This is a genomic window from Caulobacter sp. GW821-FHT11E11, from assembly GCF_058808315.1.
Map to the genome: position 1 here is coordinate 499,231 of NZ_JBXARO010000004.1, position 54,784 is coordinate 554,014.

Annotated in this window: 54 protein-coding genes (2 of these 54 running past the window's edge); 28 read left to right on the forward strand and 26 right to left on the reverse strand. The window is 68.8% G+C overall.

The features are described 5' to 3' along the window. Positions 1-205: the 5' end (the start) of a DUF6624 domain-containing protein gene (locus AC1RR5_RS12665; RefSeq protein WP_492921993.1), read on the reverse strand. The gene continues 470 nt to the left of window position 1, outside the view; only the first 205 of its 675 coding nucleotides appear in the window; its start codon is at positions 203-205; its stop codon lies off the left edge, out of view. Between the two features lie 176 nt (positions 206-381). Between AC1RR5_RS12665 and AC1RR5_RS12670 the strand changes: the two genes are divergently transcribed. From AC1RR5_RS12670 to rsfS, 3 genes are all read left to right on the forward strand, one after another. Next, complete coding sequence (locus AC1RR5_RS12670) at positions 382-1,656, forward strand: glutamate-5-semialdehyde dehydrogenase (RefSeq protein ID WP_492921994.1); 1,275 nt, start codon at positions 382-384, stop codon at positions 1,654-1,656. After that, positions 1,622-2,272: a nicotinate-nucleotide adenylyltransferase gene (locus AC1RR5_RS12675; RefSeq protein WP_492921995.1), complete on the forward strand. Its 651-nt coding sequence runs from the start codon at positions 1,622-1,624 to the stop codon at positions 2,270-2,272. The genes AC1RR5_RS12670 and AC1RR5_RS12675 overlap by 35 nt, the downstream gene beginning before the upstream one ends. 133 nt (positions 2,273-2,405) lie before the next feature. Continuing rightward, a complete protein-coding gene (rsfS, locus tag AC1RR5_RS12680) occupies positions 2,406-2,837 on the forward strand; it encodes a ribosome silencing factor (RefSeq protein ID WP_454761984.1) in 432 nt (143 codons plus the stop codon). 43 nt (positions 2,838-2,880) lie between these two features. On the opposite strand, the gene AC1RR5_RS12685 is transcribed toward rsfS, so the two are convergent. Further along, positions 2,881-3,381: a GNAT family N-acetyltransferase gene (locus AC1RR5_RS12685; RefSeq protein ID WP_492921996.1), complete on the reverse strand. Its 501-nt coding sequence runs from the start codon at positions 3,379-3,381 to the stop codon at positions 2,881-2,883. A 47-nt stretch (positions 3,382-3,428) separates the two neighbouring features. Between AC1RR5_RS12685 and rlmH the strand changes: the two genes are divergently transcribed. From rlmH to AC1RR5_RS12705, 4 genes are all read left to right on the forward strand, one after another. Next, complete coding sequence (rlmH, locus tag AC1RR5_RS12690) at positions 3,429-3,893, forward strand: 23S rRNA (pseudouridine(1915)-N(3))-methyltransferase RlmH (RefSeq protein WP_492921997.1); 465 nt, start codon at positions 3,429-3,431, stop codon at positions 3,891-3,893. Positions 3,894-3,908: 15 nt separating this feature from the next. Further along, entirely contained in the window at positions 3,909-4,964 is a 1,056-nt protein-coding gene (locus tag AC1RR5_RS12695; RefSeq protein ID WP_492921998.1) for a murein hydrolase activator EnvC family protein, read from the forward strand. 114 nt (positions 4,965-5,078) lie between these two features. Next, complete coding sequence (locus tag AC1RR5_RS12700) at positions 5,079-6,470, forward strand: S41 family peptidase (RefSeq protein WP_492921999.1); 1,392 nt, start codon at positions 5,079-5,081, stop codon at positions 6,468-6,470. Between the two features lie 109 nt (positions 6,471-6,579). Then, positions 6,580-7,395: a TolB family protein gene (locus AC1RR5_RS12705; protein ID WP_492922000.1), complete on the forward strand. Its 816-nt coding sequence runs from the start codon at positions 6,580-6,582 to the stop codon at positions 7,393-7,395. Here the strand turns inward: AC1RR5_RS12705 and AC1RR5_RS12710 are convergent. Genes AC1RR5_RS12710 through AC1RR5_RS12720 form a run of 3 tightly spaced genes read right to left on the reverse strand, consistent with a single transcriptional unit; the run spans position 7,333 to position 8,965 of the window. Beyond that, the gene (locus tag AC1RR5_RS12710; protein WP_492922001.1) at positions 7,333-7,830 is read right to left on the reverse strand and encodes a GNAT family N-acetyltransferase; all 498 of its coding nucleotides are present in this window, start codon (positions 7,828-7,830) and stop codon (positions 7,333-7,335) included. The genes AC1RR5_RS12705 and AC1RR5_RS12710 overlap by 63 nt on opposite strands. Continuing rightward, positions 7,827-8,387: a DUF1579 domain-containing protein gene (locus AC1RR5_RS12715; RefSeq protein ID WP_492922002.1), complete on the reverse strand. Its 561-nt coding sequence runs from the start codon at positions 8,385-8,387 to the stop codon at positions 7,827-7,829. The genes AC1RR5_RS12710 and AC1RR5_RS12715 overlap by 4 nt, the downstream gene beginning before the upstream one ends. Then, positions 8,387-8,965, reverse strand: coding sequence for a DUF1579 domain-containing protein (locus AC1RR5_RS12720; RefSeq protein ID WP_492922003.1), 579 nt, complete (start codon positions 8,963-8,965; stop codon positions 8,387-8,389). Before AC1RR5_RS12720 ends, AC1RR5_RS12715 begins: the two co-directional genes overlap by 1 nt. A gap of 127 nt (positions 8,966-9,092) precedes the next feature. Between AC1RR5_RS12720 and pdxR the strand changes: the two genes are divergently transcribed. The 5 genes from pdxR to AC1RR5_RS12745 all read left to right on the forward strand — a co-directional run bounded on the left by pdxR (position 9,093) and on the right by AC1RR5_RS12745 (position 14,554). Then, complete coding sequence (pdxR, locus tag AC1RR5_RS12725; RefSeq protein ID WP_492922004.1) at positions 9,093-10,463, forward strand: MocR-like pyridoxine biosynthesis transcription factor PdxR; 1,371 nt, start codon at positions 9,093-9,095, stop codon at positions 10,461-10,463. An 87-nt stretch (positions 10,464-10,550) separates the two neighbouring features. After that, complete coding sequence (locus AC1RR5_RS12730) at positions 10,551-11,729, forward strand: divergent polysaccharide deacetylase family protein (protein ID WP_492922005.1); 1,179 nt, start codon at positions 10,551-10,553, stop codon at positions 11,727-11,729. A gap of 39 nt (positions 11,730-11,768) precedes the next feature. Then, entirely contained in the window at positions 11,769-12,257 is a 489-nt protein-coding gene (locus AC1RR5_RS12735; RefSeq protein ID WP_492922006.1) for an RNA pyrophosphohydrolase, read from the forward strand. A 32-nt stretch (positions 12,258-12,289) separates the two neighbouring features. Beyond that, entirely contained in the window at positions 12,290-13,750 is a 1,461-nt protein-coding gene (locus AC1RR5_RS12740; protein ID WP_492922007.1) for an alpha/beta hydrolase, read from the forward strand. A gap of 54 nt (positions 13,751-13,804) precedes the next feature. Beyond that, complete coding sequence (locus AC1RR5_RS12745; protein ID WP_492922008.1) at positions 13,805-14,554, forward strand: alpha/beta hydrolase; 750 nt, start codon at positions 13,805-13,807, stop codon at positions 14,552-14,554. Here AC1RR5_RS12745 and sugE read toward each other — a convergent pair. The 10 genes from sugE to AC1RR5_RS12795 all read right to left on the reverse strand — a co-directional run bounded on the left by sugE (position 14,551) and on the right by AC1RR5_RS12795 (position 22,086). After that, on the reverse strand, positions 14,551-14,877 hold the full coding sequence (gene sugE, locus AC1RR5_RS12750; protein ID WP_492922009.1) for a quaternary ammonium compound efflux SMR transporter SugE: 327 nt from the start codon (positions 14,875-14,877) through the stop codon (positions 14,551-14,553). The two genes, AC1RR5_RS12745 and sugE, sit on opposite strands and share 4 nt — an antisense overlap. Before the next feature lie 132 nt (positions 14,878-15,009). Next, positions 15,010-15,747 carry a hypothetical protein gene (locus AC1RR5_RS12755; RefSeq protein ID WP_492922010.1) on the reverse strand — a complete coding sequence of 246 codons (738 nt, stop codon included), beginning with the start codon at positions 15,745-15,747 and terminating at the stop codon, positions 15,010-15,012. Positions 15,748-15,917: 170 nt separating this feature from the next. After that, complete coding sequence (locus AC1RR5_RS12760; protein ID WP_492102719.1) at positions 15,918-16,178, reverse strand: ATP synthase F1 subunit epsilon; 261 nt, start codon at positions 16,176-16,178, stop codon at positions 15,918-15,920. Beyond that, positions 16,178-16,429: a hypothetical protein gene (locus AC1RR5_RS12765; protein ID WP_454713741.1), complete on the reverse strand. Its 252-nt coding sequence runs from the start codon at positions 16,427-16,429 to the stop codon at positions 16,178-16,180. The genes AC1RR5_RS12760 and AC1RR5_RS12765 overlap by 1 nt, the downstream gene beginning before the upstream one ends. After that, a complete protein-coding gene (atpD, locus tag AC1RR5_RS12770) occupies positions 16,429-18,063 on the reverse strand; it encodes a F0F1 ATP synthase subunit beta (protein ID WP_492922011.1) in 1,635 nt (544 codons plus the stop codon). Before atpD ends, AC1RR5_RS12765 begins: the two co-directional genes overlap by 1 nt. 46 nt (positions 18,064-18,109) lie before the next feature. After that, a complete protein-coding gene (locus AC1RR5_RS12775) occupies positions 18,110-18,985 on the reverse strand; it encodes a F0F1 ATP synthase subunit gamma (RefSeq protein ID WP_492813705.1) in 876 nt (291 codons plus the stop codon). A 35-nt stretch (positions 18,986-19,020) separates the two neighbouring features. Then, the gene (gene atpA, locus AC1RR5_RS12780) at positions 19,021-20,553 is read right to left on the reverse strand and encodes a F0F1 ATP synthase subunit alpha (protein ID WP_492813704.1); all 1,533 of its coding nucleotides are present in this window, start codon (positions 20,551-20,553) and stop codon (positions 19,021-19,023) included. Between the two features lie 53 nt (positions 20,554-20,606). Next, on the reverse strand, positions 20,607-21,161 hold the full coding sequence (locus AC1RR5_RS12785; RefSeq protein WP_492922012.1) for a F0F1 ATP synthase subunit delta: 555 nt from the start codon (positions 21,159-21,161) through the stop codon (positions 20,607-20,609). Positions 21,162-21,353: 192 nt separating this feature from the next. Beyond that, positions 21,354-21,593, reverse strand: a complete 240-nt coding sequence (locus tag AC1RR5_RS12790; protein ID WP_492922013.1) for a hotdog family protein — start codon at positions 21,591-21,593, stop codon at positions 21,354-21,356. 154 nt (positions 21,594-21,747) lie between these two features. Then, entirely contained in the window at positions 21,748-22,086 is a 339-nt protein-coding gene (locus tag AC1RR5_RS12795) for a DUF8200 family protein (protein ID WP_492922014.1), read from the reverse strand. A 337-nt stretch (positions 22,087-22,423) separates the two neighbouring features. Here AC1RR5_RS12795 and AC1RR5_RS12800 point away from each other — a divergent pair, with 337 nt between their 5' ends. Beyond that, positions 22,424-23,437: an NAD-dependent epimerase/dehydratase family protein gene (locus tag AC1RR5_RS12800; protein ID WP_492922015.1), complete on the forward strand. Its 1,014-nt coding sequence runs from the start codon at positions 22,424-22,426 to the stop codon at positions 23,435-23,437. On the opposite strand, the gene AC1RR5_RS12805 is transcribed toward AC1RR5_RS12800, so the two are convergent. Next, positions 23,434-23,856: a hypothetical protein gene (locus tag AC1RR5_RS12805; RefSeq protein ID WP_492922016.1), complete on the reverse strand. Its 423-nt coding sequence runs from the start codon at positions 23,854-23,856 to the stop codon at positions 23,434-23,436. The genes AC1RR5_RS12800 and AC1RR5_RS12805 overlap by 4 nt on opposite strands. 120 nt (positions 23,857-23,976) lie before the next feature. Between AC1RR5_RS12805 and AC1RR5_RS12810 the strand changes: the two genes are divergently transcribed. The 7 genes from AC1RR5_RS12810 (at position 23,977) to AC1RR5_RS12840 (ending at position 29,575) form a co-directional block, all read left to right on the forward strand. Beyond that, positions 23,977-25,269 carry an acyl-CoA dehydrogenase family protein gene (locus AC1RR5_RS12810; RefSeq protein ID WP_492922017.1) on the forward strand — a complete coding sequence of 431 codons (1,293 nt, stop codon included), beginning with the start codon at positions 23,977-23,979 and terminating at the stop codon, positions 25,267-25,269. Positions 25,270-25,387: 118 nt separating this feature from the next. After that, positions 25,388-26,023: a LemA family protein gene (locus AC1RR5_RS12815; protein WP_492922018.1), complete on the forward strand. Its 636-nt coding sequence runs from the start codon at positions 25,388-25,390 to the stop codon at positions 26,021-26,023. A 37-nt stretch (positions 26,024-26,060) separates the two neighbouring features. Beyond that, entirely contained in the window at positions 26,061-26,822 is a 762-nt protein-coding gene (locus tag AC1RR5_RS12820; RefSeq protein ID WP_492922019.1) for a TPM domain-containing protein, read from the forward strand. A gap of 1 nt (position 26,823) precedes the next feature. Next, positions 26,824-27,525, forward strand: a complete 702-nt coding sequence (locus AC1RR5_RS12825) for a TPM domain-containing protein (protein ID WP_492922020.1) — start codon at positions 26,824-26,826, stop codon at positions 27,523-27,525. Positions 27,526-27,536: 11 nt separating this feature from the next. Next, positions 27,537-28,340, forward strand: a complete 804-nt coding sequence (locus AC1RR5_RS12830; protein WP_492922021.1) for a TPM domain-containing protein — start codon at positions 27,537-27,539, stop codon at positions 28,338-28,340. A 1-nt stretch (position 28,341) separates the two neighbouring features. After that, entirely contained in the window at positions 28,342-29,118 is a 777-nt protein-coding gene (locus tag AC1RR5_RS12835) for a CPBP family glutamic-type intramembrane protease (RefSeq protein ID WP_492922022.1), read from the forward strand. 46 nt (positions 29,119-29,164) lie between these two features. After that, positions 29,165-29,575: a YybH family protein gene (locus AC1RR5_RS12840; protein WP_492922023.1), complete on the forward strand. Its 411-nt coding sequence runs from the start codon at positions 29,165-29,167 to the stop codon at positions 29,573-29,575. Positions 29,576-29,578: 3 nt separating this feature from the next. Here the strand turns inward: AC1RR5_RS12840 and AC1RR5_RS12845 are convergent, their stop codons facing one another. Continuing rightward, positions 29,579-31,324, reverse strand: a complete 1,746-nt coding sequence (locus AC1RR5_RS12845) for an N-acyl-D-amino-acid deacylase family protein (RefSeq protein ID WP_492922024.1) — start codon at positions 31,322-31,324, stop codon at positions 29,579-29,581. Positions 31,325-31,456: 132 nt separating this feature from the next. Then, positions 31,457-33,844 carry a TonB-dependent receptor gene (locus AC1RR5_RS12850; RefSeq protein ID WP_492922025.1) on the reverse strand — a complete coding sequence of 796 codons (2,388 nt, stop codon included), beginning with the start codon at positions 33,842-33,844 and terminating at the stop codon, positions 31,457-31,459. Between the two features lie 265 nt (positions 33,845-34,109). Here AC1RR5_RS12850 and AC1RR5_RS12855 point away from each other — a divergent pair, with 265 nt between their 5' ends. Together AC1RR5_RS12855 and AC1RR5_RS12860 are read left to right on the forward strand one after the other, a co-directional pair. Continuing rightward, positions 34,110-35,297: an acetyl-CoA C-acyltransferase gene (locus AC1RR5_RS12855; protein WP_492922026.1), complete on the forward strand. Its 1,188-nt coding sequence runs from the start codon at positions 34,110-34,112 to the stop codon at positions 35,295-35,297. A gap of 307 nt (positions 35,298-35,604) precedes the next feature. Continuing rightward, a complete protein-coding gene (locus AC1RR5_RS12860; protein ID WP_492922027.1) occupies positions 35,605-35,742 on the forward strand; it encodes a hypothetical protein in 138 nt (45 codons plus the stop codon). A gap of 62 nt (positions 35,743-35,804) precedes the next feature. Here AC1RR5_RS12860 and AC1RR5_RS12865 read toward each other — a convergent pair whose 3' ends face one another. Together AC1RR5_RS12865 and polA are read right to left on the reverse strand one after the other, a co-directional pair. After that, the gene (locus tag AC1RR5_RS12865; protein ID WP_492922028.1) at positions 35,805-37,724 is read right to left on the reverse strand and encodes a methyl-accepting chemotaxis protein; all 1,920 of its coding nucleotides are present in this window, start codon (positions 37,722-37,724) and stop codon (positions 35,805-35,807) included. Positions 37,725-37,967: 243 nt separating this feature from the next. Then, positions 37,968-40,877, reverse strand: a complete 2,910-nt coding sequence (polA, locus tag AC1RR5_RS12870; protein WP_492922029.1) for a DNA polymerase I — start codon at positions 40,875-40,877, stop codon at positions 37,968-37,970. A 126-nt stretch (positions 40,878-41,003) separates the two neighbouring features. On the opposite strand from polA, the gene AC1RR5_RS12875 reads away from it, so the two are divergent. The 4 genes from AC1RR5_RS12875 to AC1RR5_RS12890 all read left to right on the forward strand — a co-directional run bounded on the left by AC1RR5_RS12875 (position 41,004) and on the right by AC1RR5_RS12890 (position 45,879). After that, positions 41,004-42,332 carry a TonB family protein gene (locus AC1RR5_RS12875; RefSeq protein WP_492922030.1) on the forward strand — a complete coding sequence of 443 codons (1,329 nt, stop codon included), beginning with the start codon at positions 41,004-41,006 and terminating at the stop codon, positions 42,330-42,332. Positions 42,333-42,430: 98 nt separating this feature from the next. Further along, positions 42,431-43,459 (forward strand): aspartate-semialdehyde dehydrogenase, encoded by a 1,029-nt coding sequence (locus AC1RR5_RS12880; RefSeq protein WP_492922031.1) that lies wholly within the window; start codon positions 42,431-42,433, stop codon positions 43,457-43,459. Between the two features lie 92 nt (positions 43,460-43,551). Then, complete coding sequence (gene rarD, locus AC1RR5_RS12885; RefSeq protein ID WP_492922032.1) at positions 43,552-44,463, forward strand: EamA family transporter RarD; 912 nt, start codon at positions 43,552-43,554, stop codon at positions 44,461-44,463. 21 nt (positions 44,464-44,484) lie between these two features. After that, on the forward strand, positions 44,485-45,879 hold the full coding sequence (locus AC1RR5_RS12890; protein ID WP_492922033.1) for an MFS transporter: 1,395 nt from the start codon (positions 44,485-44,487) through the stop codon (positions 45,877-45,879). Here the strand turns inward: AC1RR5_RS12890 and AC1RR5_RS12895 are convergent. From AC1RR5_RS12895 to ahcY, 4 genes are all read right to left on the reverse strand, one after another. After that, positions 45,824-46,609: a transporter gene (locus AC1RR5_RS12895; protein ID WP_492922034.1), complete on the reverse strand. Its 786-nt coding sequence runs from the start codon at positions 46,607-46,609 to the stop codon at positions 45,824-45,826. The genes AC1RR5_RS12890 and AC1RR5_RS12895 overlap by 56 nt on opposite strands. Then, positions 46,606-47,733: a serine hydrolase domain-containing protein gene (locus AC1RR5_RS12900; protein WP_492922035.1), complete on the reverse strand. Its 1,128-nt coding sequence runs from the start codon at positions 47,731-47,733 to the stop codon at positions 46,606-46,608. The genes AC1RR5_RS12895 and AC1RR5_RS12900 overlap by 4 nt, the downstream gene beginning before the upstream one ends. 2 nt (positions 47,734-47,735) lie before the next feature. Continuing rightward, complete coding sequence (locus AC1RR5_RS12905) at positions 47,736-48,584, reverse strand: PfkB family carbohydrate kinase (RefSeq protein WP_492922036.1); 849 nt, start codon at positions 48,582-48,584, stop codon at positions 47,736-47,738. Positions 48,585-48,743: 159 nt separating this feature from the next. Further along, entirely contained in the window at positions 48,744-50,135 is a 1,392-nt protein-coding gene (gene ahcY, locus AC1RR5_RS12910) for an adenosylhomocysteinase (RefSeq protein WP_492922037.1), read from the reverse strand. Between the two features lie 168 nt (positions 50,136-50,303). On the opposite strand from ahcY, the gene AC1RR5_RS12915 reads away from it, so the two are divergent. Continuing rightward, positions 50,304-51,134: a hypothetical protein gene (locus AC1RR5_RS12915; protein ID WP_492922038.1), complete on the forward strand. Its 831-nt coding sequence runs from the start codon at positions 50,304-50,306 to the stop codon at positions 51,132-51,134. On the opposite strand, the gene AC1RR5_RS12920 is transcribed toward AC1RR5_RS12915, so the two are convergent. After that, positions 51,131-52,141 (reverse strand): DUF1176 domain-containing protein, encoded by a 1,011-nt coding sequence (locus AC1RR5_RS12920; RefSeq protein WP_492922039.1) that lies wholly within the window; start codon positions 52,139-52,141, stop codon positions 51,131-51,133. The two genes, AC1RR5_RS12915 and AC1RR5_RS12920, sit on opposite strands and share 4 nt — an antisense overlap. A gap of 2 nt (positions 52,142-52,143) precedes the next feature. Continuing rightward, a complete protein-coding gene (gene divL, locus AC1RR5_RS12925) occupies positions 52,144-54,471 on the reverse strand; it encodes a cell cycle protein kinase DivL (protein WP_492922040.1) in 2,328 nt (775 codons plus the stop codon). A gap of 129 nt (positions 54,472-54,600) precedes the next feature. Between divL and AC1RR5_RS12930 the strand changes: the two genes are divergently transcribed. Further along, on the forward strand, positions 54,601-54,784 hold the start of the coding sequence (locus tag AC1RR5_RS12930; protein ID WP_492813658.1) for a metallopeptidase family protein. It continues 218 nt past the right edge of the window; the window shows 184 of its 402 coding nt (coding positions 1-184); its start codon is at positions 54,601-54,603; its stop codon lies beyond the right edge, outside the window.

Here is a 54,784-nt window from a genome sequence, read left to right on the forward strand (position 1 = left end):
TGATCATTGCCTTGCGCCCCGCCTGCTCGACATCGAGCATCCGGACCAAGGCCTCGCCGTCGCTGGCGGGCGGCGGCCGCCGAGCCTGGGCCTCCTGCTCCGCCCGGATCGCGGCCTCGACTGGCGCGATGCGCGCTGCGGCGTCCGGGGAGAGCGCCTGCGCGGCCTGGAGGGTCAACACGATCGCCAGAAACACGCCCCTCATGCCGAGACACCCCTAAGGTTGTAGCCCCGAAGCATAGCTCGCATGCGTCATCAAGGACGGCAACCCTCCTCGCCGCAGACAAACTCCATCCGTTTTCAGACGAACCCGGTTTCATCCTGCCCTGAAAGCGCCTAGGTAAGCCTCAACCTGAGCATAACTTACCAGGAACCAGGGTGATGGACGACGCGGGCGCGAGCCTCCAGGCGACGATGGCGGGGATGGGCCGGACGGCGCGCGAAGGCGCGCGCGCGCTTCGTCTCGCCACGCCAGAGCAGCGCACCGCCGCCATCCTGGCCATGGCCGCCGCGATCCGCGAGGACGCCGCCGCCATCCTGGCCGCCAACGCCAAGGACCTGGCCCGCGCCGGCGCCAACGGCCTGACCGCCCCGATGCAGGAGCGCCTGCTGCTGGACGAGGCGCGCCTGGAAGGCGTGGCCGCCGGCGTCGAAGCGGTCGCGGCCATCCCCGACCCGATCGGCGTCGCCACCTCGCGCTGGACCCGGCCCAACGGCCTGGACATCGCCCGCGTCCGCACGCCGATCGGCGTCATCGCCATGATCTATGAGAGCCGGCCCAACGTGACCGCCGACGCGGCCGCGCTGTGCGTGCGCTCGGGCAATGCGGTGATCCTGCGCGGCGGCTCGGAGTGCATCCACTCCAACCTCGCCATCCACGCCGCCATCGAGCGCGGCCTGGCGAAGGCCGGCCTGCCCGCCGCCGCTGTCCAGATCGTCAAGACCCCCGACCGCGCCGCCGTCGGCGCCATCCTGTCGGGCCTGGACAAGGCCATCGACCTGATCATCCCGCGCGGCGGCAAGAGCCTGGTCGCCCGCGTCCAGGCCGAGGCCCGCGCTCCGGTGCTGGGCCACCTGGAAGGCCTGAACCACGTCTTCGTCCATGCGGGCGCGGACCTGAAGAAGGCCGTCGACATTGTCGTCAACGCCAAGCTGCGCCGCGTGTCGGTCTGCGGTTCGGCCGAGACCCTGCTGATCGACAAGGCCGCCGCTGAAAAGCTGCTGCCCCCGATCGCCGACGCCCTGATCCGGGCCGGCTGCGAGCTGCGCGGCGACGCCGCCGCCCGCGCCATCGAGCCGACTATGAAAAAGGCGACGGTCGAGGACTGGACCACCGAGTACCTGGCCCCGATCCTGGCCGTGGCCGTGGTCGACGGCGTGGCCGGCGCGGCCCAGCACATCGCGACCTACGGCTCGGGTCACACCGACGCGATTGTCACCGAGGACGCCGGCGCCGCCGACGCCTTCGTGACCGAGGTCGACAGCGCCATCGTGCTGGTCAACGCCTCGACCCAGTTCGCCGACGGCGGCGAGTTCGGCTTCGGCGCCGAGATCGGCATCGCCACCGACAAGCTTCATGCCCGCGGTCCGGTTGGGGCCGAGCAGCTGACGACGTTCAAATATGTGGTTCGCGGGACCGGCCAGACTCGTCCCTGAGGCCGGTCGGCCAAGCGCGCAACGCCTCGGGTTCCACCTGGAGCCCGGGATGCGCGTCGGCCTGTTCGGCGGCAGCTTCAACCCGGCGCACGAGGGTCACGCCCACGTAGCCGAGACGGCCATGCGTCGCCTGGAGCTGGACCGCGTCATCTGGCTGGTCTCGCCGCAGAACCCGCTGAAGTCGTCGCACGAGACCCGCCCCGTCGCCGAACGCATGGCCGCCGCCCAGCGCTGGGCGCGCGGCTCGGGCATGATCGTCTCCGATGTCGAGACGCGGCTTGGCTCGCAATACACGATCGACACCCTGCGGGTGCTGCGGGCCCGCTATCCCGGCGTGAAGTTCGTCTGGGTGATGGGCGCCGACAGCCTGGCCACCTTCCACCGCTGGCGCGGCTGGACCCAGATCATGCGCGAGGTGCCCGTCGCGGTGATCTCGCGACCGTGGATCTCGCTGAAGGCTCGCACCTCGCCCGCCGCCCGGCGCTTCGCCTTCGCCCGCTGGCCGGCCAGCGCCGCCGCCAAGCTGCCGGACGCCAAGTCGCCGGCGTGGGTCTATCTCACAGGACCGCTGAATTTCGCGTCCTCGACCGCCATGCGCGCCCGCCAAAAGGGCTAAAGGCGAAGCTTTTCAGCGTTGCCCGAACGCCTCTAGCCATCGGCTGAATCGACCGCCCGCACGCGAACTCTCACTTTTCGCCCAATTCCGTGCTATAGAGGATATCCACAGCGACCCCATAAGGAGCAATACGCTGCGTAGCGACCCCGCGCTTAATGCGCACGAAGGCCCGGCCGGCGCCGAGTCCTCGACTGAATCCCCGGGCCTGAGTCTGCCCCTGGACATCAAGGCGCTCGAGCGTCTGATCCTGACCCGCCTCGACGACGACAAGGCCCAGGACATCGTCCACATCGACTTGGCTGACAAGAGCTCGGTCGCCGACAGCCTGATCGTGGCGTCCGGCCGTTCGCACCGTCACGTCGGCGCTCTGGCCGACCACCTGCTGCGCGCGCTGAAGGAAAACGGCTACGGCAAGGCGAAGGTCGAAGGCCTGCCGCACTGCGACTGGGTGCTGATCGACGCCGGCGACGTCGTTGTCCACCTGTTCCGTCCCGAAGTGCGCAGCTTCTACAACATCGAGAAGATCTGGGCGGTCGACGCCCCGCACCGTACGGCTGCGAACTGATCTTCCGCGCGCGGCGATGGCTGAGCCATCGCCGCAGCCGCCCCTAGCGGGCGAACTCCAAGACATACAGATGCGTGTCGTCCTCGCCCTCGTACGCCATGTCGGCAAGGGTGAAACCGGCGCGCGCCAGCATAGCCGCCGACGCGTGGTTCTCGGGATAGATCAGCGCGCGTAGCTGAGCCGCGCCGCGTGCGCGAGCGGCCGCGACTAGCCCCTCCAGGATCTCGCGGCCCAGGCCCCGTCCCTGCCAGGCGCGGGAGAGGCCGTAGATCAGCTCCTCACCACCTTCTGGCGGCCGGGCCATGCCCGCCCAACCGACCAGCGCGCCGCTCTCGCGATCGACGACCGCAGCCGTACCGTAGCCGTGGCAGGCGACGTTCTCGCGCGACTTGGCGATCCACGCCGCCACCGCCGCGAGATCCAGCGGCTGGCCGTCGCCGACGAAGCGCATCACCGCCGGATCGCCGGCAATCGCGACCAGGGCGTCGAGGTCTTCAGCCACAAAAGGGCGGACGATCAGGCGAGGCGTCTGGAACGCGGTCATGGCCTGGACCTTTAAGAGGGCCGCTGTCCGTGGCAAAGGCTGGCGCGATGAAGATCACCATCCTCACCGTCGGAAAATTGGGCCGCATGGCCGAGGCGCAGCTGGCCGTGGACTACGCGTCCCGCGCCACCGCGTCGGGCCGCGCCCTGGCGCTGGGTCCGGTCGACATCCTCGAGGTCGAGGCCCGCAAGCCCGGCAAGGCCGCCGAGGCCGAGGTGCTGCGTCCGCACCTGGAGGGCGCCTATGTCGTGGCCTGTGACGAGCACGGCAAGGCCTGGAAGAGCCGTGCTTTCTCCGACCATCTGGCCAAGCTGCGCGACGACGGCAATCGCCGCGTGGTGTTCCTGATCGGCGGGGCCGACGGCCTGGATCCTTCGATCCTGTCGACCGCCAACGAGACCATGGCCTTCGGCATCCAGACCTGGCCGCACGCCCTGGCCCGCGCCATGCTGGCCGAGCAGATCTATCGCGCCGCCACCATCCTGTCGGGCTCGCCCTATCACCGCGATTAGGGCATCAAGGCCCTGATGCTTCGCCGCTCCCTGGTCATTGGCCTGATCGCCGTCACCCTCGCCGTTCCGACGGTCGTGGTCGGCTGGCAGCGCGCCGATCGCGCCGTCGAGACCCAGCGCGCCAAGGATCGCCAGACCGCCGCCGACACGCGCCGCGAGATCCAGGACCTGCGGACCGAGCTGGACCGCCTGGACCATGCCCGCATCACCGCCGGGGCCGATGTCGACGCCAAGCGGGCGCGGCTGGAAGCCCTGAACGCCCGCGAGCGCTCGATCCTGGCCGACCTGGGCGTCAACCGGCAGCGGCTGTCGCTGCTGCTGTCGGCCCTGCAGCTGTTCCGCCGCGATCCGCCGCCGGCCCTGCTGGTGGCGCCCGACAACGCCCGCGACGCGGTGCGGGCCGCCATCCTGATCCGGGCCATGACGCCCGACCTGCAACGCCGCGCCGACGCCTATGCCCGCCAGGCCGCCGCCGTCGGGACCCTGCGCCGCGAGGCCGCCGCCGCCTCGGCCGAGCTGTTCACCGCCGAGAGCGTGGTCGCCGACCGCAAGGGCGAGATCGAGCGCCTGATCATCGAGAAGACCCAGCTGGAGCGCGCCTACGCCCACGAGGCCCTGACCGAGGAGAACGAGCTGCGCACCCTGGGCGTGCTGACCGACGGCCTGGGACGGATCGAGGCCACCGGGCCGTTGCACCTGCGTCCGCCCGCCGCCGGGGCCATCGTCCGTCGCTTCGGCCAGGAGATGCCGGCCGGCGGCAAGTCGCCCGGCCTGACCATGCGCGTCGACAAGGGCCTGACCGTCACCGCCCCCGCCGCCGGAACCGTCGAGTACGCTGGCGCGCTGAATGGCTGGGGCGCGGTGCTGATCCTGCGATCGCAAGGCGCCTACCACCTCGTCCTGGCCGGCCTCGACCAGATAACGGCGGCGCCCGGACAATCTGTCGCGGCCGGCGCCCCCATCGGGAAGATGCCGGATCATGTATCTTTCGATCCGGAACTCTATCTGGAGGTCCGGGAGAACGGCGAGCCGGCGGACCCGGAGCGCTGGCTCAAACAAGAGTCGCGATAGACGACTTTTTCAGTAATGGTGGCCGTAATTCTACCTACGGCCGCTGTCAGTGGTTGGACGGGGCTAAACACGGTTTGCGACGCCGCGCGTCGCCAGGGAGCCTTCTGGGCCTTAATGCGCAAGTATCTGCTCATCGGAGTTTCGGCCTTCGTCCTCGGTGCGGGGGCCATGGCCTATGTCAGCCCGATCGCTCAGGCGAACAACGCCCCCAAGACCAAGACCTACAAGATGCTGGAGCTCTTCGGCGACGTGCTGGGCACGGTCGAGGACCAGTATGTCACCGAGGTCGACGACAAGAAGCTGATCGAGGCGGCCCTGGACGGCATGCTGACCAGCCTCGACCCGCACTCGGGCTATCTGTCGCCCGACAGCTACGAAGACATGCAGGACACCACGCGCGGTGAGTATGGCGGCCTCGGCATCGAGGTCACCAGCGAAGACGGCGTCGTGAAGGTCATCTCGCCGATGGACGGCACCCCGGCCTCGCGCGCGGGCATCCAGGCCGGCGACTACATCACCGCCGTCAACGGCCAGAGCGTGCTGGGCCTGACGGTCACCGAAGCGGTCAAGCAGATGCGCGGCACGGCCGGCGAGCCGGTCACCCTGACCATCGCCCGCGACAAGACCGACCCGTTCGACGTCAAGCTGGTCCGCGAAGTGATCAAGCCCAAGGCCGCCATCGCCCGCATGGAAGGCGACTACGGCTATGTCCGCCTGCCCGGCTTCAACGAGAAGGCCACCGACGCCCTCGTGTCGTCGATCAGCGACCTGAAGGCCAAAAACCCGAAGATGAAGGGCCTGATCCTCGACCTGCGGAACAATCCGGGCGGTCTGCTGGATCAAGCTGTCGGCGTGGCCGACGTGTTCCTGGACGGCGGCGAAGTGGTCAGCCAACGCGGCCGCGATCCGCGCAACATCCAGCGCTACAACGCCCGCGCGGGCGACATGCTGAACGGCCTGCCGATGGTGGTGCTGATCAACCAGGGCTCGGCCTCGGCGGCTGAAATCGTCGCCGGCGCCCTGCAGGACCGTCACCGCGCCGAACTGGTCGGCCTGACCAGCTTCGGCAAGGGTTCGGTGCAGACCGTGATCCCGCTGCGCGGCGGGGCCGACGGCGCCCTGAAGCTGACCACGGCCAAGTACTTCACGCCGTCGGGCCGCTCGATCCAAAAGACCGGCATCGCCCCGGACCTCGAGGTCGCCCAAACCCGCGACCAGGCCCAGGACATCGCCAACCGTGTGTGGTTCAGCGAGGCCAGCTTCAAGAACGCGCTGAACGCCGACGAGGGCAAGACCCGCGTCGCGCCGCACGCGCCGGCCGAAGCGCCGCCGACCGCCTTCGACGACAAGAAGGGCGACTTCCAGCTGCAACGCGCCATCGCCGTGCTCAGCGCCGGCGGCGTCGCCAACACGCCGAAGCTGCCCAAGCCCGCGGCCAAGGTCGCCGAGGTCACCGCCAAGGCGGCCGCCGCGGCTGGCAAGGCCCCGGTGACGGAAAGCAAATAGGGCCTTCGGACCTTCACAAGATCAGCGCCGCTCCGGGAAACCGGGGCGGCGTTTTTCGTTTCCGCAATCGTCCCCTGGTTGGCGGCTTCGCGAGCGGTAAGGTCTGCTCATGCTGAGCCTCCTCGCCGCCCTCGCGATCGCCACGGCGCCCAAGCCGTTCATGCCCGGCGTGGTCGACACGCCGGCCTCCGAAGTGCGTCCGGCCTTCAGCCCCGATGGCCGCTGCGTGCTGTGGGGCTCGATCACGACGAAGGACGACTGGAAGATCCTCCAGACCTGCCGCGAGGGCCCAAAGGGGAAACAAGCCTGGACCCAGCCTGCGCCGGTGGCGTTCGAGACGCCGGCCAACGAGTTCGACCCAGCATTCTCGCCGGATGGCCGCACCGTCTATTTCTTCTCCAACCGGCCCGGCGGCCTTGGCGGAGACGACCTGTGGGCGGTAGAGCGCGATCCCAAGACCCTGGCCTACGGCGCGCCGAGCAACCTTGGTCCGCGCTTCAACACCGCCGGCGACGAGTGGGCGCCGAATCCGACGAAGGACGGCAAGCTGATCTTCTCGTCCAACGGCCATGGCGGCGCGGGCGGCCAGGACCTGTTCGAGGGCGACCTGGCGGGGCAGGCGCCGGTCCGCAACCTGGGCCCCGGCGTCAACGGTCCGCTGGACGACTTCGACGCCACCCTGCTGGCCGACGGCCGCTTGGCCTTCGCCTCAGGCGATCTGAAGGCCGAGAGCAGCGTGAAGCTCTACGTGGCCAGCAAGACCTTCGAAGGTCGCCAGCCGCTGCCGGCGCCGGTCAACTGCTCGGCGCAGATCAACAACGGCCCGGCGGTCGATCCGCGCCGGCCGGGCCTGCTGTTCTACTCAGCCTACTGCCCGGCCATCGGGCCCGGCCGCATGGACATCTTCGAGGTCCCCGCGCCCTAACGACAGGCCGTACTCGACGAAGGCCGTCTCGCGCGTCCAGCCCAGGCCTTCGTACAGCGCCTGAGCCCGGCGGTTGTCGATGCCGGTGACCAGGGAGAGGCCCACCGCCCCAGCCGCTCGAGCATGCTCGACCGCCGCCTCGACCAGTGCCCGGCCCACGCCCCCGCGCCGGCGGTCGCCCGCCACATAGAGGTCGTTCAGCACGAAGGTCCGCGCCGCCCGCACCGACGAGAAGCCGGGATAGAGCTGCACGAACCCGATCGCCTCGCCGCCGTGGAAGGCCAGGAACACCACGGACTCGTCCAGCTCCAGGCGCTGCGCCAGGAAGACCCGCGCCCGCTCGGGATCGGCCGGCTGACCGTAGAACTGGCGGTAGCGGTCGAACAGCGGGGCTAGGACCGGCAGGTCCGCCGCCAGGGCGCGCCTGATGATCATGCCGAGACCTTCGAATAGCGCATGATCCAGTTGGTCTCCCAGGTCGCGCCGCCGTCAGGCGAGAAGGCCTGGTCCCACTGCGCCTCTGTCGCCGACAGCGAGCGGAACTGACCGCGCACCTTGATCGGCCGTCCTTCGAAGGTCTCGTCCGACAGGAAGGTCCCGACGCCGTTCGAAAACCGCCCGATCCCTGGCGGGCCGATCTCGTGCGGATTGGCGGCGCTGAGGTACCAGTCGGCCCAGGTGTCGGTCTTGGCGTCATAGGCGCGAAGACCCATGCCCGCTGTCGGGCCGCTGGCCCGGTTGGCCTTGCTCTCATTGAGGTTCACGACGCCACCGAGGAGCGGCTGGCACACGGTGGTCCCGTCGAACTCTTCCCACTCGGTGTTGCCCGCCAACCGCTTGCGCAGGCGGCGGTGGCGCACGGTCCAGGAGCCGATGAAGAAGTCGAAGTCGTGGATCGAGCCCCTCCCCTCGCCGGCGAAGGCCTCGCGGGCGGCGATCAGGGCCGGCGTGGCCAGGGCCAGCCCCATCAGGTCACGGCGGCGCAGGTCCATCAGCTGATCTTCTCGAAATCGGTGTGCCAGTTGACCTCCCAGGTCTTGCCGCCGTCGGGCGAGAAGGCCTGCTCCCAGTGGGCGCCGGTCGCGGTGATGTTCGACCAGGTGAAGCGCACCTTGATCGGTTTTCCGCGCAGGGTGTCGTCCGCGTAGAAGGTCCCGACGCCGTTGACGAACCGGCCTTTCACCGGCGTGTCCATGACGCCGGGCTTGCGGGCGTCCAGCCACCAGATGGCCCATTCGCCGGTCGCCGTGTCGTAGGCGCGGGTGGTCAGGCCCCAGTAGTCGCCATCGGGCAGGCGCAGCAGGTTGTCGTCGGCATTGCCCTGGCCGTTCATGGTCTTCCACCAGATCTGCTCGCCGGTGAAGGTCTCCCAGCGGGTGTCGCCGACCAGGCGTTCCTTCAGGCGGCGATGCGTGGCCTTCCACTTGCCGACCCGCAGGTCGAAGGCGGTCAGGCCCGAAAGGTCCTGCTTTGCGGCGGTCTTGGGCTTGATGTTGTCCTGGTCGGCGAAGGCAGGCGGCGCGGCCAGCACCAGGGCGGCCAGCAGGCCGGGCAGGATCGATCGTTGCATGGCGTCCTCCTCTGTCGCCATCGTTCTGCGGCCGCGCTCGCGGGGGAACGAGAGCCAATCCCCCGGAACCTCGGGGCGCCAGTCGCGCCCGCTTGAGCTCGCGCGCCGCGACGCGCACAAAGAGCCGATGAGCGTCGTCCTGGAACTGCCGCTGCAGCTGCCGCCCGCCGGGTCGCGCGACGTGCGTCGCCGGCTGCACGAGCAGTTGAAGGCCGCGATCCTGGACGGCCGCTTGGCGTCTGGCCTGCAACTGCCCGCCAGCCGCGCCTTGGCCGAGCAGCTCGGCCTGTCCCGCAACACCGCCATGGCCGTCTACGACCTGCTGCTGAGCGAGGGCCACATCGTCTCGCGCCCCGGCGCCGGGACCTTCGTGGCCGGCGGATCGGCGAAGCCGTCCCCAGGTCCCGCCAGGCGGCCCGAGGCGGCCTTCAACCTGCGTCCGGGACGTCCCGACGCCAGCGCCTTTCCGTTCGACATCTGGGGCCGCCTGACCGGCCGGGCGCTGCGCCAGTTCGGTCGCGCCGGCGGGGTCTATCGCGAGCCGGCCGGCCACCCGGCCCTGCGCGAAGCGATCGCCGGCCACATGTCGTTCGCCCGAGGCCTGGCCTGCGCGGCCGAGGACGTCATCGTCACGGTCGGCGCCCAGCAGGCTTTCGAGCTGGTGGCCCGCACCCTGACTGGCCCCGACCGCACCGTGGCGGTCGAGGATCCCGGCTATCCCGCCGCCCGCGAGGCCTTCGCCGCCGCCGGGGCGAAGGTCATGGCCGCGCCGGTCGACCGCGAGGGCCTGGTCGTCGAAGCCCTGCCGGAGGGCGCGGTGCTGGTCTGCCTGACGCCTTCGCAGCAGTACCCGCTGGGTCCACCGCTCTCACCCGCTCGCCGCACCGCCCTGGCGGCCTGGGCAGCCCGTAACGACGCCCTGGTGGTCGAGGACGACTATGGCGGCGAGTTCCGCTTCGAGAGCCCGCCCCAGCCGCCCCTGAGAGCGCAGGATCCCGATGGGCGGGTCGTCTATGTCGGCACCTTCTCCCAGAGCCTGCTGCCGGCCCTGCGCATCGGCTTCGTGGTCGCGCCCGCGCGGGCCAAGGCCGCCTTGCTGGCCGCTCGCGAGCGCAGCGACTGGCACGGCCCGGCCATCGAACACGCCACCCTGGCCGCCTTCATCGCCGAGGGCCACCTGGCCCGCCATGTGCGCCGGATGCGGCGGGTCTATGCCAAGCGGCGCACGGCCCTGCTGGACGCCCTGGCCGCCCGCGCCGGCGGCAAGCTGGAGCCGATCCCCGCCCCTGCTGGCCTGCACGTCACCGCCCTGCTCGCCCCGTCCGCGGACGCCCGCGCGGTCGCAGCCCGAGCCGCGACGTTCGGTGTCGCCGTGGATCCCCTCGACACCTACGCCGCCGAACGCGCGCCGCCGCCGGGGCTGGTTCTCGGCTTCGGCCAGATCGAGGCCGTGCGGATCGACGAAGCGGTTCGCCGCCTTGTTCAAGCCATAGGCTAGGCGCGACGTCGCGCCGCGCCACTAGCGCGCTTCGGCAGCATCTCGTTAACCATATGTTCGAAGCTTCCCGACTAGCCTGAGCGGGTCATGGCCGTCACCTTCTCGCGCAAGCCCGCCTACGCCGCCGCCGCGCCCGCCACGAGCGGGACCGGCGACCTGCGCGCCAAGCTGATGGCGGCCGTCAGCAATCCCTATATCGCCGCCAGCGGCGCGGGCGTCCTGTTCCTGGCCTCGCTGGCCACGGTGGTCCTGATCACCAGCGACCCGCACGCGGGCTCGCCGGTGATCCGCCTGGAGCTGACCAAGATCGGCGCGACCAAGAACGCGCCCGACGGCTGGCGCGAGGCGCTGGGCGGCGATCCCGCACACGAGGCCGAACTGGTTCCGGGCCAGCTGGGCCTTTCACGCAATCCGTTCGCCCCGCCGACCGCCGAGGCCGAAGCGCCGCCCGCCGAGGGCCTGGCCAACCTGCCGCCGATCCAGCAGGGTCCGGGCCTGGCCCAGGCGCCGATCGCCGGGCTGACCGCGCCGGGTCCCGGCGGCGGTCCGCTGCCGATCATCGGCGCCGACGGCCGCACGGCCGCCGAAGCCTATGCCCGCCCCTTCACGCCCAACGGCCGCCCCAAGGTATCGGTCGTCATCGGCGGTCTCGGCCTCAACGCCCAGACCACCCGCGCGGCCATCGAGACCCTGCCGGGCGAGATCACCCTGTCATTCGCGCCCTATGCCGAAGGCCTGCAGGGCTGGATCGACCTGGCCCGCGCCCACGGCCACGAAGTGCTGCTCGAGACCCCGATGGAACCGGCCGACTATCCGGCCAACGACCCGGGTCCCTACACCCTGATCGCCGCCAACCGGCCCGACGACACCGTGCGCAAGCTGGAATGGCTGATGTCGCGCGCCACCGGCTATTTCGGCCTGTCGAACTATCTGGGCGCCCGCTTCGTCGAGAACGACCAGGCGATGACCACCTTCAACGCCGTGCTGAAGTCGCGCGGCCTGGCCTTTGTCGACGACGGCCTGGCCGCGCGTCGCGCCGGCCCGATCCCGCGCGCCTCGGCCGACCGAGTGATCGACGACGAGCTTTCGGCCGCCGCCATCGACACCCAGCTGCGGGCGCTGGAGAACGGCGCGGCCGGTCGCGGCCAGTCGCTGGGCTCGGGCTTCGCCTATCCGGTGACCATCACCCAGGTCCGTATCTGGGCCGCCGGCCTGCAGGCGCGCGGCCTGCAACTGGCCCCGGCCTCGGCGCTCGCCCACCGGTAAAACTGGCGCCCCACGACAAGTCGTGGAACAAAGCTCGGCATGACCGAGCGTGAGTATCCCAAGCATCGTCCCAATGTCGGCGTCGTCCTGTTCCACAAGGATGGCCGCGTGTGGCTGGGACGCCGCTATCGCCAGGCGCCGCCGTACAACTGGCAATTTCCTCAGGGTGGGGTCGACGACGGCGAGGACCTCGAAGCCGCCGCCCGTCGCGAGCTGGCCGAGGAGACCGGCGTCAGCTCCGTCGAACTTCTGGGCCGCACCGAGGGCTGGATCGCCTACGACTTTCCGCCCGAGATCCTGGCCGACAAGAAACACTCGCGCGGATGGCTGGGGCAGAAACAGGTCTGGTTCGCCTATCGCTTCATCGGCGAGGAGTCCGAGATCGATCTGGAAGCGGACGAACACATCGAGTTCGACGCCTGGAAATGGGGCAGGCTCGACGAAACGCCCGAACTGATCGTACCCTTCAAGCGTGGCGTCTACGAAGCAGTGGTCGCCGCCTTTGCGGGGTACGCGCGCGGCCTCTGATTTTGGGGGTCCGTCGCGCTGGGGAGAACGGTATGGCGGACACGGTTCTGCTGATCCACGGCTACGGCTGCGCGGGGGACGTCTGGGATCCCGTGGCCGCCCGTCTGCGCGCCGAGGGCTACCGCGTGGTGGCCCCGACGATCCGCTCGGCCGTGCGTACGGTCGAGGGTCCGCGCGCGGGCCTGGCCGGCCTGACCCTGGCCGACTATGTCGCCGAGATGAGCGCCCTGGCCCAGACCCTGGCCAAGGAGAATGGCGGCGTCAAACCGATCGTCATCGGCCACTCGATGGGCGGCCTGATCGCCCAGAAGATCGCCGAGGCCGGCCACGCCGCCGCCATCGCCCTGTTCGCGCCGGGCTCGCCGGCCGACGCGCGCGGCAAGCCCAAGCTGACCCCGGTCTTCACCTTTTTGAACATGGCCCTGCAGTCCAAGCCCGAGACCAAGGCGGGCAAGATGTGGAAGACGGGCTTCAAGTTCGGCGTCATGAACGCCGTGCCGGCCGAGCGCCACGACGGCCTCTACGCCAAGATGGTCTATGACAGCGGACAGGTGCTGGCCGACCTGGCCTGGCCGCACAAGGACCCCCACAAGACCGCCCATGTCGACGCAAGCAAGGTCACCGTGCCGGTGCTGGTGATGGCGGGCGCGCTGGATCGCACGACACCCGTCGAGGACGTCCGCCTCGTCGGCAAGAAGTACGCCGGCGCCGAATACCGAGAATACCCCCACAACGCCCATTACCTCATAGATGAGCCGAACACGATGAGCATCCTCTCCGACCTGATCGACTGGCTGAGCGGCAAGAAGCAGACGCCGGCGGCTCCCGCCGCGGCTGCGCCCGCGCCGGCCCCCAACCCCGAACCGACCCCGGCCCCCACGCCGGCGCCCGCTCCCACCCCGGCGCCCGCGCCCGAACCCGTGAAGGCGGCCGAACCGGCCCCGGTCGCGGCGGCTCCGGCTCCCACGCCGGCGCCCGCTCCGGCCGCGAAGGCTCCGGCCGCGAAGGCCGCGCCGAAGCCGAAGCCGAAGGCTGAAGCCAAGCCCAAGGCCGCCGCTCCGGCCAAGGCCCCGGCTGCCAAGGCCGCGCCGAAAGCCGCCGCCGTGAAGGCCGCGCCGGCTCCGAAGGCCGCCGCGCCGGCCAAGGCGCCTGCCGCCAAGGCTCCGCCGAAAGCCAAGGCCGAAGCCGCTCCGGCTCCGAAGGCCGCTGCCAAGCCCGCCGCCAAGGCTGCTGCTCCGAAGGCCGCTCCGGCGCCGAAAGCGGCCGCTGCGCCCAAGACCGCCGCCAAGGTCGCTCCGGCCGCCAAGCCGGCGGCGAAGGCTCCGGCCAAGGCCGCCGCCGCGCCTAGGGCTGCCGCTGCTCCGAAGGCCGCTGCCGCCCCGAAGGCCGCCGCCAAGCCGGCCGCCGCCAAGGCCCCAGCAGCCAAGGCTCCGGCCGCCAAGAAGCCTGCGACAAAGGCGCCTGCCAAAACCTCGCCCAAGCCGGCGAAGTAAGTGTAGGCTGAACCCCGCCGGCTGCTTCGTCGGCGGGGTTTATCTAGGGCGTCCATGCGCGCACCCGTGATCATGGTCCACGGCGCTTTTTGCGGCGGCTGGACCTTCGACGCTTTCCGCCAGCCCTTCGAGGCGGCGGGTCATTGCGTACTGACGCCCGACCTGATCGGACACGATGGCGCCAGCAGCGCCGCCGGCGTCTCGATGACCGACTACGCCCGCCAGATCGCCAGGCTGGCCAACGCTTGCGAGACGCCGCCGATCCTGATCGGCCACTCGATGGGCGGCCTGGTGGCCCAGATGGCCGCCTCGCGCGCCAAAATCTCCAAGCTGATCCTGCTGGCCCCGTCCGCGCCCTGGGGCGTCTCAGGCGCGAGCCTGGAGGAGGCCGTGTCGGCCGTCAGCCTCTACACCTTCGGTCCCTACTGGCTGCAGGCCATCGCGCCCGACTACGGCGTCGTGCGCCGCTACAGCGTCGACAAGCTGGCCCGCCCCGAACGCAAGGCGATCTTCGCTCGCATGACGGCCGAGAGCGGCCGGGCGCTGTGGGAGACGCTGAACTGGTGGCTGGACCCGTTCATGACGACCAGCGTCAGCGCGCCGGGCTGCCCGGTGCTGGCGATCGCCGGCGGCCAGGACGTGATCCATCCGCCGGCGACCGTCCGCCAGACGGCCGCGCGCCTGGGCGGCGGCGTCGAGGTGTTCCCCGAGATGAGCCACTGGCTGCCCGGGGAACCTGGCTGGGAGAATGTCGCCCAGCGCTGCCTCGACTTCATCGCTGCGGAAGACCGCGCCGCGGCTTAAGCCGCCGGCGCGCTGAACACCTTCAGCCCCAGGATGCCGGCCACGATCAGGCCGAGGCACACGAGCCGCGCGGCGGTCGCCGGCTCCTTGAACAGCACGATGCCGACGATGGCCGTGCCGACCGCGCCCACGCCCGTCCAGACGGCATAGGCAGTGCCAAGCGGCAGGGTCTTGATGGCCCAGCCCAGCAGGCCCATGGACAGCAACAGGCTGACCCCGGTGAGCGCCGTGGGCACAAGCTTGGTGAAGCCCTCGGTGTACTTCAGGCCGACGGCCCAACCGATTTCGAACAGTCCGGCGATGAAGAGAATGATCCAGGCCATGACGAGCCCCTTTTCCTAAAAAGGTGGGGTCGTCCCCGGACAATCAGCATTCGCAAAAGCAAAAGGCGCGGGGGTCGTCCCCCGCGCCTCGCCTAGATAGGACCCATGCCCGCGTGGGGCAAGGTCAGCCTTTTAGCGGCTGGTCGTGCTGTACAGGACCTGGGCGCGCTCGAAGTTCTTGCCGACCGAGGTCTCGTCGGTCTTCTTCAGGCGCATGAACACCAGACCGGCGTGACCGCCAGCCCAGGCGTCGTCCCACGACACGGTGAAGCGGCGATAGTCGCTGGCGACCGTCTGGTCGTTGCGGATCAGGCGCAGCTGCGGGCTGTTTTCCCACGTGGCGTAGTCGTGCAGGGCGTTGGCCAGTTCCTGGGCCTGCTCGGGGGTCTGCGAATAGTCGATGGTGATCGTGCAGACGTTCTTGTTCGAGCCCGGATTATCCAGGGTGATGTTGTAGGGCTTCTCCAGAGCCAGGACCCACTGTTCCTTCTTCTTCTTGAAGCCGTAGTCCTTGACCAGCTGGGCGAAGTCGCCGCCGGCGACCGACGGCTTGCAGACCTTGTCCAGCACGTCCATCAGGCGGACCGACAGCGGGTCGGTCGTACGCGGACCGCGGACCGGAGCCGTGTAGGTTTCGGCAGGAGCAGCGCCAGCGGCCGGCGCGGCGACCGGCGGAGCGGCTTGGTCGGCCGGCGGAGCGGCCGGGGCAGCTTGATCGGCCGGAGCGGCGGGAGCGGGAGCGGGAGCGGCGGCAGGAGCCGGAGCAGTTTCCTGGGCAACGGCGGCGGTCGAGACCGCGCCGAGGGCGATCAGGCTGACGAGCGCAAGGCGCATAGGCTGGTTATCCCCAACAAGACGAGAGGTCGGCATTAAAACCGACAGACGATCCCTCGCAACCCTTATGGCTACCGATTGAGGCGGAGATTGGGTCACAAGTGTAATTTTTTCGCGCCAGACACGAAACGCGCGCGGGAGAGATACGAAAACGCCCCCGATCCGGGTGGAACGAGGGCGTTTCAGAAGCGTGCGTCCGGGCGGGTTTAGGCCGCTTCGACGGCGTGCTCGGCCAGGATCGTCAGGCCTTCCGGACCGACGTCGGCGAACCCGCCCTGGATATCGAACACCTTGGTCGTCGCGCCGTCCTTCACGGTCACCTTGCCTTCGCGCAGGGTGGTCATGAACGGGGCGTGGCCGGCCAGGACGCCGAAGTCGCCTTCCGCGCCCGGAGCCTGGACCAGGTCCACGTCCCCGGAGAACAGTTCGCGCTCGGGGGCGACCAGAGAGAAGTGCAGCTTGGCCATCAGTTGAAGGTCTCCTCGACGTCGCCCAGGGCGGCCTCGATGTCTTCGTCGGTCTGAATTTCAGTCCCGCAGAACGGGCAGAAGTGGATCGTGGCCAGCAGCACGCCGGTCTCGCCCTCTTCTTCCCGCTCGCCGAGATTCAGCAGGATCAGGCCGCTGTCATGCTCGATGAGGCTGGCGGTCGGGTCCGGAGACACGGCTTCCGCCAGCTCTTCGCAGCAGAATTGGCCCAGATCGGCGTCTTCGGTCATTAGGCTTCAGCCGCCATCTTTTCGGCCTTGGCCACGGCTTCTTCGATCGCGCCGACCATGTAGAAGGCGCCTTCCGGCAGGTGGTCGTACTCGCCGTCCACGATGCCCTTGAACGAGCGGATCGTGTCCTTCAGCTGGACGAAGGCGCCCGGCGTGTTGGTGAACTGCTCGGCGACGTGGAACGGCTGCGACAGGAAGCGCGAGATCTTGCGAGCGCGCGACACGACCAGCTTGTCGTCTTCCGACAGCTCGTCCATGCCCAGGATGGCGATGATGTCCTTCAGCGACTTGTACTGCTGCAGGACTTCCTGGACGCGACGCGCGACCGTGTAGTGCTCTTCGCCGATGATCAGCGGGTCCATGATCCGCGAGGTCGAGTCCAGCGGGTCCACGGCCGGGAAGATGGCCTGGGCGGCGATGTCGCGCGACAGAACGGTGGTGGCGTCCAAGTGGGCGAACGAGGCGGCGGGCGCCGGGTCGGTCAAGTCATCGGCCGGGACGTAGATGGCCTGGACCGAGGTGATCGAGCCCTTGTTCGTCGAGGTGATGCGCTCCTGCAGGTTGCCCATCTCGGTGGCCAGGGTGGGCTGATAGCCCACGGCCGAGGGGATGCGGCCCAGCAGAGCCGACACTTCGGCGCCGGCTTGGGTGAAGCGGAAGATGTTGTCGACGAACAGCAGCACGTCCTTGCCTTCTTCGTCGCGGAAGTACTCAGCGATCGACAGGCCGGTCAGGGCGACGCGGGCGCGGGCGCCCGGGGGTTCGTTCATCTGGCCGTAGACCAGCGCGCAGCGCGAGCCTTCGGTCGAGCCGTTGTTGGCCTTCGGGTCGACGTTGACGTTCGACTCGATCATCTCGTGATACAGGTCGTTGCCTTCGCGGGTGCGTTCACCCACGCCGGCCAGAACCGAATAACCGCCGTAAGCCTTGGCGATGTTGTTGATCAGTTCCTGCATCGTCACGGTCTTGCCGACGCCGGCGCCGCCGAACAGGCCGATCTTGCCGCCCTTGGTGTAGGGGCACATCAGGTCGATGACCTTGATGCCCGTGACCAGCACTTCAGCGGTGTTGGTTTGTTCAGCGAAGGTCGGGGCGTCGCGGTGGATCGGGCGCGACAGGGTCGACTGGATCGGGCCCTGCTCGTCGATCGGCTCGCCGATGACGTTCATGATGCGGCCCAGGGTGCCCGGACCGACCGGAACGCGGATCGACTCGCCGGTGTCACGGACGGGCTGGCCACGGACCAGACCTTCGGTGGCGTCCATGGCGATGGCGCGGACGGTGTTCTGGCCCAGGTGTTGGGCGACTTCGAACACCAGGCGCTGGCCGGTGGCGATGTTGGTCGTCTCGACGGCGTTCAGGATCGCCGGCAGCTCGCCGGTGAACTCGATGTCGACGACGGCGCCAATGATCTGGACGAGGCGGCCGGTGGCGCCATCCAGCGAGACGGCGGCGTTGGTCGGAGCGGCGGCCTTGGGGGCAGCCGGCTTCTTGGCGGCGGGAGCCTTAGCGGCGGCCGGAGCCTTCGCGACGGCGGCCTTCGGAGCAGCCGCAGCCTTGGGGGCGGCGGGCGTCTTGCCAGCAGTCGTCTGGGCGGCGGCGGTCGCCGGCTTTGCAGCGGGGGTCTTGGCCATGGCGTGCGGTCTTTCGGTCTCTGCGTGCTTGTGTCGTTAGGCTAGATCAGACGGCTTCTGCGCCGGAGATGATCTCGATCAGCTCTTTGGTGATCTGGGCCTGGCGGGAACGATTGTACTCGAGGGTGTAGCGCTTGATCATGTCGCCGGCGTTGCGCGTGGCGTTGTCCATCGCGGTCATCTGGCTGGCGTAGAAGCCGGCCATGTTGTCCAGCAGGGCCGACAGGATCTGAACCGTCAGGTTGCGCGGCAGCAGGGTCTCGAGGATGGCCTCTTCCGAGGGCTCATATTCGTAGACCGCCGTCGGACCGGTTGGCGCTTCCACGCCTTCGACGGTCGCCGGGATCAGCTGCAGCGCGGTCGGGGTCTGGATGACCACCGACTTGAAGCGGCTGTAGAACAGCGTGACGATGTCGATGTCGCCGGCCTCATACAGGCGCGTGACGACGTCGGCGATCGGCTGGGCGACCGACAGGGTGAACTGGCGGTAGGCCGACAGGTCGAAGTTCTCGACAACCTTGTCGCCGTACGGGCGCTTCAGCTGGGCCGAGACCTTCTTGCCGACGCAGACGATCTTGACGTCCTTGCCCTGGGCGATCAGGCCGTCGATGTGCTGGCGCGCGGCCCGCACGATCGACGAGGTGAAGCCGCCGGCGAGGCCGCGATCGGCCGCCGCGACGACGATCAGGTGGCGGTCGTCACGACCGGTGCCGGTCAGCAGGGCCGGAGCCCCGTCGCCCGACACGCCGGCCGCGAGATTGGCGATGACCGACGCCAGGCGCCGAGCATAGGGACGGGCTGCTTCAGCCGCGTCCTGGCTCCGGCGCAGCTTGGCGGCTGCCACCATCTGCATCGCTTTCGTGATCTTTTGCGTCGCTTTGACGCTCGAGATCCGATTGCGCATTTCCTTCAAGCTGGCCATTCGGCGCTACTCTCTCCGAGCGGTTCCGAGGGGGCTTAGGCGAAGGTCGACGAGAAGCTGTCGAGCGCGCTCTTCAGCGACGCTTCCAGATCCTTGTCGAGGGCCTTCTTGGTGCGGATGCCGTCCAGCAGGTCTTTGTGGGCGCTGTGCAGACGGGCCAGGAACTCGGTCTCGAAACGGCGAACCGACGAGGTCGGGATCTTGTCCAGATAACCGCGCGTGCCGGCGTAGATCACGCAGACCTGCTCTTCGACCGATTGCGGCGCGTATTGCGGCTGCTTCAGCAGCTCGGTCAGGCGCTCGCCGCGGGCCAGCATCTTCTGGGTCGAGGCGTCCAGGTCCGAGCCGAACTTCGCGAAGGCGGCCATTTCACGATACTGGGCGAGCTCGCCCTTAATCGGACCGGCGACTTGCTTCATGGCCTTGATCTGGGCCGAGGAACCGACGCGCGACACCGAGATGCCGACGTTCACGGCCGGGCGGATGCCCTGGTAGAACAGGTCGGTTTCCAGGAAGATCTGGCCGTCGGTGATCGAGATCACGTTGGTCGGGATGTAGGCCGACACGTCGTTGGCCTGGGTTTCGATGATCGGCAGCGCCGTCAGCGAGCCCGAACCGTTGTCTTCGTTCAGCTTCGCGGCGCGTTCCAGCAGGCGCGAGTGCAGATAGAACACGTCGCCCGGATAGGCTTCGCGACCCGGCGGGCGGCGCAGCAGCAGCGACATCTGGCGGTAGGCGACGGCTTGCTTGGACAGATCGTCATAGATGATCAGGCCGTGCAGGCCGTTGTCGCGGAACCACTCGCCCATGGCGCAGCCCGAGAACGGAGCCAGGTATTGCAGCGGGGCCGGCTCCGAGGCCGAGGCGACGACGACGATCGTGTATTCCAGGGCGCCGTGCTCTTCCAGGGTCTTGACGATCTGGGCGACGGTCGAGCGCTTCTGGCCGATGGCGACGTAGACGCAGTAGAGCTTGGCGCTCTCGTCCTTGCCGGCGTTGGCGGCCTTCTGGTTCAGGATGGTGTCGATGGCGACGGCGGTCTTGCCGGTCTGACGGTCACCGATGATCAGCTCGCGCTGGCCACGGCCGACCGGGATCAGGGTGTCAATTGACTTCAGGCCGGTCTGCACGGGCTCGTGCACCGACTTGCGCGGGATGATGCCCGGAGCCTTGACGTCGACGCGGCGACGCTCGGTGAACTGGATCGGGCCCTTGCCGTCGATCGGCTCGCCCAGCGGGTTGACGACGCGGCCCAGCAGGCCACGGCCGACCGGCACGTCGACGATTTCGCCCAGGCGGCGGACTTCGTCGCCTTCCTTGATCTCGGCGTCAGCGCCGAAGATCACGGCGCCGACATTGTCGCGCTCGAGGTTCAGGGCCATGCCCTTCACGCCGGCCTTCGGGAATTCCAGCATTTCACCGGCTTGGACGTTGTCCAGGCCGTAGATGCGGGCGATGCCGTCACCGACGGACAGCACTTGGCCGACGTCCGAAACGGCGGCTTCTTCGCCGAAGTTGGCGATCTGCGACTTGAGGATGGCCGAAATCTCGGCGGCGCGGATGTCCATGGTCTTCTGGGCTCTCTGCGATCTAATTTTTTCGGGGCGCTTAAATTAAAGGCTTAAGCGCGCTTCAGGGCGAATTTCAGGGAATCGAGCTTCGAACGGAGCGAAGCGTCGAAGAGACGCGAACCGACGCGCACCTTCAGACCGCCCAGGAGGGACGGATCGACGCGCGTGGAAACTTCGGGGGTCTTGCCGAGGGCTTCAGCCAGGGCCGTTTGCACGCCCTTCAGCTGGGCGGCCGACAGGGCGACGGCCGAGACGACCTCGGCCGTCACGACGCCGCGGTGCTTGGCCGACAGCTCGGTGAAAGCGGTGATGGCGCCCAGCAGGTCGCCGGTGCGGCCGTTCGAGGCCACCAGGCCCAGGAACTTCGTGGTCAGCAGGTCGAACTTGGCCTTCACGGCCACGGCGACCAGGCCCTTGCCCTTGTCCTCGGCGGAGAAGGCGGGCGACGCGATCAGACGGCGCAGATCGGCGCTGTCGGCGACCATCGCCTTCAGGCTCTTCAGGTCGGCTTCCACCTTTTGCAGGGAGCCGTTCTCGATCGTCAGTTCGAAGAGGGACTGCGCATAGCGCTGACCCGCATCCGTCGCCTTGGTTTCGTCCGCCACTTGGTATCCGCCCGGTGCGTTGCAATGGCCGCGAACAAGAAGGTTAACTCTTATCGCGGCTTAAAGGCTTGAGCGCGCTTGTAAAAAGCACATGGACGGCCGGTGCAGCCGCACCGCCCCGTCCGAAGCCGCGCGCCTGATAACACGGGCCTTTCGCAGTCGCAACCAAAGGGGCGAGCGAGGTTCGAACCTTCAGTCCGTGGCGCGGCGGAACACGGCCGAGGCCGAGGCCGCCAGAGCGCCGTCCGGACGCCGCAGTTCGCCCTGGGCGAAGACCAGGCTGCGGGTGGCCCGCTCGACCCAGCCCTTGGGTTCCAGGACGCCGTCGCCGGCCTCACCGGCATAGTCCACGGTCATCGAAGCCAGGGCCGTCCCATCGCCCGCGGCCTTGCGCAGAACGGTTTCCAGCTGGGCGGCCAAGCTCGTGTCCATCGGCGTCACCTAATCACTGGTCAGGAAAAGAAAAGGGGCGGCGGAAGGTTTCCGCCGCCCTTTAAGGCGAATGCTCGAGGAAACAGCCAGACCGGGCCGGAGAAACGGCGACCCACAACGCGTCTGGTACTCAGATAAAGCGCAGTACGTGTTCTTACTTAGCCGAGGCCAGGGACGAACCGCCCTTGGCCGAGGCGTTGCAGCGGGTCAGGTCTTCGGCGTCCAGCGACTTGGTTTCGCCGCCGAAGGCCGCGACGCGACCCACTTCCTTGGCGAGGGCCTTGCAGGCCACCGCGGTGAGCGCCCGCGACGGGGCTTGGGCCGAGACGCACTCAGCGCCTTCGCAGACGAAGACGGCGCCGCCGGCGACGACCTTGGTCTTGGCGGCGACCGGCGCGTCCAGGGCGGCGGCGATGCGGCCGTCGGCGAAAGCCGAACCGGCGAACATGGAAACGGAAAGGGCGGCGACAGCCGCCAGGGAACGGAGCTTCATCAGAAAGCCCTCCGGCGTTGGGGAAGTTACAATCAGATCGTTGATCGGCGATAAGCTGTGCACTTGCCGCCCGGAGCTCGACACCCCATCTGAGGTGACCGCACCGATATCCCCACCGGTGCTTCGGATCCGAACTAAGCATCGCTTAGATATCAGTGATCAGAAATATCGCAAGCGGAATTTCGTCGATACGTCGACTTTTCAGAAAACGGGGATTCCTGGCGAAACGCGGCGAGTGCCGCGCGGAAACGGCGAGCGCGCGGGCTCACATTTGAACTTCTCATGCTTGCGCGCGGCGCGATGCGGCTAGGCTGGCGCCGTCAGCGAGGAGGCGCGGATGGGGCGGTTGGCCATAGTCCTGGGCGGCGCCGGGCAGATCGGCCTGGCCGTGACCGAGCGTCTGCTGGGCGCCGGATGGGACGTGCGGGTCGTCGGACGCGGCGAGCGACGGCTGCCCGCCGAACTCGTTGCACGTGGGGCCAGGTTCACGGCCGTCGATCGCCAGGCGGAGGGCGGGCTGCGCCAGGCCGTGGGCGACGGCGCCGACGCCCTGATCGACGTCACCGCCTATGACGCCGAGGACGCCCGCCAGCTGCTGGCCCTGCGCCAGGACCTGGGCGCGCTGGTGGTGATCTCGTCATCCAGCGTCTATCGCGACGAGGCCGGGCGAACCCTGGACGAGGCCGCGATCAACGGCTTTCCCGACCTGCCCGACCCGATCCCCGAGACCCAGCCCACCGTGGCGGCGGGTCCCGAGACCTATTCGACCCGCAAGGTCGCGCTCGAACAGATTCTGCTGGCGGCCCAGGCCCCGCCCGTGACGGTGCTGCGGCCCGGCGCGATCCACGGCGTGGGCTCGATCCACCCGCGCGAATGGTGGTTCGTCAAACGCATGCTGGACGGGCGCAAGGTCATCCCCCTGGCCTATGGCGGCCGCAGCCGTTTCCACGCCACCTCGGTCCTGAACATCGCCGCCCTGGTCCAGACCGTCCTGGAGCATCCTGGAACGCGGGTGCTCAACATCGCCGATCCGCAGGCCCCGACCGTGCAGGCGATCGGCGAGACCATCGCGCGACACATGAACTATGCAGGGACCTTCGCGCCGCTCGAAGGCCGTCGCATCGGCCGCACGCCGTGGTCAACGCCCGCGCCGTTCGTCCTGGACACCCGCGCGGCCTTAGCCCTGGGCTATGCGCCCGTGGCCGGCTACGAAACAACGACGGGCGCGATCTGCGAGGCGCTGACGCGGGCGGCGGCCGGCCGCGACTGGCGGACGGTGTTCCCGATCCTGGCCAGCTATCCCTATGATCCGTTCGACTATGCGGCCGAGGACGCTGTCCTGGGGGCCTAGAGGCCCAGGATCTTGTCGATCCGGCTCTCGGCCTTGGCGTGGATGGCGCGGTCCTCGACCATGCCTTCGGCGCGGGCGTAGCGACCGTCCTTGCCGACGCGGCGCCGGATGTTCTCGGCGCTGTACACGTCGACGGTCTTGGGGTCGGTGAAGAAGCCCAGCACGGCGGCGACGACCGCGCCGATCGCCGCGGCGGCGACCGGGCCGACCATGTCGATCAGCTCTTCGCCGAAGACCGCGTGCAGGCGCAGGATCAGGACTTCGCGATTGGGCTGATGGTCCATCACCCCGATGGCCCAGTAGACCCCGCCCTCGACGATCAGGGCCAGCAGGATCGGCAGCGCCACGCCCAGCAGACGCGGGCGGACGAACAGTCCGAGCGCGGCGCCGATGATCGCGAAGGCGGCCATGGTGATCATGGCGCTAACCGTAGGGTCGTCTGGTTAAGGCCATGTTCCCAAGGGGCACGGTTGGCCGCGACCGCTCGTCGCGCTTAGTGTCTCTCAAAACCATAAGATGTGCGTGAGGGAGGCTTTGCCATGGACTTCCAACTGCCGCCGGCGCTGAGCGCCTATCTGGGCGAACTCGACGCCTTCATCGACCGCGAGATCGCGCCCCTGCAGGCGCGCGACGACAACGAACGCTTCTTCGACCACCGCCGCGAATGGGCCCGCACCGACTGGGACATGGGCGGCCTGCCCAAGCACGAGTGGGAGGAGCTGCTGGCCAAGGCCCGCAAGCTGGCCGACCAGGCCGGCCACTACCGCTTTGCCCTGCCCAAGGAGTATGGCGGGCAGGACGGCTCCAACCTGTGGATGGCGGTGATCCGCGAGCACCTGGCGTCCAAGGGCCTGGGCCTCTTCAACGACCTGCAGAACGAGCACTCGATCGTCGGCAACAATCCGTTCGTGCTGATGCTGCGCGACTTCGGCCGGCCCGACCAGCAGCACCTGATCAGCGACATGCTGGACAGGGGCGCATTCCGCCCAACGTTCGGCCTGACCGAGCCCGACCACGGTTCGGACGCCACCTTCATGGAGACCCGCGCGGTCCGCGAGGAGCACAAGGGCGAGGCCGGCTGGCGCATCAACGGCGAGAAGATGTGGACCACCGGCATGCACGCGGCGACGCACTGCTGCCTGTTCGTGCGCACCGCCGGCGAGGACGGCGACGCGCGCGGCATAACCGCCTTCCTGGTCCCCGCCCACGCGCCCGGTGTGAAGATCGAGGAATACCTCTGGACCTTCAACATGCCGACCGACCACCCGCGCGTCAGCTTCACCAACGTGTGGGTGCCCGACAGCGCGATGTTCGGCCCCGAGGGCGGCGGCCTCTCGATCGCCCAGCACTTCGTGCACGAGAACCGCATCCGCCAGGCCGCCTCCAGCCTGGGCGCGGCGGTCTTCTGCATCGAGGAGAGCATAAGGTACGCGCGCGCACGCAAGCCGTTCGGCAAGGCGCTGTCGGAGAACCAGGCCATCCAGTTCCCGATCGTCGAGCTGTCGACCCAGGCCGAGATGCTGCGCCTGCTGATCCGCAAGACCGCCTGGGAGATGGACCAGATGTCCAAGGTCGAGGTCGAGAAGCGCCTCTCCGACAAGGTCTCGATGTGTAACTACTGGGCCAATCGCCTGTGCTGCGAGGCCGCCGACCGGGCGATGCAGATCCACGGCGGCATCGGCTATTCGCGCCACAAGCCGTTCGAGCACATCTACCGCCACCACCGCCGCTACCGGATCACCGAGGGCTCGGAAGAGATCCAGATGCGCAAGGTCGCCGCCTGGCTGTTCGGCTACATGGGCCCGCGCAAGCAGGCCTTCGCGGATCTTTGAAGCGCCGCCGGATCCAGGCGACCTGTCCAAGGTTTAATCCGCCACGGCCTGACGTATCGTCACGGTCGCGCTATCTAACGTGGATACGCGAGCACGAAAGCTCGCTCGGAGGGTCCTGATGAACCGTCTCGCTCACAACGCCGCGCGCGTCGCCCTGATCGTCGCCATCCCGGCGACGCTCGCCGGCTGCGGGATCAACACCATCCCCACCCAGGACGAGGCGACCAAGACCGCCTGGGCCGAGGTGCAGAACCAGTACCAGCGCCGCGCCGACCTGGTGCCGAACCTGGTGGCCACGGTGAAGGGCTATGCGGCCCAGGAAAAGAGCGTGCTGGTCGAGGTGACCCAGGCCCGCGCCAGCGCCACGCAGGTGAAGGTCGACGCCTCGACCATCACCGACCCGGCCGCCTTCCAGCAATATGCCGCCGCCCAGGACAAGCTGTCGGGCGTGCTGGGCCGCCTGATGGTCATCCAGGAGCAGTATCCGGACCTGAAGTCGAACCAGAACTTCCTGGCCCTGCAAAGCCAGCTGGAAGGCACCGAGAACCGCATCACGATCGCGCGGCGCGACTACAACGAGACCGCCCAGAAGTACAACACGACCCTACGCACCTTCCCCAGCCTGCTGTGGGCCAAGACCCTCTACAGCGGCCAGAAGCCGGCCCAGCTGTTCCAGGCCTCGGCCGCCGCGCAGAGTGCGCCGACGGTGGACTTCTCGAACCCGCCGACGGCGACCCCGCCGAAGGTCCAGTAGGCTCGTGAATCGCGCCCTACCCCGGGTGAGGACGTGGATGCTGGCCCTCGTGGCTGTGCTCTTCGCCTTCCCCGCCCTCGCCGCGCCGACCTTTCCGCCCCTGACCGGGCGGGTGGTCGACGAGGCCGGGATCCTGTCGCCCGACGCTGAGCGCGATCTCTCGGCCAAGCTGGAAACCCTGGAGACCACGACCGGCCGCCAGCTCGTCGTGGCCACGGTCCCCAGCCTGCAGGGCTATCCGATCGAGGACTACGGCTACCAACTGGGCCGGACCTGGGGCATCGGCGAGAAGGACAAGGACACCGGCGCGATCCTGCTGGTCGCGCCCAACGACCGGAAGGTGCGGATCGAGGTCGGCTACGGCCTGGAGCCGGTGCTGACCGACGCCCTGTCCAGCGTCATCATCCAGAGCGCCATCCTGCCCAAGTTCCGCGACGGCGACATGCAGGGCGGCATCATCGCCGGCGCGGACGCCATCGTCGAGCAGCTGAGCCTGCCCGCCGACCAGGCCAAGGTCCGCATCGCCGAGGCCAGCCAGCCCGCCAAGCACAAGGCCAGCGGCTCGCCGATCATCGGCCTGCTGGTCTTCCTGTTCATCATCTTCGTGTTCTCCGGCCTGTTCAGAGGCCGGCGCGGCCGCAGCGGCCTCTCCTCGGCCCTGCCCTGGATCATCCTCAGCGCCCTGAACAACAGCGGCCGGGGCGGCGGGGGCTGGAGCGGCGGCGGTGGCGGCGGAGGCGGCGGCTTCTCCGGCGGCGGCGGATCGTTCGGCGGCGGCGGCAGTTCGGGGAGTTGGTGAGATGGCGACACGCATGACCCCACAGGACCTCGACCGCATCGCCGGCGCGGTGGCCGAGGCCGAAAAGACCACCGCCGGCGAGATCTTCTGCGTCCTGGCCCCCGAGGTGTCGGACTATCGCGAGACCCCGCTGGTCTGGGCCGCCGCGACGGCGCTGGTCCTGCCGGCAGCGGCCCTGTTCGCCGGCTTCCGGCCGGAGATGCTGACCCGCCTGTTCGGCGGCTGGAGCATCGGCCACCAGGCGGCGCTGGACGGCGCGATCCTGTCGGCGCTGTCGACCTATATCGCCTTGCAGCTGGTGGTGTTCGTGGTCGCCGCCCTGGTCGTCTCGATCCCGCCCGTGCGCCGCGCCCTCACCCCCGGCTCGCTGAAGACGGCCCGCGTGCGCCGCGCGGCCATGGAGCAGTTCCTCAGCCACGGCCTGCACGTCACCCGTGACCGCACCGGCGTCCTGATCTTCGCCGCCCTGGCCGAGCACCGGGTCGAGGTCATCGCCGACGAAGGCATCTATAAGGCCGCGCCCGACACGGTGTGGGACGAGGTGGTGGCCGATCTGGTCGGCGGCCTCAAGCAGGGCAAGGTCACCGACGGCTTCGTCGCCGCCGTGGCCCGCGCCGGTACGATCCTGGCCGCCCACGTCCCGCCGCGCGGCGACGACCGCAACGAACTGCCCGACGACCTGACCATCCTGCCCAAGCGCTGAGACCCGCTCCCGTGGCCCGGCTTCTCGTGTGGCTGAGCCTGGCGCTGGGCCTGCTGTTGGCCACCCAGGCCTTCGCCACGCCCAGCTTCCCGGCCTATTCGCCCGACGGCGTCGTCGACGCCGCGGGCGTGTTGTCGGCCGCGACGCGAGCCGATCTGCAGGCCGAAGTGGCCGAGCTGCGCCGGACCACGGGCCGCGCGCTGATGGTCGTGACCCTGCCCAGCCTGCAGGGCGTTTCCATCGAGGACTACGGCTACCAGTTGGGTCGCGCCTGGGGCGTCGGCGACGCCGATCGCGACGATGGCGTCCTGCTGATCATCGCCCCAAACGAACGCAAGGTCCGGATCGAGGTCGGCTACGGCCTGGAGCCCATCCTCACCGACGCCCTCGCCAGCACCATCATCCAGTCGACCATCCTGCCCAAGCTGCGCAAGCAGGACTTCGACGGCGGCGCCTTGGCCGGGGCGCTGGCGATCGACCAGCAGCTGCGGCTTCCGGACGACCAGGCCCGCGCGGTCGTCGAGCAGAAGGCCGCCTCGGCACGAACCGACAGCAACAAGCCCCTGATCAAGCTGGTGATCGGCCTCGTCCTCTCGCTCGCGATCGGACTGTCCAAAGGGCTGTGGGAAGGCTTCTTCGGCCTGCGCCCCCGCGCCATCTACCGACCCGACACGGGTGGCGGCCTGGTGAGTTGGATGCCCAACGACCAGAACGAAGACGGCAGCGTCCGATATGGCGGCGGCTCGGGCGGCGGTTCTTGGGGCGGCGGCGGGGGCGGATCGTTCGGCGGCGGCGGCAGCTCGGGGAGCTGGTGAGATGAGCGTCGGCACGCGGCGCCTCGTCCGCTTCTTCGTCCTGACCTTCGCGATCACCTGGGGCGTCGGCGGCCTGTGGCTGCTGTTTCCCAAGCCGCTGACGGCGCTGTTCGGGCCGTTCGAATATGGCTCGCCGGCCTATCTGGTCGCCGCCTGCGCGCCCAGCCTCGTCGGCCTGTTTCTGACCGTGCGGGAAGACGGCTTCGGCGGCCTGAAGGCCCTGGCGCGCCGCCTCTTGCCGGGCACGGGCCTCACCTTGGCCGTCGCGTTGCTGGCCCTACCTGCCATCGCCATGGCGCTGAGCTTGTTCATGCCCAAGCCCTGGCCGGTGAAGCCCGCCGATGTCCTGGTCGCCACGCCGCTGCTTCTGCTTACCACCGCCCAGGTCGTGACCAATGTCGGTCCGCTGGGCGAGGAGTTCGGCTGGCGCGGCTACGCCCTGCCCCGGATGCTCAAGCGCTGGTCGCCGCTCGTCGCCGGGACCATCCTCGGCGTGATCTGGACGCTCTGGCACGTGCCGGCCTTTTTGTTCTCCGGCATCGTGGTCACGCCCTTCTCCGATATCGGCTGGTACGCGCTGGGCACGGTGGCGCTGTCGCTGCTGATGACCCGGCTGCATGTCCACGGGCGCGGCAGCCTGCTGGTCGCCGGCCTGATCCCCCACGCCCTCATCAATGCCATGGGCGCGACCGGCGCCTGGCGCACCCGGCCGGCCGAGGCGACAACGCTGATGGTCGTGGCCTTGGCGCTCTTCGCGGCGCGTCGCCGGGAAACCTAAGCCGTGTCTCGCGCGCTTTCCTGACGACCAGAATGAGAGCGCCGCCATGTCCGACTTCGACACCTTCCTGGAGATCCGCCGTCACGCCGCCCAGGCCTATGTGAACGGCCAGGCCGGACCGCTGGACCAGTTGGCCGCCACGGCCTGCCCCGCCAGCTTCTTCCCTCCGCGCGGCGGCAGCGAAGTCGGCGCCGAGTGGGTGTCGAACATCTATGCGCGCGACGCCGAATCCTTCTGCCAGGGCGGCGAGACGACGCTGGAGATCCTGCACAGCGACTCCGTCGGCGACCTCGCCTACTGGACCGGCCTGCAGCACGCCACCGTGCGCCTGAACGGCCACGAAGAGCCGGTCGAGATGCACCTGCGGATCACCGAACTGTTCCGGCACGAGGACGGCGCCTGGCGCCTGATCCACCGCCACGCCGACCCGCTGGTCGAGGCGAAGGCGGCGGCCTGAACCCTACTCCGCCGCCAAGGCCAGCGGCGCGGCCTGGCCGCCGCGCACCAACCGCCCCGGCAGGGCGCCGGTGGGTTCGCCATCGCGCTGGGTGACGACGCCGGCGACGATGGTGGCGACATAGCCGTGGGCCTTCTGGACCAACCTGCGACCGCCGGCGGGAAGGTCGTAGACCACGCGCGGCGCTTCCAGCTTCAGGCCCTCGTAGTCGATGACATTGAGGTCGGCGCGGTAGCCGGGGGCGATCAGGCCGCGATCGAGAAGGCCGACCGCCTGGGCCGTGTCACGGGTCTGGCGGGCGATCATCGTCTCCAGCGGGATCCTGGGGCCACGCGTGCGGTCGCGGGCCCAGTGGACCAGGTTGCTGGTCGGGAAACTGCCGTCGCAGATCATGCCGACATGGGCTCCGCCGTCCGACAGGCCCGGCACCGTGTCGCGGTGGGTCAGCATGTGGAAGCTGGGGTCCAGCGAGCCGTCGGCATAGTTCAGGAACGGGTGGTAAAGCATGCCGCGCCCGTCATTCGCCAAGAGAGCGGCCAGCGCCACAGCGGCCGGATCGAGGCCTTCACGCGCGGCGATGGCGGCCACCGTCGCGTCGGCGGTCGGCTCGTAGTTCGGGTCTGCGCCCAGCGGGAAGAGGTTGTCCCAGGCCCGTAACGCGCTGCCGGCGAACGGGCCCTTGGCCTCCTCATCGTGGGCCAGCAGGCGAGCGCGGAAGGCCGGGTCGGACAGGGCCGCGACCTTGCCCTCCAGCGGCTGGTCCTTGAGCTCGGCGAAAACCGGATTCTGGCTGAAGGGGTTGAGGGTCAGCTCCAGGCCGAGCAGCACCCCCACCGGACGACCGCAGACCTGGGCCTTCATCGGCAGACCGGCGTCGACGGCGGCCGACAGACCCGCCAGCATCGCCTGCCAGCCGGCGGGCGCCTTGGGGCTCTGGACCAGGGAGAACGACAGCGGCCGGCCCGAGCGCTCGACGATCCGGCGGAGCATGGCCAGCTCGGCCGCGCCGTCGGGGAAGAAGTCCGAGACCAGTTGCAGCACGCCCTTGCCGGCGGCGGCCAACCCTAAGGCGATGGCTGTCAGCTCGTCCTCGCCAGCCGTCAGGGTCGGGGTCGGCTGGCCGTCGCTGGTGCGGTGATTGAGGGTGCGCGAGGTCGAGAAGCCCAGCGCCCCGGCCTCCATGGCCCGTTTGGCGATCGCGGCCATGGCGGCGATGTCGGCTTCGTTCGCCGGCTCGCGATTGGCCCCGCGCTCGCCCATCACATAGACCCGCAGCGCCGCGTGCGGCAGCTGGGCGCCGACATCGACGTCGAAGGCGCGGCCGCCGAGGAAATCCAGATAGTCGGGGAAGCTCTCCCAGGTCCACGGCAGGCCTTCGGTCAGCACCGGGAACGGGATGTCCTCGACACCCTCCATCAGGCGGATCAGCCGGTCGTGATCCTCGGGCCGGCACGGCGCGAAACCCACGCCACAATTGCCCATGACCACGGTGGTGACGCCATGGCCGGAGCTGGGATCCATCCGCCCACTCCAGGTCGCCTGGCCGTCATAGTGGGTGTGGATGTCGACGAAGCCGGGCGTGACGATCCGCCCTCGGGTGTCGAGCTCTTCCGTCCCAGGAGCCAGGTTCGCACCGACGGCGGCGATCAGACCGCCGCGAACGCCGACATCGGCGACGAAGCCCGGCGCGCCGGTCCCGTCGAACACCAGGCCGCCGCGCAGGACCAGATCGTAGGCGTGCTCGGCCATGGACGTCCTCCCACCTGACTTATCGTTGTTCAGAAGAGGGTCCGCCCGCCGTCGCGGAGCGTCAAGTCGCCGTAACGGAAAGGGCGGCCGCCGAAGCGACCGCCCTCCCTTCAAGTCCTTAGATCGAACCGCCTAGAACGACTTGCGGATCGTCACGCCCGCCGTGCGCGGCTGGCCCACCGAGTAGCCCAGGCGCGCCCGGCCGCCGCGTTCGCGGTCGAACGACAGCAGCGCGTTCTCGTCGAACAGGTTGTTGACGTAGAGGGTGATGTCCACGCCGTCCGTCATCTCGACCCCGGCGCTGAGATTGACGATCTCATAGCTGGGCAGCTGCAGGTTCACGACCGTCGGCACGGTTCCCGTCGCCCCGCCGAACGGCAGGCCCGAGACGAACGAGCGCGGGTTGTTCTCCTGGTCGCTGGCCTGGGTGAAGCGGTTGCCGATGTGCTGCACCGAAGCCTTCAGATAGCCGTTCGCGCCGTCCCACACCTCGCGGCTGTAGGTGACGTCGAACGAGACCTGGAACTTCGGCACCGACGGCAGGCGGTTGCCCTCGCGGATGCCGCCGATCACCGCGCCCGTGCCGTCCTTCACCGTGGTGTCGAACTCGGCTTCCAGCAGGCTGCCCGACAGGCCGATGTCCAGGCCCGGGGCCAGGCGCGCGGTCAGCTCGCCCTCGACGCCCTTGGTGTGGGCCTTGGCCACGTTGAACACCACGCGCGACGAGCACGAGCCGGCGTCCAGGGTCGTCTGCAGGTTCTTGATGTCGGTGTAGAACACCGCGCCGTTGAAGGTGACGCCGCCGAAGCGCGACTTCACGCCGCCCTCGTAGTTCCACAGCGTCTCGTCGTCATACTTCTGGTAGCCGCCGAAGATCGCCCGGTCCTGGGCCGAGCACAGCGGCAGGTTCAGCGGGTCGTTGACGCCGCCCAGGCGGAAGCCCTTCGAGGCCTGGGCGTTGAAGGTGACGCGATCGGTCGCCTCGTAGCTCAGCAGGAAGCGCGGCGTGAAGCCGTCCGACGAGGTCTTGTCGGTGCGGTTGTCGCCGTTGGCGAACAGGCCGCCGGACTTGAACTGCCGCGTCTCGCTGAAGTCGTAGTAGCGGCCGCCCGCCGTCGCGGTCAGCTTGCCAAACGTGTAGTTCACTTCCCCGAAAACGGCCTTCTGCTTGATGTTGTAGGGCAGGTAGGCGTTGTAGGGCGAGTTGGCCGCGAAGCCGTTGCGCACCGCCGCCGAGGTGCCCGCGCCCAGGACGGCGTCGGTATAGGCGTCGTAACCCGGGGTCGGCAGGGTCTGGGTGTAGACGCGGTCGACCTTCGAATAGAAGCCGCCGAACACCCACTGGAACGGGCCGTCGCCGGTCGAGGCCAGACGCAGTTCCTGGGTAAATTGCTCCAGGTCCGTGGTGTCGACCAGCTTGGACGGCAGGGTCACCGCCGCGGCCGGGAAGCCCAGATCGACCGAGACGCTGCCCGACAGCGCGCTGGCGTCGCGGTTCACGGCGATGTTGCGGTCGATATAGCTGGTCACCGAGGTCAGGGTGGCCATGCCCAGATCGAGGTTGGCGGTCAGGTCCGCCACCATCGTGTCGTCGGCGAAGCTCTCGTCCAGCAGCAGGTACTGCTCGCGCTCGCCCAGCGTGATCTTGGGCCGGGTCGTGGTGTTGGGGTTGGCGAAGAGGTTGAACGACTCCTGGCGGTTGAAGCCGTGAGCCCGGATCTCCTGATAGACCAAGCGCGGCGTGAAGTTGAAGGTCTCGCTGGGCTCGACATAGAACGCCACCCGGCCGCCGCGACGCGTGCCGTCATTGACGTTCTTGTCGACCTTGCCGCCTTCCTTGCGGGCGTCGATGAAGCCGCCGTAGCGGGTCAGGTAGCCGACCGCGCGCATGGCAACCTTGTCGGAGATCGGGACGTTGACCGCCCCCTTCACGTGGCCGCCGAAGTCGTCGCCGCCGACCAGGTTGGCGTTGGCCTCGAACGTGCCTTCCTTCACGCCCAGCTTGGGCTGGTTGGTGATGTAGCGAATCGTGCCGCCGACCGAGCCCGAGCCGAACAGCGTGCCCTGCGGGCCGCGCAGGGTCTCGACGCGATTCAGGTCGAACAGGTCCACGTCCGGCGTGAACAGCGACAGCGAGATCACGGACTCGTCGAGATAGACCCCGACCTGTTCCTTGACGCCCGGCTGGTCGCGGACGACCTGGCCCGCCGAGACGCCGCGCACCGACACCTGGCTCTGGCCGGGGCCGAGGTTCTGGATCGTAAGGCCGGCGACGTTGCGCGACAGGTCTTCCAGCGTGACGGCGCCCGAACGCTGAATGTCCTTTTCCGTCTGGGCGTTGATCGAGAAGGGGATGTCCTGGATCGTCGCGTCGCGCTTGGTGGCGGTGACGATGATTTCCTCGATGGCGGTGTTGTCCTGCTGGGCGGCCGCGAGGGCCGGAAACAACAGCAAGGTGGAGAGCGCGCTGGCGCCCAGCAGCGCGCGACGCGCCTGACGGCGCGATGTAGCTTTGGTCATTCTTACCTCCCGTAAGGCATTTTTTGACGCCGCGAGGTCGAGCTTGCGGCGCAATCGCAGCGTTCATCCTTGAATCAGGGAAAGTCAACGCGAAACGAAAAGCTGGGAAATCAGTGTTTTAGACACCGGTGTCGGAGGCTTTCGAAATCGACGTATGAAAAGTGGGCTGAATTGACGTTGACGCGTGCGTGATCTTTCGCACCGCGAAAAGCCGGTCTAGGGTGGGGCCAATTCAAACTAATGTTTTAACGGGGAGTGCGCCTCAATGCGCGAAGCGGTCATCGTCTCTTACGCCCGCACGGGCCTGGCCAAGTCCGTTCGCGGCGGCTTCAACAACACCCATGGCGCGGCCATGGCCGGTCACGCCATCCAGCACGCCGTCTCCCGCGCCGGCCTGGAAGGAGCCGAGGTCGAGGACGTCGTCCTGGGCTGCGGCGGCCCCGAAGGCGCCACCGGCATGAACGTCGCCCGCAACGCGGCGATGTGGGCCGGCCTGCCGGTGACAACCTCGGGTCAGACGGTCAACCGCTTCTGCTCCTCGGGCCTGCAGGCGATCGCCACGGCCGCCAACTATGTCCGCAACGACGGCGCGCCCGTCGCGGTCGGCGGTGGCGTCGAGTCGATCTCGCTGGTCAATGCCGGCGGCCACATGAACCGCTACCACATCACCGAAGAGAAGCTGCTGAAGACCCATCCGGCCCTGTGGATGGCGATGATCGACACTGCCGACATCGTCGCCAAGCGCTACAACATCAGCCGCGAGTACCAGGACGAATATTCGCTGCGCAGCCAGCAGCGCATCGCCGCTGCCCAGGCCGCCGGCCTGTTCGACGACGAGATCGTGCCGATGGCCACCAAGATGAAGGTGGTCAACAAGGAGACCAAGGAAGAGAGCCTGGTCGACTATGTGGTCACCAAGGACGAGTGCAATCGTCCGGAAACCACCCTCGAAGGCCTCGCCAAGCTGGAACCCGTCAAGGGTCCGGGCAACTTCGTCACCGCCGGCAACGCCAGCCAGCTGTCGGACGGCGCCGCCGCCGTCGTGGTGATGGAAGCCAAGGAAGCCGCCAAGCGTGGCCTGGAGCCGCTGGGTCTGTTCAAGGGCTTCGCCATCGCCGGCTGCGAGCCCGACGAGATGGGCATCGGCCCGGTCTTCGCCGTGCCGCGCCTGCTGGAACGCCACGGCCTGAAGGTCGACGACATCGACATCTGGGAGCTGAACGAAGCCTTCGCCTCGCAGTGCCTCTACAGCCGCGACCGCCTGGGCATCGATCCGGAGAAGTACAACGTCAACGGCGGTTCGATCGCCATCGGCCACCCCTTCGGCATGACCGGCGCCCGCTGCGCCGGCCACCTGCTGCTGGAAGGCAAGCGCCGCAAGGCCAAGCTGGGCGTGGTGACCATGTGCATCGGCGGCGGCATGGGCGCCGCCGGCCTGTTTGAGATCTTCTGATTTCGATCAGGACAGAGGACGGCGCCCATCAGCGAAAAGTAGCTGAGATCGCTTTCGCGATCTCAGCGGGGCGCGGCGGGTCTGTTCGAGATCTTCTAAACCAACGCCAAAAAGTTCCATTTCGACCCTGAAATAAGGCCGGGAACCGCGAGGGCGGTTTCCGGCCTTTCTTGTCGGATCAAGACACCTTCGTCGCTGTTCCAGGAACACCGGTCGACGAGGTCTTGAACCGAGCGTGAGCGGGCCATCTGTGGCTCCGTCAGCGCCCGCGATTGTCGCTTTACGACGCAGACCAGAGATCAGGACCATGGCCAGCAAGGCCTTCTTCGCCATCGCCCTCTTCATCGCCGCGGCCATCGGCCTGGCGTTGCCGACCCCCAATGCGTCCCACGGGCCGCAGACGACCCAGTCGTCGTTCGAGACCATCGCCCTGAACAAGGGCTGATAGAGAAAGGGCTCCCCGGTTTCCCGGAGAGCCCTTCAAGTCTCGGCGCTAACGGCGCGTGATCAGAACTCTTCCCAGTCCTCGCTGACCGCCACGGCGGTGGCGCCGCGCGACACAGGTCGTGAGACCGGCTTGGCCCGGTTGACCACCGGCGTCGCCGGACGCTGACCCGGACGGCTGGCCTGCGGCACGGCGGCGTTCTCCGCGCCGACCTTGAAGCGCGAGACCATGCTGGCCAGCGAGCCGGCTTCGTTCTTCAGCGAGTGGGTCGCGGCCGTGGCTTCTTCCACCATGGCGGCGTTCTGCTGGACGACCTGGTCCATCTGGTTCACGGCCGTGTTGACCTCGTTCAGGCCGGTGGCCTGTTCGGTGGTCGAGGCCGAGATCTCCTGCATCAGCGCGTCGATCGAGGCGACCTGCTCCACGATGCGGTTCAACGCCTCGCCGGTCTGGCCGACCAGGTCCACGCCGGCCTCGACCTGCTGGGTCGAGGTCGAGATCAGGGTCTTGATTTCCTTGGCGGCGTCGGCCGAGCGCTGGGCCAGCGCGCGGACTTCCTGGGCGACGACGGCGAAACCACGGCCGGCTTCACCAGCGCGAGCGGCTTCGACGCCGGCGTTCAGAGCCAGCAGGTTGGTCTGGAAGGCGATCTCGTCGATCACGCCGATGATCTGGCTGACCTGGCTGGACGAGGTCTCGATCTCGGTCATGGCCGAGACAGCCTGGCCGACGATGCGGCCTGAGCGCTCGGCGTCTGAACGGGCGGCGGCCACGACCTGCGAAGCTTCCTTGGCGCCCGACGCGGTCTTGCGGACCGTGGCGGTGATTTCGTCCAGGGCGGCGGCGGTCTCTTCCAGGGCGGCGGCCTGCTGCTCGGTGCGGCGCGACAGGTTGTTGGAGGCTTCGGCGATCTCGTCCGAGCCGGCGTTGACGCCGCCGGTGGCCGCGACGATGGCCTTCATGGCGTCCTGCAGCTTGGCGACGGCCTCGTTGAAGTCCTCGCGAAGTTGCAGGTAGCGGCCGGCGAACGGCGCGTCGATGCGGGCGGTCAGGTCGCCGCCGGCCAGGCGCGACAGGCCCGAGGCCAGGGCCTCGACCACTTCGGCCTGCTCGGCCTCGGCGGCGCGGCGCTCATCGTCATTGGCGGCCCGGTCGCGCTCGGCGGCGGTGCGGGTGCTCTCGGCGTCCTTCTCGACGCGGATCTTGGCGATCGCGGCTTCCTTGAAGTGGATGACGGCGGCGGCCATCTGGCCCACTTCGTCGGCGCGGTCGGTGGCCGGAACGTCGATGGCGTTGTCGCCCGAGGCCAGGCGGCGCATGGCGGCGGTCATGGCGGCGACCGGCCTGGCGATCGAGCTCGACAGCAGCAGACCACCGCCAAGCGCAATGGCCGCGCTCAGCAGGATGCCCAGCGTCAGCACGGTGTTCGACAGGGCCTGGGCCTGCTTCTGAGCCAGGGCTTCGGCGTCGATCTGCTTCTGGGCCCAGGTCTGGATGGCTTCCAGCGCGTCCTCGACCGGAACCACGGCCTTGTCGGCGACGCCGTCGTTGCGGACCAGTTCGACGGCCTGCGGACGGGTGGCCGGATCGGCGCCCAGCTTCAGGGCCGGGTCGATGGCCTGCTGGCGATAGCCGGCATAGGCGTCACGGATGGCCTGCACTTGGGCCTTGTCGGCGTTCAGCGTGTCCAGCTTGTCCAGGGCGCCGAAGAACTTGACCTTGTGCACGGTCTCGATGCGCTTGACGTAGTAGTCGTCGCCCGAAAGTAGGTAGCCGCGCAGCGAGTTTTCCTGGCGGGTCAGGCGGAAGGTGGCCGTGTCGGCCGCCTGCATCACCTTGTAGGCGCGGTCGGTGCGCGCCACCGACTGTTCCAGGACCTTGGAGTTGATGAACAACGCCACGCCCATCGTCGCGATGGTCGCCAGCAGCACGCCGAACACGACCAGCAGCTTCGTGGGAATCCTGAAATTGCCGAACTTCACCGCAGCCTCCGAAGGTTTCTCAAGGTCCGGGCGCGACGGTGGGTAACCGTGCAACCGAACACATCGCCTTCTTTTTGAGCTGACGAGGTTGCCGGGCTGTTAACTGTACTGTGGCGGAACGTCGCAGCACATCCTGAGATTTCGTCACAAACTCAAAGACTTGCCCCTGGGTTGTGGAAGCGCTCCCAACGCCGGGGACGGGCTCGGAGCGACACGAAATCGCTCCGAGTACGGATTGATGCCCTAGTGCGCCTCGTCCCAGTTCTTGGCGGCGCGGGCCTCGACGGTCAATGGGATCGACAGGGCGACGGCCGGCTCGGCGGCCTTTTCCATCACGCTCTTGATCACCTCGCAGGCGCGATCGGCCTCGGCTTCGGGGGCCTCGAAGACCAGTTCATCGTGCACCTGCAGCAGCATGCGCGCTTCCAGGCCGGCGGCGGTCAGGGCGGCGGGCATGCGGGCCATGGCCCGGCGCATGACGTCGGCGGCCGCGCCTTGGATCGGGGCGTTGATGGCCGCGCGCTCGGCGAACTGGCGCTGGCCGACCGACTTGGCCTGGATGTCCGGAATATTGATCTTCCGCCCGAAGATGGTCGTGACATAGCCGTGCTCGCGCACGAAGGCCTTGGTCGCGTCCATATAGGCCTGGATGCCCGGGAAGCGCTCGAAATAGGTCTTGATATAGGCCCCCGCCTCGCCCTGGCCGATGCCCAGCTGGTTGGCTAGGCCGAAGGCCGATATGCCGTAGACGATGCCGAAATTGATGGCCTTGGCCCGGCGGCGGATCATCGGGTCCATGCCCTCGATCGGCGTGTCGAACATCTCCGAGGCCGTCATGGCGTGGATGTCCAGGCCCTCCTGGAAGGCCTTCTTCAGCTGCGGGATGTCGCCGATGAAGGCCAGCAGGCGCAGCTCGATCTGGCTGTAGTCGGCGCTGATCAACACCTTGCCCGCCTCGGCCACGAAGGCCTTGCGGATCTTGCGGCCTTCCTCCGTCCGGACCGGGATGTTCTGCAGGTTGGGATCGGACGAGGACAGGCGCCCGGTCGTCGTCGCGGCCAGGGCGTAGGAGGTGTGCACCCGGCCCGTGCGCTCGGCGATCGCGGCGATCAGGTTCTCGGTATAGGTGCCCTTCAGCTTGCTGAGCTGACGCCAGTCCAGCAGGACGCGGGGCAGCTCGTGCTCGTTGGCCAGGCCTTCCAGCACGTCGCTGTCGGTCGACCATTGGCCGGTGGCGGTCTTCTTGCCGCCCTTCAGGCTCATCTCGCCAAACAGCACGTCGCCGATCTGCTTGGGGCTGCCCAGGTTGAAGGGGCGGCCGACGATCTCCTGGGCCCGCTCCTCGAACTTGGCCATGCGCAGCGAGAACTCGTTGGACAGCAGGCGCAGGGCCTCGGGGTCGACGCGGACGCCGTTGTTCTCCATCTGCGCCAGCACCGCCGGCATCGGACGCTCCAGCGTCTCATAGACGGTCGCCAGGCCCTCGCGCGCCAGGCGGGGTTTCAGGATCTCCCACAGGCGCAGGGTGACGTCGGCGTCCTCGGCGGCGTAGGCGGTCGCCTCGGGCAGGGCTACGTGCTTGAAGCTGATCTGGCCCTTGCCCGAGCCGCAGACCTGCTTGAACGGGATCGGCTTGTGGCCCAGCCACAGCTCCGACAACTCGTCCATGCCATGGCCGTGCAAGCCGGCCTCCAGCACGTAGGAGATCAGCATGGTGTCGTCGATCGGCGCGACCTGGATCCCGTGCCGCGACAGCACCGCGATGTCGTACTTGGCGTTCTGGGCCACCTTCAGCACCGCCGGGTCTTCCAGCAGCGGCTTCAGGATGGCGATCACGTCGTCGAGACCGATCTGCTCGATGTCGGCGGGGGCCTCGAAGGCCAGGCCGTCGGCCTTCTCGCAGTGGCTGATCGGGATGTAGCAAGCCTCGCCCGCCGCGATGGCCAGCGACACGCCGCACAGGCCGGCGTTGGCCGAGGACAGGGCGTCGGTCTCGGTGTCGAAGGCCACCACGCCTTTCGCCCGAGCCTTGGCCACCCAGGCCTTCAGGGTGTCGAGGTCGCGCACGCAGGCATAGGCGGCGTGGTCGATCGTGACCGGCTCGGCCACCGGATTGGCGGCGGCGCGGGCGGCCGCGCCCATGTACGAGACGGTGGCGACCGGGGCCTTGGGCTGGGCAGGGGCGCGGTCACTCGACGGACCACCCAAGGTTCCGGGCGCCATCGCGGCCGAGCCGTCGCCGACCCGGCGGGCCAGGGTGCGGAATTCCATCTGCTCGAGGAAGGCGGCCAGGACTTCCTTGTCCGGCTCGCGCACCTTCAGCTCGTCCAGCGGCTGGGGCAGCGGCGTGTCGCAGTCCAGCTTGACCAGGGCCCGCGACAGGCGGATCTGGTCGGCGAACTCGATCAGGGTCTCGCGGCGCTTGGGCTGTTTGATCTCGCCGGCGCGGGCCAGCAGCGTGTCGAGATCGCCATATTCGGTGATCAGCTGGGCGGCGGTCTTGATGCCGATGCCAGGCGCGCCCGGGACGTTGTCGACGCTGTCGCCACACAGGGCCTGAACGTCGACCACCTTGTCGGGATAGACGCCGAACTTCTCGAACACCTGCTCGCGCTCGATGCGCAGGCCTTTCATCGGGTCGAACATAGAGACGCCGTCGCCGACCAGCTGCATCAGGTCCTTGTCGGACGAGACGATGATCGCCTCGCCGCCCATTTCACGGGCCTTGCAGGCATAGGCGGCGATCAGGTCGTCGGCCTCGTAGCCGGGCAGCTCGATGGCCGGCACGCCGAACGCCAGGGTCGCCTCGCGCACCAGCGGGAACTGCGGGATCAGGTCCTCGGGCGGCGGCGGGCGGTGGGCCTTGTACTTGTCGTAGAGCTGGTTGCGGAACGTCTTTTCCGAGTGGTCCCAGATCACGGCCAGGTGCGTGGGCGTGTCGCCCTGCATGTCGCGCATCAGCTTCCACAGCATGTTGCAGAAGCCCTGGACGGCGCCCACCGGCAGGCCGTCGCTCTTGCGGGTCAGCGGCGGCAGCGCGTGATAGGCGCGGAACAGATAGGCCGAGCCGTCCACGAGAAAGAGCCGGACGGCGGGGCCGTCCTGGGTCAGTTCGGAAGCGTTCGGAAGCGGGGGCGCGGCGACGTCGGTCATGGCGGCAACATAGGGACCTAGAGGTGCGTCGGGAACCCTCTGGCGAGCGGCGATTTCCTGGCATATGCTCGACTTAAGGTCGAGCGGCGAAAGGGTCGCGCGCCGCCCCCTGCTCAGGGTTTCACCGTGTCGCGTAAGCTTCTGCCGGCGCTGCTCGCCGCTGGCCTTTCCGTTGTCTCCCTTCACGTCGCCTGGGCCGACGATGACGATGACGCGCCAGCCAGGACCGGCGGCTGGAAGGCCACCTTCGTCGCCGGCGCGCCCAAGGCCAAGATGAAGGCCGCCTATCCCAAGGGCGCGACCGTCACCGGCAAGGCGGCGCTCGACTGCGTCGCGGCCGAAGGCGGCAAGCTCGTGGACTGCAAGATCGCCAAGGAGGATCCGCCCGGCCAGGGCTTTGGCCAGGCGGCGCTGTCGGTGGTGGGCTACGAGCGGATCAAGACCACCGACGAGGCCGGCGCATCGGTGGTCGGCCGGCCGGTGCGGACCCACCTGGAGTTCCTCGCTCCGGGCGACGCCAATCCCGACTGGCTGCGCCGGCCGACGCCCCAAGACATCGCCAACGTCTTTCCCAAGAAGGCGCTCGAGAATGGCGTCGGCGGCAAGGCCGTGGTCGGCTGCCAGGTGACGGTCGAAGGCTTCCTGCAGAACTGCAAGGTCGTGAGCGAGTCGCCCAAGGACTACAATTTCGGCTTGGCCGGCCTGCAGATCACCCCGCAACTGCGGATGACCCCGATGATCCGGGGCGGCAAGGCCGTGCCAGGCGGCTCGGTGCGGATCCCGATCAACTGGGAAGCGCCCAATCCCGCCTCGATGATGAACAGCACCACCGTCGTGCTGGATCCGCCGTGGACCCAGGTCCCGACCCAGGCCCGGATCAATGCGACCTGGCCCAAGGAGGCCGCCGGCCTGGCCTCGGGACAGGCCGCCCTGCGCTGCGCCCTCGACAAGACCGGCCTGCTGCGCAGCTGCAGCGTGATCTCGGAAAGCCCGCGCGGCAGGGGCTTTGGCAAGGCGGCCCAGTCCCTGGCCAAGGACTTCCGGATCACCTTCGCCCCCGCCGACGCCAAGACGGTGAAGACCTTCAAGATCGACGTGCCGTTCCGCTTCCGCGACCCGGCCCTGCCGGACGCGCGCAGGCTGACCAAGCCGCGCTGGATCCGCACCCTGTCGCCCGCGGGCATGGTCGAGGTCTATCCCGAGGCGGCGATCAAGGCCGGCGTCAGGACGGGCGACGGCGCGGTCACCTGCACGGTGACGGCGACGGGCGAGCTGGCCGACTGCCAGGCCGCGCGCGAGGCGCCCGCCGGCCTCGACTTCGGCGCGGCGGCGATCAAGGCGGCCGCCCACATGCGCATGAACCCGTGGACCAAGGAGGGCGACACGGTCGACGGCCTGCGCGTCACCATCCCGATGACCTTCACCCTGGAAGACCTGCCGCCCGCCAAGCCCTAAACGCCCGGCCAGCTTTCCTCGCCTTGCGCCAACTGGGCATGAGGCGTACGGGAACCACGCTCCGCGCGGTACGCGGACGACAGTTTCAGGAGAGCGCGATGGGTTACCGGGTCGCCGTGGTCGGCGCCACGGGCAATGTGGGCCGCGAGATGTTCAACATCCTCGAGGAAGTCAAATTCCCGGTCGACAAGATGCATGCCATCGCCAGCCGTAAGTCCATCGGCGTGGAAGTCTCGTTCGGGAACAAGATCCTGCACTGCGAGGATCTGGCGCAGTTCGACTTCTCGACCGTCGACATCGTGCTGATGAGCGCCGGCGGCGCGATCTCCAAGGAATGGGGCGAGAAGATCGGCGCGGCCGGTCCGATCGTCATCGACAACTCGAGCCACTTCCGGATGGACCCGGACGTGCCGCTGGTGGTGCCGGAGGTGAATCCGAACGCCGTCGACAACATGCCCAAGAACATCATCGCCAACCCCAACTGCTCGACCGCGCAGCTGGTGGTGGTGCTGGCCCCGCTGCACGCCGAAGCCAAGATCAAGCGCGTCGTCGTCTCGACCTACCAGTCGGTGTCGGGCGCCGGCAAAGAGGGCATGGACGAGCTGTGGGACCAGACCAAGGGCGTCTTCGTCCTGGGCGCCCCGCCGCCCAAGAAGTTCACCAAGCAGATCGCCTTCAACGTCATCCCGCACATCGATGTGTTCATGGAGGACGGCTACACGAAGGAGGAGTGGAAGATGATGATGGAGACCAAGAAGATCTTGGATCCGTCGATCAAGCTGACCGCCACCGCCGTGCGCGTGCCGGTCATGGTGGGCCACGCCGAGTCGGTGAACATCGAGTTCGAGACCCCGCTGGACGAGGAAGACGTTCGCGAGATCCTGCGCGACGCCGACGGCGTGGAAGTCATCGATAAGCGCGAGGACGGCGGCTACATGACGCCGAAGGAAGCCGCCGGCGAGTTCCCGGTCTATGTCTCGCGTATCCGCACCGACCCGACCGTCGAGAACGGCATCGCGCTGTGGTGCGTGGCCGACAATCTGCGCAAGGGCGCGGCGCTGAACGCCGTGCAGATCGCCCAGCTGCTGCACGACAAGGGCCTGATCAAGCAGAAGACCCCCGCCTAAGATCCCCGATCCGCAACAAGCGGGTGGAAATCAGGGCTCCCGGGGCAAACCTCCCGGGAGCCCTTTTTCATTCCGAGCATGAAGGACGAACCATGTCGGCGAGCGTGAACGACACCCAGGCCGAGAGCCGCTCCGCCTATGCCGCCGGCGTCGGCTGCTACGTGCTGTGGGGCTTCCTGCCGCTGTATTTCCACCTGCTGTCGAACCTGGGCGTCACCTCGTGGGAGATGATCGCCCACCGCTCGCTGTGGTCGGTGCTGTGGGCCGGGGGCCTGGTCCTGCTGGCCAAGCAGGGCGGTCAGGTCGCCCAGGTGCTGCGCCAGCCCAAGACCCTGGGCGTGCTGCTGCTGTCGACGGCGGCGATCTTCAGCAACTGGACGATCTACGTCTTCGCGGTCAACGCCGGCCACGTGATCGAGGCCAGCCTCGGCTATTACATCAACCCGCTGATGAACATGGCGGCCGGCGCCCTGCTGTTTCGCGAGCGCCTGACGACCGAGGGCAAGGTCGCCATCGGCTTCGCGGCCGTCGGCGTGGCCATCCAGACCGTGGCCCTGGGCCACCTGCCGATCGTGTCGCTGGGTCTCGCCTTGACCTTCTGCGCCTACGCCATCCTGCGCAAACAGGTGAAGGCCGACGCCCAGACCGGCCTCTTTGTCGAGTGCGCCTATCTGGCCCTGCCGGGCCTGGCCTATGTCTGGTTCCTGCAGTCGAGCGGTCAGGGGCACTTCGGCGGCGGCGCGGGGGTCACCGCCCTGTTGGCCCTGGCCGGCCCAGCGACCGTGGTGCCGCTGGCCCTGTTCGCCTGGTCGGCCCGCCGCCTGCCGCTCAGCGCCGTCGGCTTCCTGCAGTTCATCGCCCCGACCCTGCAGTTCGCCCTGGGCGTGGCGTTCGGCGAGTCGTTCACGCCGCTGCGGGCGCTGTCGTTCGTGTTCATCTGGCTGGGCGTGGCGACCTTCGCCTACGGCGCCTGGAAGAAGGCGCGGGTTCTAGCGCCGGCCTGATCGCGGGTTCATGGTCTGCGCATGGACGAGACCATTTCCAAAAGTCGCGGCCGGCTGATCCTGGCCGCGACCGTGCTGGGCTCCAGCCTGGCCTTTATCGACGGCTCGGTGGTCAATGTGGCCCTGCCGACGATCCGCCAGGCGCTCTCGGCGCGGCCCGAAGAGATCCAGTGGATCGTCAACGCCTACCTGCTGCTGCTCGGCTCGCTGGTGCTGATCGGCGGTTCGGCCGGCGATCGCTGGGGGCGGCGCAAGGTGTTCGCCATCGGCGTGACCCTGTTCGCCGTGGCCTCCCTGGCCTGCGCCGCCGCCCCCACCATCGCCTGGCTGATCGCCGCTCGCGCCCTGCAAGGCGTCGCCGCGGCCCTCGTCGTACCGGCCAGCCTGGCGATCCTGGGCGCGGCCTTCGACGAGGTCCGGCGCGGGCCGATGATCGGGGCCTGGGCCGGGTTCGGGGCGGTGACCGCCGCGCTGGGACCGGTGCTGGGCGGCTGGCTGGTCGACGCGGTGTCGTGGCGCGCCGTCTTCCTGATCAACCTGCCGATCGCCGCCGCCACGGTCTGGCTGACCTTGAAGGCGGTTCCCGAGAGCCGCGATCCGGACGTCCAGCACCTGGACTGGCGCGGCGCGCTCCTGGCCGCCGCCGGCCTGGGCGCCCTGACCTGGGGCCTGACGGCGGCGGGCGAACGCGGCTGGGCCAGTCCCGCCGTCTGGAGCGCCATCCTTGCCGGCGCGGCGATCCTAGTCGGCTTCGTCGTGCTGCAAGGCCGCGAGGCCCATCCGATGATGCCGCTGTCGCTGTATCGCTCACCGACCTTCAGCGGCGCCAACCTTCTGACCCTGGCGCTGTATTTCGGCCTGACCGGGGCGATGTTCTTCCTGCCCTACGAGCTGATCGCCAGGCACGGTTACAAGGCCGCTCAGGCCGGCGCGACCTTGCTGCCGCTGTCGTTGGTGATGGGGACGCTGTCCGGGCTCGCGGGCCGCATTGCCAACAAGGTCGGGGCGCGGGCCATGCTGACGGTCGGACCAATCACGGCCGGGATCGGCTTTGCTCTGCTCGGCGCGCCATGGATCGGCAACGGCTTCTGGACTGGCGTACTGCCGGGCCTGCTGGTGCTGGCCGTCGGCATGACGATCAGCGTCGCGCCGCTGACCAGCACGGTGATGACGGCGGTCCCGTCCAGCCATTCCGGCGTCGCCTCGGGCATCAACAACGCCGTCGCCCGCGTCGCCGGACTGCTGGCCATCGCGGTGCTGGGCCTGGTCTATTTCGCACCCGGAGGCGGCGGCTATCCGTGGGTGATGGGGATCAGCGCCGCGGCGGCGATCGTGGCGGGCCTGGTCGGCGCGGCGATGATCAGAACCGGTGGGCCAGGCCCACGACCAACTCCAGATCAGGCGTCCGCCGGTTGAGCCCGACATAGGCTGAAGCGTCCAGCTGGACGTCGTGCAGCTGCTTGGGCGTCCAGGCGGCGGTCAGGTCGAAGCTGGCCTGGGTCGTGTGGCCCGACGGGTCGTCGTCGCGATCGACCCACAGCTCCGCGCCGAGGTTCACCGGCCCCACGGCACGACCGACACCGCCGGCCAGGGCGTAGCCGGCATGGCGACCCGCGCCCGAGGCGTTCTCCCGCGCCTCGACCTGCGGCGACAGGCTCAAGGACCAGTCACCATTCAGCGGGATCGAGACCGGGACGACCACCCCGCCCTGCCAGACGTCGATGCCGATGCCATGCGAACCGGTCGGGGCGGTGACATAGGGCTGGACCGCGATCGACAGGCCATCGCCCGCCGGGTTCTTCAGCGACCACCGCAGGGCCACGCCCAGGTCGCCGGCGCCCGAGACGACGTCGACCACGCCATGGTCCTGGGTCCGCACCCGCTCGTGGGCGGTCCAGGTCAGTTGGCCTTCGAGGGTGGAGGTCAGGCCCAGCCGCAGCTCCAGCCCGCCGTACGAGACGTCATCGACCGACACCCCGCCACCGCGCGAGTAGGCTGCATCGACGCCGCCGACCTCGGCCTGGAAGCGGCCCTTGTCCAGGACGCACGGCGGCGAGCCCTTGCCGGGCCGGTCGGCGCAGAAGTCGCGCTCTTGCGCATTCGCGGCGCCCGCCAGAACCAGGAAGGCGAGCGCGGCGCGGATCACAGCGAGGCGTAGGCCGCTTCGATCAGGCGCACGGCGCGCGGGTCGCCGATCAGGGCGACGCCCTGCTTGTTCATCACATAGCTGCCCGAGACCCCGCGCGACGGGTCAGCGAAGGCGCACGAGCCGCCCCAGCCCGAGTGGCCGAACGCCTCGGCCGTCGGGCCGTAGAACATGTTGGGCTCATTGCGCATGAAGCCCGCGCCCCAGCTGATCTCGTAGGGCAGGACGAGGTCGCGGCCGCGAATGCGTTCGGCGCTGGCGGCCTTGATCCCCGCCGGGGTGATCAGCGAGCGACCGTCCAGGCTGCCGCCGCTGGCCAGGGCGCCCATAAGGCGGGCCAGGGCCGGCGCGGTGGCGTGGCCGTTGGCCGAGGGAATCTCGACCCGCCGCCACTCGGCCGCGCCCTTGCCGCCCGGCGAGGACCAGGGCTTGAGGAAGGCGGCCTGCACCGCGGCGTTGATCTCGCCGAACTGCGGCATGGCGGTCGGGCGCATCAGCTCGGCGACGCGGCCGTGCTCGCTGTCGGGCAGGCCGATCCAGATATCCAGGCCCAGCGGCGCGCAGATGTCCTCGCGCAGCGCCGTGCCCATGGTCCGGCCGTCGACGCGGCGGAAGATCTCGCCGGCGATATAGCCGTAGGTGACGGGGTGATAGCCGCTGGCCGAGCCGATCGGGAACAGCGGGGCCATCGCCGCCAGCTTGGCGCAGGTGGCGTCCCAGTCGAACCAGATGGCCGGGTCGGTCTCGTCCGGAAAGCCCGACAGGCCGGCCTGGTGCGACAGGGCCTGCTCGACCGTGACCTCGCCCTTGCCGTTCTGGGCGAACTCCGGCCAGACGTCGGCGACGGGCTGGTCGTAGGCCAGGCGGCCTTCGTCGACCAGGCGCGCGACCAGCAGGGCCGCCACGGCCTTGGTGGTCGAGAACAGGGCCGTCAGGGTGTCGGGGCCGAACGGGACCTCGCGCTTGCGGTCGGCGAAGCCGCCCATCAGGTCGACGACGATCTCGCCGTCGATGGCGAAGGCGAAGCGCGCGCCCAGCTCGCCGTTATTGTCGAAATTGGCTTCGAACGTCTCGCGGACGCGGGCGAAGCGGTCGGGGCACAGGCCGGTGATCTCGACGCTCATGCTCAGGCCAGCCGCTCGATGCGCACCGTGGGCGAGGTTTGCTTGATGCGCGCGCCCATGGCCACGATCGGCAGTTCGGGGGCGTTGTAGACATTGGCCGCCGTGACCGTCTCGGCCACGCCGCCGACCGCGCGGGCCAGGCCGTACGAGAAGGTCTGCCCCTCCAGGATCGAGGCGGCGTAGAGGGCGGTCAGCAGGTCGCCGGTGCCGTTGGGCGAACGCTCGGCCTTGGCGTGGGCGGCCAGCCAGGCTTCTTTCTTGTCGGCCAGGACGGCGCCGATCTCGGCCCCGCGATGGACCGAGGAGACCAGGGTCGTCTTGCCCAGCAGGCGGGCGGCCTTCATGGCCGAGACTGGGTCGCGGGAATCGGCGCCGGTCAGCTTCTGCAGCTCCCAGGCGTTGCAGGCCACGACGTCGGCGCGCGGGATCAGGTCGGCGATGATCTCGTCGGCGGTCTCGGTCGGGATGTACAGGCCCTTGCCGGCGTCGCCCATGGTCGGGTCGACGATGACCACCGCCTTGCGGGTGGCCGCGCCCTGGCGGGGGGCCTCGCGCACGGCGTCGATGACCCGGGCTGCAGCCCGCACCTGGGCGGCGGTGGCGAAGTAGCCGGTGATGACCAGATCGACCAGGCCGAACAGGCCGTTGGCCTCGATGCCGTCCAGCATGCCCTCGAACACCTCGATCGGCACGGGCGCCCCGCCGGGCAGGCCCCAGCCGGGGTGACGGCCGAACAGGACCGTCGGCACGACCATCGAGTCGATGCGGAATTGCGCCAGGGCGGTGGCCTGAGCCGTCGCGCCCACCTGGCTGCCGGCGACGTGGCTGGAAAGGATCAAGGCTAGCGGCATGGAAAAGCGATTAGCCGAGCATTGCGGACTTGAATAGGGCGTGTTCGCCCAAGAGACGAAAAGAAAAGGCCCGCCATCGCTGGCAGGCCTTTCCCCTTGGAAAATCAGACAATTTCCGTAGCGGAAACGTCGCAATTTATAGCGACGTCAGTCCGTCGCTTAGTAGCGGTAGTGGTCCGGCTTGAACGGGCCCTTTTCCGGCACGCCGATGTAGTCGGCCTGGTCCTTGCGCAGGGTCGACAGCTTCGCGCCCAGCTTTTCCAGGTGGAGGAAGGCGACCTTCTCGTCCAGGTGCTTGGGCAGGGTGTAGACCTGGTTTTGGTAGGCGTCCTTGTTGGTCCAGAGCTCGATCTGGGCCAGGGTCTGGTTGGTGAACGAGGCCGACATCACGAACGAGGGGTGGCCCGTGGCGTTGCCCAGGTTCACCAGGCGGCCTTCCGACAGGACGATGATCTTCTTGCCGTCCGGGAATTCCACGTGGTGGACCTGCGGCTTGATCTCGTCCCACTTGAAGTTGCGCAGGCCGGCGATCTGAATTTCCGAGTCGAAGTGACCGATGTTGCAGACGATGGCGTTGTTGCGCATCCGACGCATGTGGTCGACGGTGATCACGTCCTTGTTGCCCGTGGCGGTGACGAAGATGTCGGCGCGGTCGGCGACGTCGTCCAGGGTCTGGACCTCATAGCCTTCCATCGCCGCCTGCAGGGCGCAGATTGGGTCGATCTCAGTGACGATCACGCGAGCGCCGCCTTGGCGCAGCGAGGCGGCCGAGCCCTTGCCCACGTCGCCGTAGCCGCAGACCACCGCGACCTTGCCCGACAGCATGACGTCGGTGCCGCGACGGATCGCGTCGACCAGCGATTCACGGCAGCCGTACAGGTTGTCGAACTTCGACTTCGTGACGCTGTCGTTGACGTTGATGGCCGGGAACGGCAGGTCGCCCTTGGCGGCCATCTGGTACAGGCGGTGCACGCCCGTGGTGGTCTCTTCCGACACGCCGCCGATGGCCGCGCGGATGGCCGAGTAGAAGCCCGGCTTTTCGGCCAGGTACTTCTTCATCACGGCGTAGAGGGCTTCTTCTTCCTCGTTCTGCGGGTTGTTCAGGATCGAGGGATCCTTCTCGGCCTTGGGGCCCAGCACGCAGAGCAGGGTGGCGTCGCCGCCGTCGTCCAGGATCAGGTTCGGGTAGCCGCCGTCGTGCCACTCGAAGATCTTGTGGGCGTATTCCCAGTACTCGACCAGGTTCTCGCCCTTGAAGGCGAACACCGGCACGCCCGAGGCGGCGATGGCGGCCGCGGCGTGGTCCTGGGTCGAGAAGATGTTGCACGAGGCCCAGCGGACTTCGGCGCCCAGGGCCGTCAGCGTCTCGATCAGCACGCCGGTCTGGATGGTCATGTGCAGGCTGCCGGCGATGCGGGCGCCCTTCAGGATCTGCTGCGGACCGTATTCGGCGCGCGTGGCCATCAGGCCCGGCATTTCGGTCTCGGCGATTGCCAGTTCCTTGCGGCCGTAGTCGGCGAGCGAGATGTCCTTGACGATGTAGTCGGCCACGTGCGGCTCCTGCGTCGGGTGAAGTCGAGTGAGTGAAGGGTCTTTGCGGCAGTCTATACAACCCCGAGCCCTTCCGAGCAATTAACGCATAAAGATATCTTTATGTCCGACGGCAGTTGACAGGTGAGCCATTCGCGCGCGCAATGGTTGAGCATCTGGAGTCGCTCAATGTCAGGACTTCTTCTCGCCTTCGCCCTGCTGGCCACTGACGCGCCGCCACTGGACGAGCAGGGCCTGCGCCAGGCCATGACCGAGGCCGCCGCCAATCCCGGCGCCCGCGCTCTGACCGGCCAACGCTTTCGCCTCGTCACCCGCTTCGTCGAGGAGAAACCGCGCAAGTACGGCATCTTCAAGCAGTCCGGCCGCTGGCTGTACGACCGCCGCAAGCAGGTGCTGATCACCTCGGTCGGGCTGGGCGAGATCACCGACCGCAATTTCGGGGCCTTCAAGGAAAGCGGCCTGACGGTGCTGCCGCCGCTGCAGTCGTTCTTCTTCTCCGTCGACACGTCGCTCGGCGCTCCGATCGACGCGGCTGGACGCCCTGTCTCGCTAATGATGCCGTCGGCGAGGATGGGCATCGGGCCGGGTACGCCGGGCCGCGCCCCACCGCCCAGCAACAATTTCCAGCTGGCGGATTCGACCAAGGCCGTCAGCTTCGGCCTGGCCATCCCTTATGAGGAAAACGGCCCCTCGGCCCTGCCGGCCGGCATGGCCCCGCTGGAAGTCAGCCATGCGCGCGGCCGCCGCGACCATGCCGAGCGCTTCGCCCGCACCCTGACCCTGGTGGTCGAGGGCGAGATCACCGACCTGGGCCAGAAGCCGCAGGTGTTCTGCGGCGGCTATCGCGGCGCGCTGACCTTCAAGGAAATCACCGGCAACACCCCGACCTGGATCAAGGACAGCCAGTGCTTCGTCACGGCGCGGATCGACCACGTGCAGGTGATGCAAGGCGACAAGGAAGTCAGCGCCTGGCCGAAAGCGCCCAAGGCCGCCGACTAGCGGCTGCGGTACATCGTGACCCAGTAGTCCTCCGGCAGGCCCCGGCAGATCTGCAGTTCGGTCCGCTCGATCAGGACGAAGGCCGCGCCGGTCCAGGCATGGGTGCGGGACTCGCCGCAGTCGGCCAGGCCCCGCCCCTTGGCGTAGCTGTAGAGCTTCTGGTCGTCGGTATTGAACGTGGCGTTGGTGGCCATGGCCCGCGTGTCATCCGTTCCGCCCAAATCGGCCAGGCGGACATGACCGCCCTTCTCGTCGGCCAGCACCAAAGCCGAACTGATCTGATAGGCCCCGACCCAGCACGGGAGCACCCACAGCACCACGCCGGGCGCCAGGCGGTTCGAGGTCGGCGCTTCCGGCGCCTCAGCTTGGCAGTCCAGCGGCTTCAGCGCGGCCAGCACGGCGGCCGGCGGGGTGTCGGCCAGGCCGTCCTGGCTCACCGGTCTCGCGGCCCGGACCAGGGGCGCGAGCGGCGGCGCGGGCACCGCCGAGGCCGAGGCGGCGCCCTTGGCGACCAGGGCGGTGACGCCGCCGGCGCGCTTCTGGCGGTCGTCCATCCAGCGCAGGCTGGCCGAGCCCCCGGCCAGCGATACGGTGACGACGGTGCGCTGGCCGTCCTTGGCCTCCAGGGCTTCGCCGCGCGCGATCGCGGCCAACAGCGCCGGCGCCTGGCCAGGCGAGACCGACCAGTTGCGATAGTCGTCGTCCGTCCCGTCGGGCCGCTCGGTGCGCGCCACGACCTTGCCGTCGACGGACAGGGTCAGAGGTCCGGAAACGCCCTTGGCCGTCTCGGCGTCGATGCCCAGGTCTAGCTCAGCGATCGCCTCGGCCGCCGCCTCGCGGCGCACGCGCAGGACCACGCCGTAGACATCATCGGTCGGAAAGCCGTAGGCGGTGCAGGCCCGGACGTTGTCGCAGGCGACCCACCAGTCCTTGATGGCCACGTCCTCGGCCCGGGCGGGCGCGACGATCGCCAGCAGCCCCGCGACAAGGACCGCCGCCCGCAACATGCCTAGAAGCCCAGCTCGGGCTGCATCGCGCCGGGCTGCTGGGTCTCGGGCAGGTGGCAGGTGAAGGTCGAGCCGGCGCCCGGCTCGCTCTCCAGCGCCACCCAGCCGCCATGCAGCTCGACCAGCGCCTTGACCAAGGCCAGGCCCAGGCCCGGACCACCGCGATCGCGGCCAACGAAACGGTCGAAGATGTGAGCCTGGACGTGGAACGGCACGCCGCGACCGGTGTCGGAGACGTCGAGGCGGACCTCGCCCAGGGCCCGGCGGGCCTGCAGGGTGACGCGGCCGCCGGGCGGGGTCTGGCGCAGGGCGTTCTCGACCAGGTGGTCCAGGGTCTGGGCCAGGCGCTTGCCGTCGCCGCGGATCAGGCCGACGTCTTCCTCGCACTCCACGGCCAGCGTGACCGCGCCCAGCTGGGCGTCCTTCAGGGCGCGCTCCTGGGCGTTGAGCAGCAGGTCGGAGACGCGGATGTCCTCGATCTCCAGCGCCATCTCGCCGGCGTCGATCTGGGCCATGTCCAGCACGTCGTCGATCGAGCGGGCCAGCTGGGTGGCGGCGGCGCGAACGGCGGCCACATGGTTGCGGCCGCGCTCGGAAATGCCGTCGGCGCGCTCCAGCAGTTCTGAGTAGCCGATGATCGTCGTCAGCGGCGTGCGCAGTTCGTACGAGACGTTGCCGACGAAGTCGCGCTTCAGCCGCTCGGCCTCGGCCAGGGCGGCGGAGCGGTCGGACAGCGCGTTCTGCAGGTCGCGGGTGTCGGTGACGTCGGCGAAGGCGATCAGGGTGGCGCCGTCCGGCAGCGGCCGGCTCTGATAGACCACGATGCGGTCGTCGGAGGTGCGGACCTCGCCCGAGGTCGGGGCGCGCATCTGCGGATCGGGATCGGCCACGCGGCCCTTCAGCTCGCGCCAGAAGGCCAGGTCGTGCAGGCGCGGCACGCACAGCTCGACCACACCCTCGAAGTCGCCGGCCGCCTCGAGCGAGAAGGCGCTGACGTTCCAGAAGGTCTCGAAGGCCTCGTTGTGCAGGCGCAGGCGCCCGTCCGAGCCGAACACGGCGACGGCGTCGTTCAGCTTGTCGAGGGTCGCCTGCTGCACCTGGATCAGGGCGTTGTACTGGGCCTTCAGGCGCAGTTCGCCGGTGATGTCGGAATAGATCAGCAGCATGCCGCCCAGCGGGTGGGGCTGGCGCACCACCTTCAGCGTCCGCGCGTCGGGCAGGTGCCACAGGTCGTCGGCCTGAGGGCCAAGATCCTCGTAGCGCGCCAGTTCGGCGGCCTTCCAGACGGCGTAGTCGATGGTCTCGGGCAGGCGGCGGCGCTGGCGCAGGCGGTCCAGCACCTCGCCATGGGTCGGACGCTCGGCCAGCCACGCGGGCTCCAGGCCCCACAGCTCGGCGAAGGCGGTGTTGTGGTACGACAGGCGCCGCGTCTGGCTGAAGATCGCCACGGCCTCGGCGATGTGGTTCAGGGTCTCGTCGTGGGCCTCGACGTGCTTGCGGAAGGCGTCGCGGACGTCCTCGATCTCGGTGACGTCGGCGCAGAACACGCCCACCCCGCCGCCGTCCAGCGGCTGGGCCGACAGGCGGAACGCGCGACGGCGGCCTTCCAGATTGATCCAGCGCAGGGCCTCGCGGCGGCCCTCTTCCCCCTTGGCGCCCTTCTCGGCGGCCTCGACGACCAGGGCGTCGGCGGCGCGGTCGAAGCTCTTGCCGGCCAGGGCCGCGGCCGAGGCGGAGGCGGCGCCGACCGCCCGGACGAAGGCGTCGTTGCCCCAGGCCGGCTGGCCGTCGGCGCTGGCGATCCAGGCCGGCTCGGCGACGCTGTCGATGAAGGCGGCGAAACGGGCGGCCGACGGCAGACCGGCGTCGCCGCCGCTGGCGGGCGCCAGGCGCAACCAGGCCAGGGCCCCGGCCGCGCGGCCCTCGACCGAGATCCAGCCGCCACCGCCACGGGCCTCGAACACGCAGGCCTCGCCGCGCTCGAACAGGGCCGACAGCTTCTGGGCATGACCCGGATCGGCCTGGCCCAGGGCGGCCACGACCTCGTCGACGCCGGCGGGCACGCCCAGCACCCGGGCGCAGGCGGCCAGGCCCTCGGCCCCGGCGGCCAGGCTGGGCTTGCCGCCCTCGACGGCTAGGACGGCGGTGTCGAAGGCCTCGACCCAGGCGGGCGCATCCAGGGCGTCGCCGCCTTGCAGGGCCAGGCGGTTCTTCAGCGCGGCGATGCGGGTCTCGAAGCCCCGGCGCTGGCCCAGCGACCACAAGGTGACGCAAATGGCGAGGCAAACCGCGCCAGCCGCCGCCGCGAGGATCAGGTCGTACGAAGTCATCAGTGCGCCCAGCGGGTCCTCGAATCAGAGTTTCAGATTAGTCCGCCTATGGCCAGGGGGGCTATGGGCCAGAGGGGGTATGACGAGGGCGCTATGGCGTCTCGCGCCAATCGCTCTATTTGGAGGGTCATGACCTGGTCCGACCGCTCCGCGCCATCGCTCGACGACTTCGCCGTCCTGGCCAAGCAGGCCTTCGACGCCCTGCCCGACGACTTCCGCAAGCTGTCGGGCGACGTGGTCATCCGGGTCGACGACTTCCCGGCCGAGGACGTGCTGGACAGCCTGGGCATCGAGGATCCGTTCGAGCTGACCG

Excerpts from the sequence above, each read along its gene's own strand:
- AC1RR5_RS12670 (WP_492921994.1), top strand. The coding sequence starts at position 382 with ATGGACGACGCGGGCGCGAGCCTCCAGGCGACGATGGCGGGGATGGGC.
- AC1RR5_RS12675 (WP_492921995.1), top strand. The coding sequence starts at position 1,622 with ATGTGGTTCGCGGGACCGGCCAGACTCGTCCCTGAGGCCGGTCGGCCA.
- AC1RR5_RS12685 (WP_492921996.1), bottom strand. The coding sequence starts at position 3,381 with ATGACCGCGTTCCAGACGCCTCGCCTGATCGTCCGCCCTTTTGTGGCT.
- rlmH (WP_492921997.1), top strand. The coding sequence starts at position 3,429 with ATGAAGATCACCATCCTCACCGTCGGAAAATTGGGCCGCATGGCCGAG.
- AC1RR5_RS12695 (WP_492921998.1), top strand. The coding sequence starts at position 3,909 with ATGCTTCGCCGCTCCCTGGTCATTGGCCTGATCGCCGTCACCCTCGCC.
- AC1RR5_RS12700 (WP_492921999.1), top strand. The coding sequence starts at position 5,079 with ATGCGCAAGTATCTGCTCATCGGAGTTTCGGCCTTCGTCCTCGGTGCG.
- AC1RR5_RS12705 (WP_492922000.1), top strand. The coding sequence starts at position 6,580 with ATGCTGAGCCTCCTCGCCGCCCTCGCGATCGCCACGGCGCCCAAGCCG.
- AC1RR5_RS12710 (WP_492922001.1), bottom strand. The coding sequence starts at position 7,830 with ATGATCATCAGGCGCGCCCTGGCGGCGGACCTGCCGGTCCTAGCCCCG.
- AC1RR5_RS12715 (WP_492922002.1), bottom strand. The coding sequence starts at position 8,387 with ATGGACCTGCGCCGCCGTGACCTGATGGGGCTGGCCCTGGCCACGCCG.
- AC1RR5_RS12720 (WP_492922003.1), bottom strand. The coding sequence starts at position 8,965 with ATGCAACGATCGATCCTGCCCGGCCTGCTGGCCGCCCTGGTGCTGGCC.
- pdxR (WP_492922004.1), top strand. The coding sequence starts at position 9,093 with ATGAGCGTCGTCCTGGAACTGCCGCTGCAGCTGCCGCCCGCCGGGTCG.
- AC1RR5_RS12730 (WP_492922005.1), top strand. The coding sequence starts at position 10,551 with ATGGCCGTCACCTTCTCGCGCAAGCCCGCCTACGCCGCCGCCGCGCCC.
- AC1RR5_RS12735 (WP_492922006.1), top strand. The coding sequence starts at position 11,769 with ATGACCGAGCGTGAGTATCCCAAGCATCGTCCCAATGTCGGCGTCGTC.
- AC1RR5_RS12740 (WP_492922007.1), top strand. The coding sequence starts at position 12,290 with ATGGCGGACACGGTTCTGCTGATCCACGGCTACGGCTGCGCGGGGGAC.
- AC1RR5_RS12745 (WP_492922008.1), top strand. The coding sequence starts at position 13,805 with ATGCGCGCACCCGTGATCATGGTCCACGGCGCTTTTTGCGGCGGCTGG.
- sugE (WP_492922009.1), bottom strand. The coding sequence starts at position 14,877 with ATGGCCTGGATCATTCTCTTCATCGCCGGACTGTTCGAAATCGGTTGG.
- AC1RR5_RS12755 (WP_492922010.1), bottom strand. The coding sequence starts at position 15,747 with ATGCCGACCTCTCGTCTTGTTGGGGATAACCAGCCTATGCGCCTTGCG.
- AC1RR5_RS12760 (WP_492102719.1), bottom strand. The coding sequence starts at position 16,178 with ATGGCCAAGCTGCACTTCTCTCTGGTCGCCCCCGAGCGCGAACTGTTC.
- AC1RR5_RS12765 (WP_454713741.1), bottom strand. The coding sequence starts at position 16,429 with ATGACCGAAGACGCCGATCTGGGCCAATTCTGCTGCGAAGAGCTGGCG.
- atpD (WP_492922011.1), bottom strand. The coding sequence starts at position 18,063 with ATGGCCAAGACCCCCGCTGCAAAGCCGGCGACCGCCGCCGCCCAGACG.
- AC1RR5_RS12775 (WP_492813705.1), bottom strand. The coding sequence starts at position 18,985 with ATGGCCAGCTTGAAGGAAATGCGCAATCGGATCTCGAGCGTCAAAGCG.
- atpA (WP_492813704.1), bottom strand. The coding sequence starts at position 20,553 with ATGGACATCCGCGCCGCCGAGATTTCGGCCATCCTCAAGTCGCAGATC.
- AC1RR5_RS12790 (WP_492922013.1), bottom strand. The coding sequence starts at position 21,593 with ATGGACACGAGCTTGGCCGCCCAGCTGGAAACCGTTCTGCGCAAGGCC.
- AC1RR5_RS12795 (WP_492922014.1), bottom strand. The coding sequence starts at position 22,086 with ATGAAGCTCCGTTCCCTGGCGGCTGTCGCCGCCCTTTCCGTTTCCATG.
- AC1RR5_RS12800 (WP_492922015.1), top strand. The coding sequence starts at position 22,424 with ATGGGGCGGTTGGCCATAGTCCTGGGCGGCGCCGGGCAGATCGGCCTG.
- AC1RR5_RS12805 (WP_492922016.1), bottom strand. The coding sequence starts at position 23,856 with ATGATCACCATGGCCGCCTTCGCGATCATCGGCGCCGCGCTCGGACTG.
- AC1RR5_RS12810 (WP_492922017.1), top strand. The coding sequence starts at position 23,977 with ATGGACTTCCAACTGCCGCCGGCGCTGAGCGCCTATCTGGGCGAACTC.
- AC1RR5_RS12815 (WP_492922018.1), top strand. The coding sequence starts at position 25,388 with ATGAACCGTCTCGCTCACAACGCCGCGCGCGTCGCCCTGATCGTCGCC.
- AC1RR5_RS12820 (WP_492922019.1), top strand. The coding sequence starts at position 26,061 with ATGCTGGCCCTCGTGGCTGTGCTCTTCGCCTTCCCCGCCCTCGCCGCG.
- AC1RR5_RS12825 (WP_492922020.1), top strand. The coding sequence starts at position 26,824 with ATGGCGACACGCATGACCCCACAGGACCTCGACCGCATCGCCGGCGCG.
- AC1RR5_RS12835 (WP_492922022.1), top strand. The coding sequence starts at position 28,342 with ATGAGCGTCGGCACGCGGCGCCTCGTCCGCTTCTTCGTCCTGACCTTC.
- AC1RR5_RS12840 (WP_492922023.1), top strand. The coding sequence starts at position 29,165 with ATGTCCGACTTCGACACCTTCCTGGAGATCCGCCGTCACGCCGCCCAG.
- AC1RR5_RS12845 (WP_492922024.1), bottom strand. The coding sequence starts at position 31,324 with ATGGCCGAGCACGCCTACGATCTGGTCCTGCGCGGCGGCCTGGTGTTC.
- AC1RR5_RS12850 (WP_492922025.1), bottom strand. The coding sequence starts at position 33,844 with ATGACCAAAGCTACATCGCGCCGTCAGGCGCGTCGCGCGCTGCTGGGC.
- AC1RR5_RS12855 (WP_492922026.1), top strand. The coding sequence starts at position 34,110 with ATGCGCGAAGCGGTCATCGTCTCTTACGCCCGCACGGGCCTGGCCAAG.
- AC1RR5_RS12860 (WP_492922027.1), top strand. The coding sequence starts at position 35,605 with ATGGCCAGCAAGGCCTTCTTCGCCATCGCCCTCTTCATCGCCGCGGCC.
- polA (WP_492922029.1), bottom strand. The coding sequence starts at position 40,877 with ATGACCGACGTCGCCGCGCCCCCGCTTCCGAACGCTTCCGAACTGACC.
- AC1RR5_RS12880 (WP_492922031.1), top strand. The coding sequence starts at position 42,431 with ATGGGTTACCGGGTCGCCGTGGTCGGCGCCACGGGCAATGTGGGCCGC.
- rarD (WP_492922032.1), top strand. The coding sequence starts at position 43,552 with ATGTCGGCGAGCGTGAACGACACCCAGGCCGAGAGCCGCTCCGCCTAT.
- AC1RR5_RS12890 (WP_492922033.1), top strand. The coding sequence starts at position 44,485 with ATGGACGAGACCATTTCCAAAAGTCGCGGCCGGCTGATCCTGGCCGCG.
- AC1RR5_RS12900 (WP_492922035.1), bottom strand. The coding sequence starts at position 47,733 with ATGAGCGTCGAGATCACCGGCCTGTGCCCCGACCGCTTCGCCCGCGTC.
- AC1RR5_RS12905 (WP_492922036.1), bottom strand. The coding sequence starts at position 48,584 with ATGCCGCTAGCCTTGATCCTTTCCAGCCACGTCGCCGGCAGCCAGGTG.
- AC1RR5_RS12915 (WP_492922038.1), top strand. The coding sequence starts at position 50,304 with ATGTCAGGACTTCTTCTCGCCTTCGCCCTGCTGGCCACTGACGCGCCG.
- AC1RR5_RS12920 (WP_492922039.1), bottom strand. The coding sequence starts at position 52,141 with ATGTTGCGGGCGGCGGTCCTTGTCGCGGGGCTGCTGGCGATCGTCGCG.
- divL (WP_492922040.1), bottom strand. The coding sequence starts at position 54,471 with ATGACTTCGTACGACCTGATCCTCGCGGCGGCGGCTGGCGCGGTTTGC.